This window comes from Parendozoicomonas verongulae (genome assembly GCF_009711465.1).
In the GTDB taxonomy this organism is placed as follows: Bacteria; Pseudomonadota; Gammaproteobacteria; order Pseudomonadales; family Endozoicomonadaceae; genus Sansalvadorimonas; species Sansalvadorimonas verongulae.
The window spans coordinates 805-58,475 of sequence record NZ_SMME01000860.1 but is presented as its reverse complement, the minus strand read 5'-3'; the positions used below and the strand labels follow the sequence as shown (position 1 = coordinate 58,475).

Here is a 57,671-nt window from a genome sequence, read left to right as displayed (position 1 = left end):
TCCGGCTTTCCACGAGTGTTGTCAACGAGAACAGCTTTAGAGCGTGTCATTCCCAAAAGGCCTTCGGCACCTTTCATGCGGCCATAGCCAGAGTACTTCACTCCACCAAAAGGCAAGTTTGCATTACCTTCCGTCAGCATGACGTTATTGATATTCACACATCCGGTCACTACCGCTCGGGTAATGTGGTCCGCTATAGCAGGATCTGTTGTCCAGACGCTGGTACTCAAGCCAAAGTCACACTGATTATGAAGACGAACCACCTCCTCGACAGTACCAAAGGCATAAACCGGTACCACAGGGCCGAAGGTTTCCTCTGTCGCCAAACGCATTTTATCAGTGACATTCAGCACAATCGTCGGCTTATACCCCCCGTGACCGGCGGGCTCACCTCCACAAATAATATCAGCGCCTTTTTCCCGGGCATCGCGAATCTGGCCATCAATAATGTCCATCTGAAACGGTGTGGTAATAGCACCCATATCATGATCCGGGCCTGTACCTAACGTAACTTTCTCAAATGCAGCTTTCAGACGCCGAACGAATTCGTCATAAATACCGCTCTGAACATAGAGTCGTTCAATAGCCGTGCAACTCTGCCCGCTGTTATGCATATTGCCCCAGGCTGCTGCACCAACAGCACGATCAATGTCAGCGTCATCACACACAATCATCGCGTCTTTGGAGCCTAACTCCGCAATAACAGGAATCACCAGCGGCGCGGCCTGGGTAAGAATCTTTTTCCCTGTGCGAACACTGCCGGTAAACGATATAAAATCGGGCCTTTGGGCGATGAGTTTCTGAGCCGTTTCACCACTCCCATAAACCACTGTAATTGCCTGAGATAAAAGAGGGGAAAGCTTGCTGATCTCCTCAAATATGCCCTTCATGGGCGTTTGCTCGGAAGGTTTGATAATCACTGCATTACCCGCAGCAAAAGCAAACAGCGCAGCTGTTCCGGCAATGGCAAGGGGGAGATTCCATGGTGAAATCACCAGCACCACACCACGGGCCTCATGGTAGATATGAGATTTTTTCCCAAACAGGGTAATAGGCGTTGGCACCTTTTCATCGGCCAGCACGCGAGCCGCGTTTTCAACCAGCCAGTGACAGTCTTCAAGCATCTGCACCATATCCGACAACATAGCGTCACCACGGCTGCGGCCAGACTCTTCCACAATTCTGTCCAGCAAACGCTCTTCGTTATCCTGCAGATATTGAATGACCCGGAGAATATCGCGAGTACGCTCCTGCACAGTGGAGCCGTACAGTTCATCGCTGGCTAAACGTGCCTTTGCAAAGGCTGCGAATATATCTGCGTCACTTGCCTCTTCAATGCTATACAGCTTTTTTTCAGAGACAGGGTTGATTATATCTATCACTTGCATCGAACCTGCATTTTTATGCATTTCCCAAGGCCAGACAAAACCGGAACAAGAGAACAAAGTAGCTCATAATCCGATCATCACGTCTTATCACGCACAATATTTAACACCCCAACTTTGCAAACAGCTTGTAGCAGGTGTGTAAGCACCCAAACCGTGAACGCACCCTATAGTTAAACAAAACCAGTTAAACAAAACCTCGCACGGATGCGTTCACCATGATCCATAACAATCCCCAATCCCCACAGAGCCCTCAACAGCCCCCTGAAAAGCCAAGCGAAGAGTCAGGTTCCAAAGCATCGCTGGGAAAGCGCATAGCTATTGCCTACCACTTCATCAAAAAAAAACTCGGGGGGACAGCTCCCAGTGATTTTGTCCAGCTGAAAAGCGGTACCGTCATTGATAAAAGAAATATCCGCCACATCACTCAGCCCACAACGTCTCAAGAAGCTGAACGCCTGAGACATGAAACAATTCCTGAATCACAAAGATCACCTCAGGCAAACAAATGGACAGACCGCTGGAAGAAGATAAAGGCCGTGCTACAGGGTAAGAGGCTACCAGAGCCATCGGCTCAGGTGATAAATAAAGAGTTGAGACCTTTCCGAACTCTTGGTGAAGGCAGCTTCGGTAAAGTGGATTCGTTTGTTGAGGGGTACGCTGGAAAACTTAAGGTTCGCAAAGTGCTTAAAGCACCCGATACCGGAGCCCCCAATACCGAAGCTCGCGAGGCGCTGGCTAAGGAGCTCTGGATCCAGAAGAGCTTAAGACACCCCAACCTGGTGAGCATTACGCCTATCAGTCGTCAAGCCTCCTTAGACCCACTCCAGCAAACAGAGATATTTATGGAAGATGGTGGCGTTCCTCTCTCTCGTATCATCAAAGCCCCTGAGAATAAAAGGACACCAGCCAATCCTACCCCACAGGAAGCCCGATATGGTGGAAAGCTGCCTTTACCGCTACAGCAGGAAGCCTGTACTCAGGTACTCAAAGGGCTCGCCTATCTGAAATCAGCCAATGTTATTCACAGAGATATAAAACCCGCCAACATCCTGATAAATCCCGGTCGGCTCGGGCCAGAGAAAGACACAGAGGGCAGAGAGCAGGGAGCCGTAAAAATCGCAGACTTCGGGTTCGCAGAGCATTTACCCGATAACCAGAGCACGGTTTTAAAAGGAACCCCTGCCTACGCCGCACCCGAACTGATGGAGACAGCCCTGAATGGCGGAAAAACAAGTTACGGTATTGAAGTAGACATGTTTTCCGCTGGCTGTGTTTTCTTCGAAATGATCACCGGAAAAAAATATATGGATACCACTGGCGTCAGAGATCTTAATCGTTACTTTCAACACTACAAGGAATGGACCAAATCCGACAGGGCCAAAGAGCATATGGAGAGGGAATTAAAAGCCGCCCTGCTCTCTCAACCACCCGAGTATACGCATCTGGCCGTCGATTTCCTCAGCAGAATGCTGGATGTCAACCCGCAAACCAGAATGACTCCCGATGAAGCCCTGCATCACCCTTTTCTGGCATACGTCCCACCCAGAGAGTAAGCGCCCATCGTTTTCCTTCCAGTCCGTGGTTATAATTGCCGATTCAGGAACAGTCCGGCTAACAGTGAATCAGTAATTATGACCCGAATTCAAAGGATTTTCTCACCGGTCCTGGTGACCGTTATGGCTTTTATGATCACCGCCTGTGGCTTTCAGCTGCGGGGTACTATGAATGTTGCCTCCGAGATTCAGAAACTCTCTCTGCAAGTGTCTGACCGTGCTTTTCAGCGCACCTTGAGCGAATCGCTGAAACAGGCTGGAATCACTGTTACCAGCAACGCACCTTATCAAATTCATATCACCAGCCTTGAGCATGAAGAAGCGACCGTAACCACTTCCGGCGGCGGTATTGTGACGGACTACGACGTCACGGGCTCCCTGTCATGGCAGCTTATCAGCAATGATGGCCTGATCCTTATTCCTGATACCCTGCTCCAGCAGCACGGTACTTATCAGCGCCATAACAACCAATACAACGCCTCCCAGAGTGAAGCGAGCGATACCTGGAATGAAATCCAGAGAAACCTGGCTGCCAACCTGACTCGCCGTGTGGCCTCTCTATCCCAGGAAGAACTGACGGCACTCATAGAGCAAGCCGTAAAAGCGCGCGAGGCAGCAGAAGCCGTTGCTCTACCCGCCTCGGATCAGGGCCAATAAGTAATTTATGAAAACCCGTATTGATCAGCTTCAGGGTCAGCTTCGCAAGAATCTGGCTCCTGTTTATGTCGTGTCCGGTGAGGAGCCTCTGCAAATCGAGGAGGCCTGTGACGCCATACGCAAAGCCGCCAGAGACAATGGCTATACCGATCGCATTGTGCACCACGTGGACCCAGGATTTGACTGGGGCAATGTGATGGCAGAAGCGAATAGTCTGTCCCTGTTTGCCAGCAAGCAACTGATTGAGCTGCGGGTAGCCTTCGACAAAGTGGGCGATGGCAAAAAGCTTCTGCAGGAATACGCAGCCAACATTCCTCCTGATACTCTGTTGCTGATCATTACCACCCGCATCACCAAAAAGCAGGAAAAGACCAAATGGTTTGCAGCTCTTGAGCAACAGGGTGTATTTGTTCAAATCTGGCCTGTTGAACCCTACCAGTTACCCGGCTGGATTGGTCAGCGACTCAAACGCGCAGGGCTGAATGCCGAGCCTGAAGCCATATCTCTTCTTGCAGACCTCCTTGAAGGTAATCTGCTGGCAGCGGCTCAGGAAGTTGAACGGCTGATGTTACTGGCCAGCGGTGAGCTCATTACCGTGGACACCGTACGCAACGTGGTGGCGGATAACGCCCGCTACGATGTTTTCGGTTTGGCTGATGCAGTGCTGGCTGGTGATGTACGCCATAGCCTGAGAATCTTCAACGGCCTGATTGCAGAAGGCACCGAGCCGACCATTATGCTTTGGTCTTTATCCCGAGAATTGCGACTGACAAATCATATAGCCAGCGGCTTGCGCCAAGGCATGGCGCTGGATACTGTGATTGAGCAAGTGGCTCGCGCCCATAAGCAGGTTCCGTTTCTTTTGAAAAAGAAGAAGAACAGTTACATGGGTTTTGTTCGCCGCCACGGTGAAAAGGCGATTCGGGAGATGATTGACCGTGCTGCACTGATTGACCGCACACTCAAGGGAGTGGAGCAAAATCACACCACTCAGGATGAGCTGCTGGGGCTGGTCATGCGCATGGCGGGTATGCCGACACCTGCGTCGTTTTGCTGAATTGTCCTCTAGCACTAAAGTCGCCCTACCTGAACTTCCTCTCCCCATTCCGGTCTATTAAGACATGGGATACCAATCACCAGCGGCTGGGGACCCGATGAATAAACATGACATAATAGGGTTGCTAGTTCGGGCAACAGGGTTCTGGATGCTGGCTTTAAGCCTGCAGATGCTGCCTTCGCTACTGATAGTACTGCCTGACATCCTTAAGATAATCCTTTCGTGGGAAGCCGACCTGGACCATGAGCCGACGTCCAGATCTGTTGGCATTACCAGCAAGCTTGCAGTACATCTTATGGCGGCGTTTTATCTGATTGGACGTGGAGAAGGGCTGATTGCCTGGATTAACCGGCGTACATAAAACAAAATACAGCAGAGGTGGCGCAGAATCCACCACCTCTGCAATATCTTAGCTATCAAACGTTTTCACGTTCTTCTGCCTATACCACTCTTTCGCTTTGTGCTTCTCGTAGTAATACCAGATTTTTCGATAGGCCAGATCAAAGTCTACAAAGTGCTGACGAAATATCTTGGCCAGTGTTTCCGGCGAATATCCTCGCCTGAACAGCTTCATCATAATGTCTTTAAATTCACTTTTGTCCGCAATAGCGGATTCAAAACTCGACAGCGCTTGATCCGAAAGTGTTGCATACCAGGTCACAGCCTGAGCCAGACGGGGTGGAACACCTTCCGGGTTTACCGCCAGCCGTGCCTGAGATAACAGCACTGTGGCAAGGTCATCTGTTGGAATCAGCGGTGTCAGAGTTGCACCGGGTAAATCTGAAACGGGGTGATAGCAACTCTGGTAATAGTCAGATAGCTGACTGCCCGGAGCGTTTTGAGCAAGACTACCAAGAATCTCTTTACACGCGCTTACCACTTCGCCTTTTTTATCTGCAAAACCAGCGGCCATTCCCTGCTCAGAAGGATTGAAATAGTAATAGAACGCCTTAACTGACCACTCCTGCAACTTTCTGGAGATACGCTGTTTCACTTTATCGGGGTCGGAGATTTTAGAGGATGACGTGACAGTCTTGCCATCAATCTGGCTGTACATAAAGTCCCTCAGAGGGATATAAACAGCTTTCAAGTATTGGAGCCAAAGTAACTGGTCAGGCCTGCGGCCTTCAAACTGTTCGTTGAGTACCTGCTGGGAGTATTCAATATACAGCTTTCTTGCCAGCGCCTTACTGCCTTCATCAATCTTACCTAAAGCACTGTGGCTGTATGCTGTTGCAGGTACGGCATAGGCAATGGCTGCTGCCACAATAGGAGGAGCAACGTTCTGCTCCGCGTCTGCACTCATGTCGTCTGTAGCCAAAACCATAGGTGATGCCAGGCTGACTGTTAATACCAAACTCCGAAAAACACCTTTCATATCCACTCCCTGTTGGACTGTTTACTATCCATTTCAGAGTAGACAGAGATATTGAGAGTGCACTGAAAAGAAAACGCCCACTCATTTGTGGGCGTTAATAAGAGAAAGGAAGTGCAAAACACTAATCAAACAGACTTAAGTCCCGAACCGCACCACGATCTGCACTGGTCGCCATTTTCGCATAAGCCTTCAAAGCTGTGGACACTTTGCGAGGACGCTCCGTTACTGGCTTCCAGCCATCCTTGCCTTTGACATCCATCGCAGCACGGCGCTGGTCCAACTCATCATCGGATACTTTCACATTAATAGTGCGGTTAGGAATATCGATATGAATCCAATCCCCTTTCTCCACCAAACCAATAGCGCCACCTGCCCCTGCTTCTGGCGAAACATGGCCGATGGATAAACCGGATGTACCACCGGAGAAGCGTCCATCTGTTAACAGTGCACACGCTTTGCCCAAACCTTTGGATTTAAGATAACTGGTGGGGTACAGCATCTCCTGCATACCGGGGCCACCGCGAGGGCCTTCATAGCGAATAACAACCACATCACCCGCTTTTACCCGGCCTTCCAGTACATCACTGACAGCATCTTCCTGACTTTCACACACATGGGCCGGACCTTCGAATACGAGAATACTTTCATCGACACCAGAGGTTTTCACCACGCAGCCATCTTCCGCGATATTACCAAACAGCACCGCCAGGCCACCCTCTTTGCTGTAAGCGTTTTCCAGAGAGCGGATGCAGCCGCTCTCGCGGTCAGCATCCAGGCTTGGCCAGCGCATGCTCTGGCTGAACGCCTGAGTTGTGCGAATACCCGCCGGGCCAGCTTGGTAGAAGGTTCTTACGGCTTCATCAGTGGTTTGCATAATGTCCCATTTTTCCAGCGCCTCAGAGAAGGTTTCACTGTGCACCGTTGGTACATCGTTATGCAGCAAACCGGCTCTGTCCAGTTCACCAAGAATACCCAGCACACCACCGGCGCGGTGGACATCTTCCATATGGTACTGCTGGATATTGGGTGCCACTTTGCACAATTGGGGTACCTTGCGGGACAGGCGATCAATATCCTGCATATCAAAAGGCACTTCCCCTTCCTGAGCAGCCGCCAGTAGATGGAGAATCGTATTGGTGGAACCGCCCATGGCAATATCCAGGCTCATAGCATTTTCAAAAGCCTTCACGCTGGCAATGGAACGGGGTAGCAATTGAGTTTCGTCGTTCTCGTAGTAACGACGGGTGATATCCACAATACGGCGGCCAGCTTCAAGGAAAAGCTGTTCACGATCAGCATGGGTTGCCAGCATGGAGCCATTACCGGGCAGGGATAAGCCCAGCGCTTCGGTCAAACAGTTCATAGAATTGGCAGTGAACATACCGGAGCAGGAGCCACACGTTGGGCAGGCGGATCGCTCGTATTCGTCCACGGTTTCCTGATCTGCATCGGAAGCAGCAATCACCATGGCATCCACCAGATCGAGGCGGTGCTCTGCCAGTTTGGTTTTACCTGCCTCCATAGGGCCGCCAGACACGAAGATCACCGGAATATTCAGGCGCATGGCGGCCATCAGCATTCCGGGGGTAATCTTGTCGCAGTTGGAGATGCACACCATGGCATCCGCCGTATGGGCGTTCACCATGTATTCCACGGAATCTGCAATAATGTCTCGGCTGGGAAGGGAGTAAAGCATACCATCGTGGCCCATTGCGATACCGTCATCCACCGCAATAGTGTTGAACTCTTTGGCAACGCCACCGGCTCTTTCAATCTCACGCGCCACCAGCTGCCCCATATCCTTCAGGTGCACGTGCCCCGGTACAAACTGAGTAAAAGAGTTGGCGACTGCAATAATAGGTTTCTTGAAGTCATCGTCATTCATGCCCGTGGCGCGCCAAAGTGCACGGGCACCGGCCATGTTACGTCCGTGGGTGGAAGTGCGAGAGCGATAAGCGGGCATGGGCTACCTCAGAAAGCAGGTCACAGTCGTTTACTGCGCTGTATAATTTTTGTTTATTGCGACTCTAACGGAAAAACATTATACCAGATTCACCAGCATCAGGGATTTACTCTGATAACAGATGGTTTTGTAACTCAGAGCGAATGGCATCCGGAATGGAAACAGACTGCGCGCCAGTATAGTTGTAATGGATCATTACTGCATCGCCACGGGCGCAGCACTTACCCCGCTGCCACACTTCCTGACGAATAGTCATAGAGGAGTTACCGACCTTGATCAGCCCGGTGATAATCTCCACTTCGTTGTCGGTGCCGTAATAAATCTCGGCCAGAAAATCTACAGTGATGCGGGCGATAATCAACTTCCAGTTATTGACATCCATATCGGGCGTAAATAACCGGAAGATAGGTTCCCGGGCTTTCTCAAACCACATGGGAACCACAGTATTGTTGATGTGTCCTAAAGCATCGGTTTCACAGAAACGGGGGGAGATGGTTTCTTTATACATCTTTTATTATGACCATTCGTTGATTCAAAGGCGGTTAAGCAGTCGCTTCAACCTCTTCCGTCGTCTGACGATAGAAGCCCGGCGAATGTCCGGTCCACTTGCGGAATGCGCGCCCAAAGTTGCTGGGGTCGTTATAGTCCAGACGTTCGGCAATTTCTTCCACGGTTAAACGGGTATTACGCAGGTAGTGCAACGCAAGACGCTTGCGTTCCCGGTTAACCAGCGTGCGGTAGGTAATATCCAGCTCCTGCAGCTGACGACGCAGGGTGCGGGGAGAAACGGAAAGATAATCCGCCGTTTGTTCCAGGGAAGGAATCACACCTTCTTTACTGCGAATATGAGCCAGCACGCGACCAAGCAGGCCGGTTTCCACCTTCATATCTGCCAGCATTTTCTGACACTGGCGTTCAGCCACCTCCCGAGCGATGTCATCCGCCATAGGCATAGGGGTGGAAATATAATGCGCAGGGAAACGGTACTGGTGCGCAGCGTGACCGTAGGAGACGGTGGTGTCGCCAAAGTCAAAATTGTCGTAGTAATCTACTTTATCTATCGCCAGATGAAGAGTGTGGCCGGCCGACGCATTGGGGCCAAATGTGTACATTTTCATGACCTGCTGGGAGCCGATAAAGGCTTCCACATAGAAACGACGGTTGTCGCCCAGATCCAGCGCTTCATCGAACTGCAGGATTGCGGTATCACCATCCACTTCCAGTGACATCACCATCAGCGGAAAGCGTGTGCCCAGATAGCGCACGGACATACTCAGCATTTCCCCAATATAACGACTGGCCATGGCAGCCGTGGCCAATGTGCCGTGACTGGGAAGATTCAGTCGCATACCCAGCTGCCATCCCAGGCCATCAATGCCCGATTGCTGGCACAGAGTAATCAACTTATCGCACCGCTCGAAATCAAGAGAACCGTCATCCAGCTCCAGTTCGCTGGGCTGAATGCCTGCCCCCCGAAGCAAAATGGTCTGATCAAACCCGTGATCGGTCATCAATGCCATCAGGTGACGGATATAGACGATAGGCAGAGCTATATTCTTTTTGATGTTTTTCATAGCGCTCTATAAATACCTCCACCTGTCAAAAGTGCCACTACAGAATTGTAAGTACCCGGACCATTGCTTTCGCATAGTCTGGCGGCGTCTTTTTCCGCCCTTGCTGCGTCACAACTCTTATCACGTAGCGGGCTACGCTCCCGACGCTGTTCCTTGAAGTGCGAAAAAATCCACTCGCCATCATTATACGAAAGCAATGGTCCGGGCACTTACCTCTTAAATAGACTGCTGTTTTTAACACACACGCGCTGTTTATACGAACAACGGGATAAAAAAATGAACTATGATACTCACCTAAATCAAAGGTCTGGCTGAATTCAACACACCCATCTCTTTGCTGAAGAAAAACGTCAGCCGTCCAAGATGAAAGCCCCACTTGCTTACCCGGGCAATGTTGATGATTTTATCATCCTCCTGGAGGTACAGGCGGTCATCCAGTTTCACCCGCCACGTGCGCCCTGACACGGGAAGGTCCAGCATATACGTCCACTCAAAGGCATTACCTGAACTTTGACCTTTGGCAGTGCCTGCAACATCTCCAGCCGTGCCTTCGTAAAAACCATTGCCCAGTGCATTGATTTTCCAAAGACGCTTTGAGCCTGTGCCATCTTCATAGAAAAACTGTTCATCCAGCGTCAACTGATTGCCCTCAACCAAGCCATTCATCTCTACCTTAAAACACTGACGTATAGTCCCGAACCTGTCCTCAAACAGCCCCCATGCCCAGGTTTTCCCAAGAAAGTACTCCTCAATAACAAGTTCAGGCCTTTGGTTTTTCATGGTTTTTATCTCCACTCCCTTGTCATAGAGCTTTACCTATCTGATAAAGACGCACATCAATGCTGTCGTTGGCAAACCCAGCGGAGCAATAGGCCAGATAGTAATTCCACATACGCCGGAACGATTCATCAAACCCCAGAGGTTTAATGGCCTGCCAGTTGGCATTGAAGTTTCTGTACCACTCATCCACAGTGCGCTGGTAGTCTCTGCCAAAAGAGTGAGTACTCAGCAGTTCAAGGCCAGCGGTGGCAATCTGTTCCTGCATAATCGAGTGGGAAGGCAGCATGCCGCCTGGGAAGATATATTTCTGAATAAAGTCGGCACCTTCCCGATAGGTTTCAAAACGCTTTTCATCAATGGTGATGACCTGCAGCACAGCTTTGCCGCCGGGTTTAAGACTGTCGTATATTTTGCGAAAGTAGGTCGGCCAGTGTTCCTCCCCCACCGCCTCAATCATTTCGATGGATACAATGCCGTCATACTGTCCCTTGATATCGCGATAGTCCGTTAACTCAAACTGCACATCACCCTCGGTATGTTCGCGGGCATAGGCCAACTGCTCATGGGAAAGGGTGACACCGCGGTAACCTGCGCTCGAATGTTTTTTGAACTGACGGGCAAACCCACCCCAGCCACAGCCAATTTCCAGAACCTTACTGTCAGGCTCTATATCCAGCCAGTTAAGCACAGCCTGATATTTATTGTGCTGCGCCTGTTCAAGGGTGTCTGATGGGCTGTGAAACAGGGCACTGGAGTAGGTCATCGAAGGGTCCAGCCAGAGTTTATAAAACTCATTACCCAGATCATAGTGAGCGGCAATATTCTTGCGGCTGCCGCGCTTGCTGTTGTTATTCAGACGATGAATCAGGCGGTTGATTTTCTGGCTGATCCAGCTGGCGTTAAAAACTCGTTCCAACGGCTCCTCGTTTGCGGCTCCCCAGTGGGCAACGGCCTGAATATCCGGCGTCAGCCAGTCACCGGCAATATACGACTCCGCCCATCCAAGCAGACCTTTACGGGCAGAACGCACCACCGCCCCCGGTCGCACGATCTGCATGCGGGGTTTAGGAACACCGCTGCGGACGATTCCCATCACAAAGGGTTCACTGTTACCCATCTGTATTTCAATAGCGGACACACCCGCTTTTTCCAGACGGCTGGCAATCCAGTTTGTCAGGCCCCGCTCCAGCAGAGGTTTTTCCTTGCCAGAAATCTGTGTTTTTACGGAGTTCATAAGCGTCCCCTGGTGCCTCCCGATAATTTTATTTTTAAACGTTCCACTGTTGTTCCAACACTCCAGCTGAAAAAGTATCCACGACGGTTATGACGAAACAGCGTCATGCGTTTCAGCCACAATTTCAGGGCCTCCCAATGGATAGCAACAACAACCTTCACCGTCATAAATGGCAGGCCGATAAGCTGTTTCAGTACCTGTCTATCTGAAACCGACTGGCGCTCCCCACGAAATACCGCACTGAACAGGCGCTCCTCCTGCTGGTGCAGGCTAATACCCAATACAACCTGTTCATCGGGAGCGTGGGTGCGGAATTGATAGGAGCAACCGTCTGTTTCAAAGAAAGGCGACACATGAAGTTTTTTATCAGCCTGTTGCCTGATGGCTTCGCTGCCGCTGGCATCAGCGGGGATAACGTAACTGTGTCGTTCACCGAAGGTATTGGAGACTTCATACACAACGGCCATCACCTGCCCATCGTTGCTATAACAGAAGTAAACCGCCAGAGGGTTAAAGGCATAACCAAGAATACGGGGGTAACACAGCAGCTCGATACGCTCAGGCTTATCAATGCCCTGTTCGCACAAAAGATCGCGAATATAGATTTTCAGAGGCTTATCTGAACCATCGCCATAATCGCCATCATGGAAGGACACCAGATTCAGGCGGTTACGGGAGAAGAATGTCAGCGTGTGGTCCAGAGTATCCAGCTCATCCAGATCAAAAAGCCAGGATGCAACTTTATAGGTAAAGCGATGCTTGCGGGGCTTCACCCGGTTATGCATCAGGGTACCGTTATAGATGGCTGACCTCACAGGCGCACATCCATACCGGCATCCGTCCGAATGGATGGACGGGCAGTCAGATAATCCGGCAACACAAGGCGATCATTCTCACCCTCTACCCGCCATGGCCTGCGCTGCCCTCCCAGCGCCTCGGCCACCGCAAGGCCGGATTGCAAACCATCTTCATGAAAGCCATAACCAAACCATGCCCCGCAGTGCCAGGTTCTCTGGCGACCTTGCAACTCCCAGAGCCGCTGCTGTGCTTCAAGAGCAGCAGTATCAAAAACGGGATGATCGTAGAGGTAAGAGCCGTGAATCTCCCTGGGATCAGTATCCGGATTCAAAGTCACGAAAAGCGGTTTACCTTCGAGATGCTGCAACCGGTTCATCCAGTACGTCACAGAAGGCCCTCTATCGTCTTCTGCTTTCTGCTGATTATGACTCTGGCTGTTGAACAGGTAATTCCAGCTTGCCCATGCTTTGGTATTACGGGGCATAAAAGAGGAATCACTGTGCAAAATTGCGCGATTCCTCTGAAACGTAAAAGACCCCAGTAGAAGCTGTTCGAGCTCATCAGGCTCATCCAGCAACCGCAGTGACGTATCCGCATGGCAGGCCATCACCACATGGTCAAAGGCTTGCTCCCGCCCCTGAATATCAGTGATTACCACCTGATCTGCATAACGCTTAATTTTGCGCACACAGCTGTGCTGAAGGGTGGAGGAACCTTCCGACGCATTCTGAATCTGACTGATAATCCGGCTCACGTATTCTCGACTACCTCCTTCAACCGTCATCCACTGGGGGCGACTGGTCAGCTGCAACAAACCGTGGTTCTGGCAGAAGCGTAAAAACGCCAGTGCGGGGTAATCCAACATTTTGCTTGCGGGTGTAGACCAGATGGCTGCGCCCATGGGCACAAGGTGATCGTTGATAAATGTTTTGCTGAACTTATGGGTTTTGAGCAGCTCCCCCAAGGTGACATCCGGTGCTAACAGCTTTTCCCATGTGGGGCTGGCACGGTAGAAGCGCAGCAGGTCAATCAACATTTTCCAGAACACGGGATTAAACAGATTGCTTCTCTGGGCGAACAGGCCATTTAAATCCGTGCCCGCATATTCTGTTCTGCCTTGATCAATAGACACCGCAAAAGACATATCCGTTTTGGCAACAGGAACGCCGAGGTATTCAAAAAATGCGGTGAGGTTGGGGTAGGTTTTCTCGTTAAAGACAATAAAGCCGGTATCAACGGGAACAGCCTTCTGTTCATCCTCGCCTTTCACCACAACCGTATGGCTGTGCCCGCCAAAGCGATCATCTTTTTCAAAGAGGGTGACCTTGTGTTGTCTGGAGAGGAGCCAGGCGCAAGACAGCCCCGATATACCTGAGCCCACTACTGCTACGTTCAAACTTCGACTTGTCATTATTGTGATGTCCGTAAAGGAGAAGCTTTCCTGTTATACGGAGCACATTCCCATCTGGTTCATGATCCGGGCATTGTTATTCTGCGTAAAAGACGATAAATGTATTTCAGCTGTCTATTTCATGATGCACTTGGCCATCTATAACAAGACTATGAAACCAGAAGGTAAAGGTGTAGAGGGTTCAGAACCTGCGGACTCCGGCAACCTGAACAGGACACTTGTTGATCTTGGTAAATACCGGGATAAACAGCTGTTTCTGTCGGTTTACGACTATTTTGCCCCACGGCTGAAAAGTCATCTCATGGGCCGCGGTGCCCACAGTGAGCAGGCTGAGGAACTGGTTCAGGAGGCCATGCTGGCAGTATGGAAACACTGCGGAAACTTCAACCCTGATAAGGCAGCCGCTTCAACCTGGGTGTTCCGCATTACCAGAAACCTCTGGATAGACAGAATGCGGAAAGACAAATCCCATTTAATGTCCCCTATTGATAACTACCCGGAACCCACTTATACCCCCAGTCTGGTCGCTGCCGACAGCGATAAGCTCAAGCAGGCCATAGCGAGGCTCCCTCAATCTCAGGCCCAACTGGTTTACAAGGTGTATTACGAAGGAAAAACCCACCGGGAGATTGCCGACGAAAATAATATGCCCCTGGGAAGTGTGAAATCAGGGCTGCGGCTGGCTTTTGAAAAGCTTCGGGCATTTACCAAAGCACAGCCGGGAGAAAAGCTATGAAACCCCATCACCACCCCGATGCCAGTTCTTTGATGAGTTACGCCGCAGGCAGCCTGCCAGACGCTCTGGCTACTGTTGTCGCCTGTCATGTGGCCGTGTGCGAGCAGTGTCAGCAGGCTGTGGCCGAAGCCGAGCAGCTCGGGCACTTTCTTATGGAGCAGCAACAGCAAACGGAACTCTCCGCCCATGCACGAAACGATATTATCTCAATGTTGGATGCTGTTGAACAAAGCGAGCCTGAACAACCCGCATCGCCGGTTCATGATGAAGGCGATATTCCCCTCCCATTGCGCCCATATCTCGGTGACAAGCTGGATAGCCTGCACTGGAAAACCATGGCACCGGGTATCAGGCAATTTATTATTCCCACCACCAAAGGCCGGTTACGGTTACTGAAAATTGCACCGGGAACCAGCATGCCCATCCACGGGCATAGCGGGTCGGAACTGACGATGGTGCTCAGAGGCTCCTACGGCGATGAGGTAGGACGCTTTCAGGCTGGTGATGTGGCCGATCTTGATCCGGAGATTTATCACCAGCCTGCCACCGATACCCATGAAGACTGCATCTGCCTCATTGCCACTGATGCGCCTTTGAAGTTTACCGGTTTGGTACCGCGCATTTTGCAGCCGTTCTTTCAGCTATAACGCTCTTCATAACCCCCCGTGAACAGCGGGGAACCCTTGCTGCGTCTAGACTGTCCCCAATATTCCAATAAATTTATTGATTCATTCAGGGAACATTCATGCCATCGGATTTACCAGAGCAGAGCACTTCTATCCCCCGCTTTGGATTCAGCACACGTATCGGCTTTGTTCTGGCAGCAGCTGGCTCAGCTGTAGGGTTGGGAAACATCTGGAGTTTTCCGGCGCAGGTGGCAGAAAATGGCGGAGCAGCTTTTGTTCTTGTTTACCTTGTTCTGTCTCTGGTGCTGGCTTATCCCGCCCTTGTCGCGGAGCTGATGATTGGCCGTTATGGGCAGAGTAATCCTGTTAGCGCACTTGAGAATCTCCCTGAAGATCGGCTCTGGCGGCCAGTGACAAAAGTCACCGCTATTATCGCAGTGTTGATGATCTGCCTGATTTTCAGTTTTTACAGCATCGTAGGCGGCTGGCTGGCTGGATACACGCTGGCACCGCTTTTTGAATCCGCCATGCCCGATACCGCATCCTGGCTGAAAACCTTCGCTCCCACTCGTAACTTTGTACTGGCAGTGGCCTTTATTGGCCTGACGCTGGCGATTGTTAATGGCGGTGTGCAAAAGGGTATAGAACGATGGTCGGCCCGCCTTATGCCTTTGCTGGTGTTATTGCTGATTGTTTTGATAGTCGCAGTGATGACGCAGGAGGGCGCAGAGGAAGGGCTACAGCATTATCTGATACCGGACTTCAACCGTATCAATGGCTCACTGATTCTGAGTGCACTGGGGCAGTCTTTCTTCTCTATATCTCTCGGAGTGGGGGCCATGATGGTGTACGGCTCTTATCTCAAACGGGATGCCAACCTGCCCGGTGTGGCGTTACAGGTTTGCCTGCTTGATACGGGCATAGCCTTCCTTGCGGGATTATTGATTATTCCGGCTCTGTTTGTGGCGCTGAACCTGGGTGTCACCATTTACCTCCCCGATGGGCATTTAGCTAACAGTGACACACTGGTTTTTGAGGTGCTTCCTGCTTTATTTAACAACCTTGGTGTTATGGGTATTCCTGTTGCGCTGGCTTTTTTCTCGCTAATGTCTACCGCTGCACTGACATCGTCTATCTCCATGCTCGAGGTTCCTGTTGCCTGCCTCACGGAGCGGGGCGGGCTTTCCCGCCGTAAAGCCAGTTTTGTTATCTGCTCTGGTGTCCTGGTGGTTGTAGCTGTGGTGATTTCATCTTTCGACCCACTGTTCTCAATGGTGGTGAATCTGACAACAGGCTATGCCCAGCCTATCGACAGCCTTCTATTCTGCCTGTTTGCCGGTTGGCTGATGGGAAGAGACAGGAAGCTTCAGGAAATCCAAAAGGGCTGGCCCGGGGTTGAGCACAGTTTGTTCTGGAAGGTATGGCCCTGGTATATCAGGCTCGTATGCCCGGTTATGATTGCTTCGGTATTTGTTTTGGAACATATAGGGTAGGGTTTAACAAAAGTCTTAGCCACCTTGGTCTAATTTTGCGAATCACCGGGAGATCGTATTATTTGCAAACTCTCCCTATGTTACGGAGCCAGAAATGGCTCCTGTTTTTTTGTCTCAAGCTGAAGTAACTGAACAACAACCTGTTCACTGAGCCGAGCCAATACCGCACTTATGCCCTGCACAAGCTGCTCCTCTTTCGGACGCCCAGCCGCTACCTCAGCAGCCACTGTACTTTCTCCTCTGCGAAAAAATGTTTCCCGTAAGCGGTTTTCAATGCGCCAGAAAAGGCGCATCTCTACAGAACCATCCACAAACGCCACATCTTCTATCTCAACAAAAACAACCCTGTCTGGCCGGTTCCCGCCCAACCATGGCCCCACCGTGACTTGTGAGCCGGCCAGCTGTCGACCAAGGTTCACACTCAGCACATGCTCAATCTGCTGTTGAATATCCGCTCCCCAGCGGTTGTTTTCAGAACGATGCACACGGTAACCGTCACTCCAGCTTAAAACGCCAGAATCAAACCATCCCGTTAACGCAACAGGCGCCACACCCACACGCATATCAACCTTATGATCTGTAACAGAAGCCGTGGCCTGTAAGCGGTAGTAATCAAATATCTGTGTGCTGGCACAACCGACCAAAGCTGTGACTAGAGCTCCAATAAGAAAAATCTGTTTCATGGGTTCCCCTTCACACGCCCTGTGATAATCGAATTCGGCTGTTGTTCCAACATAGTTGCCAACTGCTCAACAGAGCGTGCAGCTTTATCCAGACTATTGAGGCTTTCACTCATCCGATAAATCATGGGTGAGTCCGGCTGCAGATAATCATCCATTGTCTCGGCTGCCCCTTTCATGGTGGCCATGGCCTCTTGCATACTGGCCATAGCTTCATCCATACGTTTGCCTGCGGAGTCGGCATTAGTACCCATTTTTTCGGAAGCCAGCTGAACAGCTACGAGCGTGTCATTCATATTCACAGCCAGCTTCTGGAAGTCTTCTGTACTGGTGAGAGTCTCGAGGTTTTGCACTGTATTGTTGATGCCGGCTGGCAACTCTTTAAACTCGTCGGAATCGGTAAACGCACGAATATTGGCAATGGTCTGCTGCATATCCTTGGCTATGGACACAAGATCGACTTCACTGAAATCATTCAGCTTTTCCATATCACTGGGTACGGTTGGAATTTGGGGGTAGTCTGTATCTACGAGAATGGTGCGTGGTTCAGAGTTATAAAAGTCCACTTCGATATACAGAAGCCCAGTTAACAGACTCTGGAGTTTCAGCTTAGCTCCCAGACCTTTACTCACCAGCAAACTCACCAGCCCTTCCTGTGTACCTTCATCAAGTTCCACACGGCCGGGGTAGACATCAATCACAACGGCATTTAATGGTGTGTTGGAACCGCGATAGAAACGAGCCTTTACACTGACCACCTCGCCTATCTGCACACCTTTCAAGGTAACTGGCGCGCCTTCTTCCAGACCTTTCACCGACGCATCGTAAACCAGCTCATAACGCATCCGTTCTTCGCCAAGCAGGCTGCCAGTGTTCACAATCATCACCAGGCCGATACCAAGCACCAGCATCACGACCACAAAGAAGCCGACGCCCGCCGCTCTCGTCCGTGCATTCATGTCCCTTCCCCCCGTGCTAAAAATGAGCGAACAATGTCCTGCTGGCTGTAATCCCTTAACCATTTTGGATCACCCTGATCCAGCCAGGTTTTTGTTATGGCATCCAGATAAATACCATTGTTAGCGATAGCGAAAATACTGGCCAGTTCATGGGTCACAATCACCACAGTTGTACCTGTAGAATCCCTTAGATTCAAAATCAAATCATCCAGACGCCGGGCACTGAGTGGATCCAGCCCCGCCGACGGTTCATCAAAAAACAGAATGTCAGGATCAAGAGCAATCGCCCGTGCCAGCCCCACTCGCTTACACATACCACCACTGATTTGAGAAGGGTAATAATCCTCATAACCTGCCAGCCCTACCAGCGCAAGCTTGTAGGACACTAACTCCACAGTTTCTTTCCTGGAAACACCGGCATGACGCACCGGCAAAGCTACGTTCTCTGCCAGCGTCATATCGCTGAACAGTGCACCACTTTGAAAGGTGACGCCCCATTGAGAGCGAAGCTTCTGGCGCTCATCGGCATCAGCTTCGGTGTAGCTTGAGCCGTTATAAAAGATTTCACCGGAGGCTGGCTCATACAAACCAGTCAAATGTTTCAGCAGTGTACTTTTTCCACAGCCGCTGCCACCCATCACCACAAAGATATCTCCCCGATTAATTTTAAAATCGAGGTTTTTTTGAATCAGCTGAGGGCCATAACGCATGGTTAAGGCCCGGGCTTCTATAACCGGCTTCTCACCCATTATTAAATATCCAAGTGATAGAACATGATATTCAACCCTGCATCTGCAACTACGAAAAATACAATGGCCAGAACAACGGCTCGCGTTGTGGCCCGACCTACCGCAGCGGAAGAGCTGCCACAGTTCATCCCAGCCTGACAACCTGCCAGAACAATCAACCAGCCAAATACCAGCCCTTTAAAACAGCCCACCACTACATCCACAGGAGTAAACGACGACAGCAGTTGAAACAGATACATGCGAGGTGTCATATCCATTGTCATGGCAATAACGCCACCCCCCAGCATACCCAGCAGGAAGCTGTAAATGCACAACAGTGGCATAGTAATGGTCATGGCCAGTAGCCGTGGCATCACCAGAAAATCCATAGGGCGAATGCCCATGGTGGTGAGCGCATCCACCTCTTCATTCACTTTCATGGCACCTAGCTCCGCTGCCCAGGATGCACCGGTGCGCCCTGCCATAATCACCGCAGTCATCAGCGCTCCCATTTCCCGCACCATACCCACAGCAACAAGGTTGGCTACGTATACTTCGGCACCAAATTGCCGCAGCTGAATAATGCCGAGGTAGGCGAGAATCATACCCACAAGAATGCTGATCAGGGTGATAATGCCAATGGCCTGAGGGCCCGCCTGATTCAAGCAAGACACTGCATCAACAGCACGCATATGGCTGCGGCCGGTTAGCAGGCGCAGTGTTGCCAGCTTCATCTCTCCGATAAAAACCAACGTATCGATGACTTCATTCCAAACCTGTTGGATTGCAGCGAAACGACTTTGGCCTGTGGCAGGTTGTGCTGTATTGGGAGGAACAGCAGCGGCAAGGGTAAACAGGGTTTGCAGACTGTCAGGCATTGCAGAGCAGTCGATCTTCTGATTATGTGAGAAGCAATCTTGAATCAACCCGTGAATAAAAGCGGGAAAACTGGCCTCCCAGGTAAACTCATCGCCAGCTAAAAGTTGAATCGTACTGGAGCCTGCTTGCTCAACAGCAGACTCCAGCGCATGTCTCTCAGCGGTTCCAACCCTTCCGCTCCAGTGACCAGACAAGATCAGTTGACGGGGACTGTCGTCTGAGGCGTGACAGTAGAGCTGGGCTTGTCTCATTTGAGTAATATATTTTTGTTAGTTTTCCCAAAGATATAATAAATCACTGCCTTTCACTAATAGCCCATTAGAATCTTTCCTGACCATTTGCTGACAAAAACAACAGACATTAACCGAAATCAATATTTGCCTTGTCTCAGGATTGTAAGGTTTTAGACAAATCCACTCTCTTTCATCCTCTCAGATCTCAACGGGCCTGATGATATATAAGTACAAGGGAAAACATAGTGTCCTCACAAGCGACTGCGGTTGATGCTGCTCCACCTAAGAAAAAATTATCGTTTCCTACTGCCTATACAGTTCTGTTGATTGTTGCCGCACTGGTTGCACTATTAACATGGATTGTTCCAGCTGGCACTTACGATAAACTCAGCTACGGTGATGACGGATTCACCGTGACCTATGCCGATGGCGGTACAGAAACCTTCCCTGCCACCCAGAACACTCTGGACAAGTTCGGTATCAAAGCCGATCTGAACAAATTTACCAATGGCGATATTTATAAGCCCATTGGCATTCCCGGCTCTTATACCAATGTAGAATCCAACCCACAGGGTATTGGTGATTTTTTCAAAGCTCCCATTTCCGGTATGTACGATTCTATTGATGTCGTTTTCTTCGTACTGGTAATTGGCGGCTTTATAGGTGTTGTTAACTATACCGGCGCATTCAATTCTGGTATTCAGAGCCTGTCTTCTACTTTTGAAGGCCGTGAGAAATGGCTCATTGTTATTGTGACAACCTTAATTGCCATCGGTGGTACTACTTTCGGTCTGGCAGAAGAGACTGTTGCCTTTTATCCGATTTTAATACCGGTGTTTATTGCCGCTGGCTACGATGCCATGGTTGGCCTTGCGTCCATTTACCTTGGCTCCTGCGTTGGCACCATGATTTCCACCGTGAATCCATTCAGCACCATTATTGCGTCCAATGCTGCAGGTATTAACTGGACCGAAGGCCTGACCCCGCGCCTGATCATGCTGGTTCTGGGCACTCTGCTGTGCATCGGCTACCTGATTCGTTACGCCGAAAAAGTAAAGGCTGACCCTCGCAAATCCCTGATCTACAGCCAGAAGGCCGAGATCGAAACACGCTTTCTGGGCAGCAAGTCTTCAGAAGTGGCTGAGATGACTCCCCAGATCAAACTGATTCTGGCGGTGTTTGCTGCAACCTTCCTGTGCATGGTGTATGGCGTATCCCAGCTGGGATGGTGGTTTGAAGAGATGACGACCCTGTTCTTCGTTTCTTCCATTGTTATTGGTCTTCTGTCACGCACCAGTGAAAAAGACTTCGTTCGTGAATTCGTAGCCGGTGCAAACGATCTGCTGGGTGTTGCCCTGATTATTGCTATCGCCCGTGGTGTCACCATTCTGATGGATCACGGCATGATCAGTGACAGTATTCTGTACTCCAGTGCCGGGCTGGTAGATGGTATGGACAAAGGCCTGTTCATTATCGTGATGATGGTTCTGTTTGCCGGTATCTCCTTCTTCGTGCCTTCGTCTTCCGGTCTGGCGGTACTGTCCATGCCTATCATGGCACCTCTGGCGGATGTTGTTGGCCTGCCACGGGACAACATTGTCAGCGCCTACCAGTACGGTATGGGGCTGATGGCCTTTATCACGCCAACAGGCTTAGTATTGGCCTCCCTCGCCATGGTGAACGTGACCTTTGATAAGTGGCTGAAGTTTGTTATGCCGCTGCTGGGTATGCTGGCAGGTCTGGCAGCTCTCAGTCTTCTGGCAACTGTTTACTTATAAACTTATTTCAAAAAGCACCACCAAAAAAAATCCCTGCTTCAGCAATGTAGCAGGGATTTTTTATAACTTGAAAAGGGTTACCTGGCAGGAACACCCAGACCTACATTGTTCTTTTCCAGAACCTGTTCCGCACGATAGCTGGAACGCACCAGGGCACCGGACACAACTTCCAGAAAACCTCGTTCCAAGCCCCACTGGCGATATTTCTCAAACTCTTCCGGCGTTACGTAACGCTTGAGTTCGATATGGTTGCGGGTTGGCTGCAGGTATTGGCCGAAGGTCAGGATATCCACGCCAATCGCACGCAGATCATCCATGGCTTCAATGATTTCGTCTTCGCTTTCACCCAGCCCCAGCATAATGCTGGTTTTAGTGAGTACTTCGGGGTTGTGCTTTTTGGCATGTGCCAGCACATCCAGAGTCTGCTGATAACCGGCGCGGGGGTCACGTACCGGATGAGTTAAACGACGAACAGTTTCTACGTTCTGGGCGAAGACCGTAATACCACTGTCCACCACGGTTTCTACATCTTTCAGGTTACCGAGAAAGTCCGGGGTCAGCGCCTCCACTGAGGTGGTCGGATTTTCTTCGATCACCTTTTTCACCACAGCGGCATAGTGCCCAGCCCCACCGTCTTCAAGGTCGTCCCGGTTTACAGAGGTAAGAACCAGATACTTCAGCCCCATCAGCTTTACGCTTTCGGCTGTATGTTCAGGCTCTTTCTCATCCAGCAAGCCTTTAGGGTTACCGGTGTTCACCGCGCAAAATTTGCAGGCTCGGGTGCACACATCCCCCATCAACATGATGGTAGCGGTGCCCGAACTCCAGCACTCATTGATGTTAGGGCACATAGCCTCTTCACAAACAGTGCTGAGTTTATGGCCGTGCACAGTTTTCTTGACGTCCGAGTAACGGGCGTCGGTGCGGGCTTTGATACGCAACCAGGAGGGCTTGCGCAAAATGGGCTTTTGAGGATCGTTGCTCTGGCTGGCTTTCACACCATTTTTGATGGCACGAATGCCCTTATCGTTTACAAACTTGCTTCCGCTGGGAACCTGAACTGTCGGGATGATATTGGATTCAGACATTTATAGGACACTCTCCGGCCGGGATCACCGGCGGCTCATCAGTCTTCGTTATTTCAGTATAACCAGTAAGATTGGCCAGTTGTGTAACCAATGCATCGGTTATGTTGTTCATAGTTACGGAAGGGTTTAAATCCTTAACTTGAGCCACTGGCATACCCGCGTAACCACAAGGGTTAATGCGCTGGAAAGGTTCCAGATCCATGTCCACATTCAACGACAAACCATGGAAGGAGCAGCCACGGCGAATACGCAGCCCTAAAGCGGCAATCTTGGCTTCTCCCACGTACACGCCGGGTGCATCGGGCCGTGCCGCTGACTCAATTCCGTACTGAGATAATGTAGCGATAATGGCATTTTCCATGTGAGAAACCAACTCACGCACACCTATGCTTAAACGACGAACGTCTAGCATCAGGTAGATCACCCTCTGCCCCGGGCCGTGATACGTCACCTGCCCGCCTCGATCTACCTGCACCACCGGAATATCACCCGCAGCCAGCACATGCTCGGCTTTGCCTGCCTGCCCCTGAGTAAACACAGGGAGATGCTCAACCAGCCAGAGCTCATCAGTGGTGGATTTCTCACGGGTGCTGGTGAACTCGGTCATCGCCTTCCATACTGGCGTATAAGGTTGAAGACCGAGGTTGCGGACTATCAGTTCTTCCGCGTTGTTCATTCTTTAATCCTGACTTTCTTCTGGTGCTAGAGCACCATTCTTACATTCTTGTTGGCTTTCAGGTCGTTGTGAAGCGCTCGAAGCTGTTCTTCACCCGTTGCCCGAATCGCCACCACAATAGCCACAAAACGGCCCTTGCTACTGTCACGTACGGTGTACTGGCCATCGTGATCTGGCGCGTGTCTGCGCACAACTTCCAGTACAAATTTATGGAAGCCCTCATCTGCAACACCCATCACACTGATGCGGTAATTGTCGCAAGGAAATTCAATTTTTGGGGGCTGCTGTTCTGACATGCTGTTCTCAAACTTCGTTAAGATGTGCCATCCCGGTAAGAGCGATACAAGCCAGCCATGTATTCCCATACCGGGCCTGGTTTGCCACTGCCTACAGACACACCGTCTAATTCAATAATGGGAACAATCTCCCGGCTGGAGCTGGTAATCCAGATTTCATCTGCCTGTTGGAGATCATTCGCCGAAAGCTCTCGCTCTTCGCATATATAACGACTGTCGTTAGCCGCCAGCTGAAGAATCAGCGCGCGGGTTACGCCGCCAAGAATACGGTCACTCAATGGTGGGGTGATTATACGCCCATCACAGATAACAAAAACATTACTGGATGCACCTTCTGTTACCCGTCCTTGATCGTCTATTTGAATTGCTTCCGTCACACCGGCCTGCACAGCGCTGTGATGGGGGATCAGGTTTCCCAGAAGGGAAATGCTTTTGATATCACACCGTTGCCAGCGCTGATCAGCCACAGTAATTGCCTTTCCGCCGGCATGGGGCTGATTAGCCTGAATACCTGGAATAAACGGCATTGTCATGGCAAATACAGTGGGCTTTACACCATCAGGATAGTTATGGGAACGTACCTTACCGGTGCCACGAGTGATTTGCAGATAGATGGACTGATTATCACCATCGTCTTTATTCAGGAAGAAAAGGGTTTGGAAAAGCTTACTCCACTCTTCGGGCTTCTGATCGATGCTGAGGTCTATGGCATCAAGGCTGCGGTACAGGCGCGCGATGTGTTCTTCCTGCTGCAATGGCTTTCCATTAAACAGAGGAATCACTTCGTAGACCCCATCCCCAAAGAGAAAGCCACGATCAAGAACAGAAATTTGTGCTTCCTCAACAGGAATAAACTCGCCATTCAGGTATACCTGAGACATATTACTCCTTACTGTTTTTATTGTGTTCTGCACACCGCAAAACTCCCTCCCCAGAGCAGAGAGGGAGAAGCTGATTTTTAAATCAGCTCAGAAAAGAAACGCAGGATAGAATCCCAGATACGCTTGAAAAAGCTACCTTCGTCTACGTCCTGCAAGGCTACCAGATCACGCTCGGCAATCACTTCGTCGCCAACGCGCACGACAACAGAACCCACCTTCTGGCCTGCTTTAACAGGCACTTCCAGATCATTGTTAACATTCAGGGAAGACTCAACAGCCTTACCCTTGCCACGAGGCACAGTCACAACCAGATCTTTATCCAAGCCAACGGGCAGCTTATCGATATTGCCCTTCCATACTCGCACCTGATCCAGAGATACACCGCCGTGGAATACATCTACGTTTTCAAAGAAGCGGAAGCCGTAAGTCAGCAGTTTCTGGGTTTCGTTGGCACGGGCACGCTCACTGGCCGTTCCCATAACCACAGCAATCAGGCGGCGCTCACCGTTTGTGGCGGAGGCTGTCAGGCAGTAACCGGCCTCCTGAGTATGACCCGTTTTAAGGCCATCAACCATCGGGTTAGTGAATAGCAGCGTATTACGGTTAGGCTGGGGCGCCAGAGGCTTGCCAGTTCGCTTGTTTACGCCGTGCTGGAATTCATGCTCTTTATATACGGAGTAGTATTCCGGGTGATCATAAATGATATGACGCGCCAGCTTAGACAAATCACGGGCCGTACTGTGATGGTTCTTTACAGGCCAGCCAGACGCATTCATAAAATGGGTATTCTCCATACCCAGCTCTTGTGCGGTGGCATTCATAACCTGCACAAAGGCGCCCTCACTGCCCGCTACGTGTTCCGCGAGGGCCACACTGGCATCGTTACCAGACACGACAATCACGCCTTCCAGCAACTTGGATACAGGTACTTTTTCACCCACTTCAATAAACATCAGTGAGCCACGCATCTGCCAGGCTTTTTCGCTCACCGTAACCAGATCATCCCGGCGAATATTGCCTGCTGCCAGTTCGTTCTCAACGACGTAGGCTGTCATCATCTTGGTGAGACTGGCAGGAGGCAGAACCATATCCGCATCATTTTCTGCCAGCACTTCCCCGCTGACAGCATCAATCAGAATGTAGCTCTTGGCCGCAATTTTCGGCGGAGAGGGAATCAGGCCCGCCGGAAGGGCCTGGGACACTGAAGACAGCGCAAGCAATGTTACACAGGCAACAGCTGCGAACAGTTTGCGGGTAATTCGGGCAGTTGGGTTCATGGCTCTATCAGTTCAAACCTTTTCGTTACAGTATTCCGTGGCACAGGCTCAGCAATCAAAATGATGCCATTCAGGTCTACAGGAATCTGTCCATGATCAGCGCGGATTCAAAGTAATCCAGCATTATAGTTACAGCTTCATAAATACTGCATAAAGTTGCAGCATTATAACAGCCCGCTGAATAGGTTTTAATAAGTCATAACCGGTGAGAAGTTCAAAGGATTTTGTGTATCAAAACTGTTACATTTTGATGAATGACCAATCATTCCTGAACGCGATAACCCCGTCCGAGATTCAGCTGTACCAGTTGATCCTGGGTTTTCAGTAATTCCTGATCGGAAGAAAACGGCCCCATACGCACACGAAACAAGCGATCTTCTACCCTGCTAACAATCTGAACGGGTATATTAATCTCGGTTAGGATCTTTTGTTTCAGACTATTCGCACTGTCTTTAGTGGAGAATGCTGCCACCTGGAGATACATCAAGTCATCTGCATCGGTACCACTGTGCACAGGTTTTTGAGATTGCCTGTGGAAAGCCAGAAGGCCTTCGGGGGAGGTATCAATACCCTCAATGCGAACACGGGCTGTACCTTGTCCCTGATAGCCCAGCTTTTTGGCTGCTGCCCAGGACAGATCAATGACCCGCTTACCATGGAAAGGGCCTCGATCATTCACCCGTACAACCACGCTGCGATCATTCGCCAGATTGGTGACACGAACATAAGACGGAAGTGGCAGGGTTTTATGGGCGGCACTCATGCCGTACATATCGTAAATTTCACCATTGGCTGTTTTATAACCATGGAACTTCTTTCCATACCATGAAGCTGTCCCCACCTCAGAATAACCTGCCGCCGTTGAACGTGGCGTATAGGTTTTCCCTAAAAGGGTATAGGGCGCAGATTTCACATCTCCCTCTGGTGCACGGGGAACAGCGTCGGGAATATGACTGACATCAATATCCTTGTTCGCCCGATCCTGAGTAATATGATATCGGCTGGCTTGTATCTGCTCCTGTGTCGGATGGCTGGAGCAACCAGCCAAAATCACAAAAGCGCTCGCTGGAATCAACAGCGAGCGCCAGAGGGAGCCAGACTTTGTTAAGGTCAAAGGCACGATCTATCTCAATATATTATTAGTTTGATACCACGGTTTCAGAGTGGTCTTTCGCTGCAGACTGCGTATTGTTCAGCGCTTTCTCTACCTGGTGCCCCAGCTGCCATACCGCCATCGCATAGAGGTCACTCTTATTATAACGAGTGATGACATAGAAGTTCGTCATGGTCAGCCAGTGCTCGGTACCGTTTTTCCCTTCCAGTTTTAAACCACGGACACGGGCACTGCCTGGCAACACCTGCTGGCTTTTCCAGCCCAGTTTGCGTGCTTCGTTCACAGAGCGGGTTGGACGAGGACTTTTACTGAGAAGGTCAGAGTATTTCTGCCCCTGAACATTGGCCCTGGAGGCAATAGGCTTGCCCTCAACCCAGCCATGACGATTCAGATATGCGGCAATAGAACCAATGGCATCCGCTGGGGAACCCCAGATATCCGCCTGACCATTCTTATCAAAATCGATGGCATAAGCCCGATAGCTGGACGGCATAAATTGAGGGATACCCATAGCGCCTGCGTAAGAGCCGGTTAGCGTGAGTGGATCAAAGCCCTGTTCACGGGCCAGTACCAGAAACTCCTTCAGCTCTTTGCGGAAGAACTTGGCACGACGAGGATAACCAAAACCAAGAGTAGACAGTGCATCTACCACCCTAAAACCGCCACTGTTACGACCAAAGCCTGTTTCGATGCCCAGAATACCAATAATCACAGACTTCGGTACGCCGTATTCTTTGCTGGCCTGATCCAGCACCTTCTGATGTTGTTTCCAGAATTCCACACCCTGTTGCACTCGAAGGTCGTTGATAAACAGGTTGCGATACTCCCACCAGGTAAGTCTGCGCTCGGCAGGTCTGCTGATCAGTTCGACAATGCGAGGCTTGTACTCCACCTCTTTAAACATTTTTTCAAGATCTGGGCGGGAGAAACCTTCATCCCGTACCAGCTCATTGATAAATCCGTCAATATCACTGGGTTTAAAGCCTTCTTCACTGTGCGCAGGAAGGCTTAAACCAACAGTAAATGAAAGGCTGGCAACCAAAAGTGCAGCCCGCTTTTTTATGCTCATCGCTTTGAATATCCCTAACCCGAGCTCAAGCTTAAAAAGTGATGTCATGAGGGTATGTCCCCGCCGGTTGCACCGACTTACAGGCCGCCCCAAAAAGCAGCATCCATAAAAAAGCAACGCGTGAAATGAAAAGGGAAAACTGCGCTCCTTCAGATTACTACTTATCATTTTATTGGGTGGGGAAGTCAAGGTATTTCTATGCCCTTAACGTCCCAGCAGGTTTCTGTGGGTATGGGCTGACATTAATATCCCAAACCCGGCCATCAATGTCACAATCGACGTGCCACCACGGCTCACAAGTGGCAGCGGAACGCCCACCACCGGCAAAAGGCCACTCACCATGCCGATATTTACGAAGATGTAAACAAAAAAGGTGAGTGTGACACTACCTGACACCAGTCGTGCAAACATATTCTGGGCATGGAGAGTAATAAAAATTCCTCGCCCAAGAATCAGTGCATAAGCAGCCAGCAAAACCAGTACCCCGATCATGCCAAATTCTTCGGCAAGCACCGCGATGATAAAATCCGTATGGCTTTCCGGCAGAAAGTCGAGATGGGACTGGGTGCCCAGCAACCAGCCTTTGCCGTAAACACCTCCAGAACCAATCGCAATTTTCGACTGAATAATGTTCCAGCCTGAACCCCAGGGATCACTCTCCGGATTAAGGAAGGTAAGTACCCGCTGTTTCTGGTACTCACGCATAACAAAGTGCCACATTCCCCACATTGCAGGTAAAGCCAGTAATACGGCTCCCCCGATAATGCGCCAGCTCAACCCTGCCAAAAGCAGTGCAAAAAGCCCGGATGCAGCAATAAGAAGGGAGGTACCCAGATCAGGCTGCTTGGCGATCAGAGCGGTAGGAATACCAATCAATACCAAAGCTACCGCCACATCCAGAAACTTTGGGGGCAACGTTTTTCGGCATAGCCATGCGGCCACCGTCAGCGGCATAACCAGTTTGATAATTTCAGAGGGCTGGAAACGAAATCCTGGTAAGGAAATCCACCGCTGGGCCCCTTTAGCTCCATACCCCATGACCAGTACAGCAACCAGAAGGACAACACCACCGAGATAGGCAAACGGCACCAGCATCATCATATAACGAGGAGGGATCTGGGCAATAATGCACATTCCTCCGAAGCCCATCAGCATATAAACAGCCTGACGGATAACCATATCCATATTGCGCCCACTGGCACTGTAAAGCACAAACAAGCCTGCGGCACAGAACGCCAGCAGCATAGACATCAAAACCGGGTCAAGATGAAGCCGATTACTCAGAGATGGCGCCGCCCGTAAATTGTGGGTCGGGTCAAGCTGGCGAATAAAGTCCTGCGGCATCACAACACTCCCTTTTTCGCAAGAGCTGGTTTCTCAAGAGGCCCTAAGCGTGGCAGAAGCCAGGCATCCATCACTTTACGTGCCACACCAACGGCAGCGGAGGAGTCATTCTCAATAATCACGGCAAGGGCAATCTGTGGATTTTCAATCGGAGCAAAGGCGATAAAAAGACCATGGTCCTTCTGGAACTCTTCCAGCACCTGAGCTTCCTCTTCCTTGATATCCTGAGGAATACCCACCACCTGAGCCGTACCGGTTTTACCCGCTACGGTATATTTCAGCTTTCGCCCTATACGACGGTGGGCCGTCCCCCGAGGGTTGTCCACCACCTCACGCATACCCTTGATAACGGTTTCCCAGTCTTCGGGGGTTTTGTCGATACGCCCCATCGGCACCTTGGGAGCTACTCCTGGCCCGGGCTTTGCCAGCCGTGGCGCAACGATGCCCCCCCGGTTGGCAATAATGGCCGTCGCTGTTGCCAGCTGCAGAGGCGTTGCCAGCATATAACCCTGCCCGATACCGGAAATAACCGTTTCCCCCGGATACCAGGGCCGTCCACGGGCCGCCCGTTTCCAGGCCCGGGATGGCATCAGGCCGGGTCGTTCCGAGGCAATATCAAGGCCCGTACGTTGCCCCAGTTGAAAACGGGTCATGTAGTCATGGATAGTATCGATCCCCATCTTCACGGCGATGTCGTAGAAGTAGGTATCGTTTGATCGGGCGATGGCGCGCACCATATCTGTCCAGCCATCGCCGGTTCGTTTCCAGTTACGGTAGCGGTGTTTATCGCCGGGAAGCTGGTAGTAGCCTCTGTCAAAAATACGGTAGTCACTCTTTACCGTTTCACTGTCCAGTGCCGCCATGGCCACAAAGGGCTTAATAGTTGAAGCCGGTGGATATTCACCTAACGTCGCACGGTTAAAGAGAGGACGGTTGATGTTATCCCTGAGGCTATTGAACTCTTTATAACCTATACCCGTTACAAACGAGTTAGTGTCGTACGACGGTGTACTCGCGAGTGCCAGCACGCCACCGGTTTTCGGGTCCAGGGCAACAACTGCTCCACGCTTGCCTTTCAGAGCTTCCATCGCTGCTTTCTGCAAATCGAGGTCAAGGTACAGATGCAGATCAGTGCCCGGAACAGGGTCAACCTGTTTTAGCACACGCAATATACGACCACGGGCATTCGACTCAACTTCCTGATACCCCGGTTTACCCAGAAGAATGCTTTCGTAGTATCGCTCTACACCAGTTTTACCAATGATATTCGTACCGCTGTAGAGGGAGGCGTCGAGCTTCCTTAACTCTTTGTCGTTAATGCGACCAACATAGCCAATGGCATGGGCGAGGGTTTTTCTCTCTGGATAAAAGCGAATAAGCTGTGCTTCCACATTCACGCCAGGAAGGCGGTGATGATTCACAGAAACCCGGGCAATTTCCTCTTCATTTAAGCGGTACTTTAGCGGCACACTGTTGAAGGGGCGGGTTTTGTACACGCGCTCTTTGAAATCGTCAATGTCATCAGGGTCCAGATCTACCAGTTCACTCAGTTCGCTGAGTGTTTCATCCATATTTTTCACCCGTTCACGGATAATCGTCAGCGTATAGCTGGGACGGTTCTCCGCCAGCAGGCGCCCTTTGGCATCGTAGATCAGCCCCCGTATGGGAGGAACTGTGCGCAAGTGGATACGATTATCTTCTGACTGAGTTGCCAGTTCATCGTACCGTTGCACCTGGAGATAAAACATCCGCGCTACCAGCCCGGCAGTCATGAGAATCATGGCCACCACGGCCAGCCAAACGCGGATTTTAACCAGCCGGCGCTCTCCCGGGTGGTCTTTAATCGTATCAGCCGCCATTCACTAACTGTTCGCTGTTATTGGAAGAACACAGCTCATGACTGTGTCCTTAACGATGATACGGATGATTATTCAGGATACTCCACGCGCGGTACAGTTGTTCCGCTGTCAGAATCCGAACCATGGGATGAGGAAGAGTCAGAGGAGACAGGGACCATTTCACGTCTGCCCGGTTGGAAATGTCTGGTAGCATACCTTCAGGGCCACCCACCAACAGGCTCACATTCTCGCCATTGTCATGCCACTGACCCAGTTTGTCGGCCAGTTGCTCCGTGCTCCACTCTTTTCCTTTGACCTCAAGGGCAATCACCCGATCTCCTTTACCGATTGCTGCCAGCATCTGTTCCCCTTCTTTCGCACGAAAACGCTGAATATCAGCATTTTTCGTACGTTTGTTCAGAGGGATTTCACACAATTCCAAAGAGAAACCGGCAGGCAATCGACGGGCATATTCGTTATATCCTTCCGTGACCCAGCCAGGCATTTTCTGGCCGACAGCGATCAGTCGAATACGCATTTACTCTTCTTCTGCCTCTACTTCAACAGCAGACGCTTCCCACAGGCGTTCCAGATCGTAGAACTGACGTGCGGAAGGCATCATCAGGTGAACGACAACATCACCCAAGTCGACCAGAACCCACTCAGCCTGTTCTTCGCCTTCCATGCCCAGAGGCATTGCACCGGCTTCCTTGCAGGTTTTCACAAGATTATCCGCCAGAGATTTCACGTGGCGGCTGGAAGTACCGGACACAATAATCATTGTATCGGTGACATCGGTTTTGTCGCTCACATCCAGAACGGTAATATCCTTACCTTTGGTTTCTTCCAGAGTGTCTACGACAAGATTTTTCAGTTCATTAGATTGCATACAGTGATTTAAAACCTGATCACAATATTTATTCAAAATAAAACAGCCCCTGACGCCTCTTTCACGTCAGGGGCTGCTGGAAAACATCAGGCACGGATATGACCGTCGCCCAAAACAACATATTTTTCAGAGGTCAGCCCTTCGAGACCAACCGGACCACGGGCATGGATTTTATCGGTAGATATGCCGATTTCCGCCCCGAGACCATATTCAAAGCCGTCCGCAAAACGGGTGGAAGCGTTCACCATCACTGAGCTGGAGTCCACTTCCCGGAGAAAACGGCGAGACAATGTATAATCCTCTGTCACGATGGCGTCAGTATGGTGAGAACCATAGCGATTGATATGAGTAATCGCCTCACCCATATCCGCAACCACCCTGATAGAGAGAACAGGAGCCAGGTATTCGGTACGCCAGTCTGTCTCCTGAGCAGGAATAGCATCAGCAAGAATAGCGCAGGTTGTCTCACAACCTCGCAGCTCCACGCCTTTTTCGCCGTACTCTTCTGCCAGCACAGGAAGAATAAACTCGGCTATATCCTTATGAACCAGCAGAGTCTCCATCGTGTTGCAAGTGCCATAGCGGTGGGTCTTGGCGTTTACAGCAATATCACGAGCTTTTTTCAGATCAGCCATGTTATCGATATACACATGACAGATGCCGTCCAGATGCTTGATCACAGTAACCCTGGCATCCCGGCTGACACGCTCAATCAAGCCCTTGCCACCACGGGGCACAATAACATCTACAAACTCTGGCATGGTGATTAACTCACCAACAGCGGCACGGTCGGTGGTTTCTACGACCTGTACGGCATTCAATGGCAACCCGGCTTCACGCATCCCATCTTGCAAACAGCGGGCAATAGCGCGGTTAGAGTGGATGGCTTCACTGCCACCACGGAGGATCGTTGCATTACCGGATTTCAAACACAGGCTGGCCGCTTCAACGGTTACGTTAGGGCGGGATTCATAAATAATCCCAATCACCCCAAGGGGCACGCGCATTTTACCGATCTGAATCCCGCTGGGCACATACTTCATATCAGTAATGCCACCCACAGGGTCCGGCAAAGCCACCACCTGCTTCAGGCCTTCGATCATGGTGTCAATACGCTCGGGGGTCAGCTCCAGACGATCCAGCATGGCATCAGTCAGGCCATTGGTACGGCCATTTTCCAAATCCTGCTGGTTCGCTTCCTGCAGCTCTTTGCGGGCATGATCAAGAATAGACGCCGTAGCCAGCAAGGCCCGATTCTTAACACTGGATTCAGCCCTGGCAATCACCACAGCTGCATCCCGCGCCTGCTGCCCTACCCTTTGCATGTAAGCGTGAACATCACCGCTCCCAACATTCATCTCTGCAACAGACAAAGTCTTCTCCCCGTCAAGCTGCCTTTTATAGTTAGCTAACGAGTATAACCACTCAGCGCCTGTGGGAATAGCGACAAAAGCACAACGCTCAACACATCTGCCTTTGTACCTGAATACTGAACATTCACGCGTAGATTTTAAACAATGGGCACCGTAAACCAGAGAATTGCCCCACCCTCAGGGTTACGCTCAAAGCTCAACACACCACCATGGGTTTGAATGATAGATTGGCAAACAGACAAGCCTATACCCATACCATCAGATTTGGTGGTGTAAAACGGAGTGAACATTTTTTCTTCAGCATCATCTGCCAGACCATAGCCCCTGTCGATGACCCGGACCTTTACAAAGTGCTCATCCTGTTGGCGGGTTTCTACCCATACGCCAATATCTCTCGTATCCTGATCACGCATGGCTTCCATGGCATTACGCACAAGATTCAAGGCCACCTGCTGAATCTGGACAGGATCAATGCGAACCTCAGGCAGGTCTTTCGCCAGATCCAGATGAATTTCAATCTGGTTATGGCGAGCATCCACCTCAGCCAGCTTCACTACATCGTTTATCAGACGATTGCAGTCTACCTGCTCAAGGCAGTGGTCCGGCTTTTTCACAAAACTGCGGATACGGGAAATGATGTCCCCGGCACGCTGGGCCTGAGTGGAGACCTTATCCATTGCTTCATTGATAAAGTCTTTATCAAAGTTTTCCCGACTCAAAGCCCGACGACACACCTGTGCATAGTTATTAATGGCCGTCAGGGGCTGATTCACCTCATGGGCAAACCCGGAAGCCATTTCGCCCATACTGCTGAGACGGGACATATGGGTAAGCTTGTCTTTCTGCTCCTGAACTTCCTCAAGAGCCTTGTCCAGAATCTTCTGCTGGCGCTTTTTCTCAGTGATATCCCGGAACACAATCACTGCACCCGTCACTTCATTGTTTTCAATAATTGGCGTGCAGGAGAAGTCAGCAGGGAATAGCGTCTCATCCCGGCGGGAGAAGATGCCGTCGAGGCGTGTTTGCACAATGCCTTCTGTCAGGGTTTTGTACAGCAGCGTCTGCTCACGGGGCGTTGGTCCACCGTCCTGATTGCGGGAAAGAGCCAGACTGTACAAATCGCCATCAGTCAGCTCATCCATGGCGTATCCGGTCATACGGCTGGCCGCTGGGTTTGCGAAAGAGATTTTACCTTTAGCATCCACTCCGAAAATACCTTCACGCATGGTTTCCAGAAGGCGTTCATTAGTGGCTTCCAGCTGCTTATTCCGTGCAGCCAGCGCTCGTTCAAGGCGGTGAATTTTCAGCTGGGTATCAACACGGGCAATCACCTCCTCAGCCTGAAACGGCTTGGAAATATAATCCACGGCTCCACTTTCAAGGCCGCGCACCTTGTCCCGGGTGTCATCCAGCGCCGACAGGAAAATCACAGTAATATCGGACACTTCAGGGGATGATTTTAAACGACGGCAGACTTCATATCCGTCAATCCCCGGCATCATGATATCCAGCAGAATCAGTGCGGGCCTGGCCTTGTGGGCAATACGAAGAGCGTTCTCACCGTCCTTCGCAATCAATAATTTATAGCCCCGCCCATTCAGAGTTTGCAGAAGCACCTGAAGGTTAGTGGGGTTATCATCAACAAGAAGGATCTTGTCGTCTGCCCCTGCGGGAAGGTTATCCTCCCGCAGAGTATTAGCCTGCAACTGCATTTCGGTGGTCAAGCTCATCTCTCCCTTCACAGGAACCACAGTATAGAATCAATCAGGAAGCGAGCTCAGCGACTATGCGCTCCAACTCTTCCATAGCCAGAGCATCGCAGCACTCAATAATCCGTGCCGCCCACAGAGACAGTAATTCATCCTTCTCGCCCATAAACCCATTGGCAACCTCACGAATAGCATCCAGATCCCCTAACTCCAGAGCATCTGCCAGAGCATTGTGAAGTTCTGCTGCCTGCTTTGCGGGTAAACCAAGAAGACTGTTATCCATTATGTCTCCGTGCTTTTCTGTATCATCCCACAACAAAGCCAGATGCCTGCGAATAACGCGGAACAAATCCTGACTGCGAAACGGCTTACCCAGAAAATCAGCAAGACCCCAGCGCACAATAGTTTGTGGCAGAGAAGGATAGACGCCTGCGGAGACTGCGATAACCGGTGGGCACTGTTCTTTCAAGCGGGCAGCGAGCATCCGGGTGGTCCGAAAGCCGCTCATACCCTGCATTCGCAAGTCCATGAGCACCAGATCAAAGGTCTCAGAACTAGCCAAACGCACAGCCTCTCGTCCACTGGCTGCCGTCGTCACCCGAAAACCGCTCTGTACAAGCATGTGCTCAAGGATGTCACGGTTGGTTGCGGTGTCGTCCACAACCAGCACATGAACATCCTGGCCATCCTGTAGACGACAACTACTGCTTATCATACCAGATTGTGCAGTTTCCCGAAGGCCACCTTCCAAAATCTCCATGGGCGTGGTGAAAGTAAACAGGCTGCCCTTACCTTCAGTACTTTCCACCTCCAGCGAACCTTTCATAGCCATTGCCAGACGACGACTGATAGACAACCCAAGGCCAGTACCGCCAATACTGTGCCGTCCCTGGCGGAAAGGATCAAAAATGGTTTTCAACTCATCTTTCGGAATGCCTATACCTGTGTCTTGCACTGCAAACACAAGGCTGCCTTCATCCACGCATACATTCAGGCTCACCTGCCCTTCATCGGTGAACTTTACAGCATTGCCCACCAGATTGATCAGAATCTGGCGCAGCTTGGTTTCATCACCCATAACCATTGCGGGCACATCATCTTGAACAACCAGCTCAAAAGCCAGCCCTCGGCTCTCTGCCCGCTGATAAAGAATCTGCTCCACAGATTCTACCAGCATGACGACATTCACTGGTTCGTGGTTGAGCTCCATCTCTCCTGTATCAATCTTGGTAAGATCCAATATGTCGTTGATCAGGGTGAGTAAATGCTGGCCGCAGGCTTCAATAGACAACAACTGGTCATACTGTTGAGATGACACATCCGGGCCCGACAGCAACAGTTGCACATAGCCCAGAACACCGTTAAGAGGTGTGCGCAGCTCGTGGCTCATATTCGACAGGAACATGGTTTTCGCCTGGCTGGCGGCTTCGGCTGCATCCTTGGCTTCTGCGAGATTGACGGCGGCGGCGCGCTCATGGGTTCTGTCCCGCGCCAGCCCTTCGATCATCGTCACCTGCCCATTGTCATTAAATACAGGAGTATCCAGCACTTCAATGACGCTGATACTGCCATCCGCCCTCACCACCTCCAGCTCATAGCTGGAGTGGGTTTGTCCCTCTCGAACCATACGATGCACTCGGTTCGCACGGGCACGATCATCATCGGATGCCAGATAGCTGTACCAGTTATCAGTAAACTCGAGAGGTGTGTACCCCAGAATCCATTCAACCGAATCTGTCACATACACGAATGAACCATCCACCCGCTGAGAATAGAAAATATATTCCTGCTGGAGAGCTTCAATCATATGGCGATAACGCTCTTCACTGGCCCGCAGTGCCTGTTCAGCCATATAGCGATCGCTGACATCACGCATAAAGATAGAGATCTGTACACCTTCCGGCGTTTCGATGGGATTCAGTGTAATTTCTACAGGGATTGTTCGACCATTGCGTTTACGCGCCTGCAATTCAAGGCCGGAGCGAATGCGCAGGGTTTTTCTCTGCTCAGGTGTGGCATGGATAAGCGGGAAACGCACACCTTCACTATCTGGGAACAGCTCTGCTACCGGACGCCCAATCAATGATGCACGCTGGAAACCCAACAGCAGTTCAGTTCTGACATTGACCATGGTAATCAGGCCGTCTACATCAGTAATCACCATGGCATCAGGGGCAGACTCAAGCAGGCCACGGAAGCGTGCCACATCGCTGACTCGCTTGGTGACATCCCTGCCCATGCCTTCGATACCGCAGATTTTGCCTTCAAAGTCGTAGGCTGGCACCTTCACAATTTCAACAAAATGCACTCGCCCCTGGCCGTCGTGCATTTCCACTTCATAAATACCTGAGGACTCTCCGTGAATCACCTTGCCAGTAGATGCCAGACCAATTTCATTTTGGGGTGAGGACGTGTAGTACTTGGTGAAGTGTCCATAAAAATCCTCAACACTCACACCCAGAATGTGCTCAATAGAAGGGCTTGCAAAAGTGACGTTACCATCAAGATCATGGCGGAAGTAAAAGAAGTCACCCGTCATGCCCTGCACGATGTGATCGAAGGCTGTGGTACGGGCTTCATGCTCCAGTTTTTCCCGCAGCTGCAACTGTTGCAGCATGGCCGAGAAGCGCCGTGCCAGACGACCAGACTCGTCTTCACTGGAAATATCAATTTCGGTGTCGAGATGGCCATCAGACACCCGTGAAATCGCCTGATCCAACTGACGCAAAGGCCGCACAATGCGCCCCGCTAAAAACCATGAACAAAACAGCAATCCGCCCAGTGAAACAATCATCATCGCTGCCTGTACCCAGATGGAAGAACGCACTTCAGCCATCAGGTCTGACTTATTCACAACGCCTGTGAGATACCATCCGGTAACCGGCACTTCCTTATGAAAGATCAACCGCTCTTCACCGTTGTGGAAGTAAGAAGTCATAGGCGTGCCACCCGGCACAAAAAGCCGGAGGGCCTCGGTCATTTCCGAGCGCATTTCTTCTTCTGTCTGGGCATTCCCGGGTTGGAATGAGTTGGGGGAGTAATAGACAATCTGCCCCTCACGGGTTATCAACATGCGCCGAGGGTTTATTGAAGACGGTACGTCCCAGGTGTCACGGATAGCACTGACAGGGAGGTAGGTCAGGATAACGCCATCCGCATCAGGCTCACCTGCCATGTCAATGGAAAAGAGCTGACTGTATACAAAGCCCATAGGTTTATTATGGGAGTCCATCAATACTGACCAGCCCATAAGTTTGCCTTCACGACGCCAACTCCCCACCCAGGCACGATTAAGAGAAGGAAAGGCTTCTTCAGGCACATAATCTACCCGGGCACCATCCCCTTCCTGCTTGCGGATAATGGCAACCTGCGGGTAATGGGAAACGTCATGAAGAACCGTTTTCAGCGGTAACAGGCGCTCTTTCCAGGAGCTGTTATAAGGGAGACTTTCCGGCGCTGTTGTCAGCAACACCTTGGCCATATCTGAGAGGAGTATCGCATTTTGGAAAATAGCATTAATGCGATCAGCTTTTGCGGCGACAGAGTCCACCAACTGAGTCTCGATATAGCGCGTCTCACTGGCAACATTCTGATTGAGGGACAGGATAAAAATAATGTTGTATACAAGCGTAACCGGTATCACCGTGAAAAAGATGATTTTTTGCCGTATCGAAAAAGTCACGCGCAACTCTCATCTTCTATGCTAGGGACATAACAGTTAAAATTACTCGAGATTTACCGAATTCAAAATAAGCACTAACCGAAAGACTTCGTTTAAAAACACTTCCCAAACCAGCCCATGACTTATTCTCAGAGCGTATTCTTCTGATATGATCTGAAATTATTGATACGTAACGTCAGGTACTCCATGGAAGTTCTTATCATTGGAGGAAGCGGCCAGATTGGCCAGGAACTCTGCAGACTACTGGAAAGTCACCAGATCTCCTTTCGGGCTCCAGCTCGCCATGAGCTGGATATTGAAGATCACCGCAATGTCGCCAGACTCATCGAGAAGTGGCAACCTGACGTTGTTGTGAATACCGCAGGCTATCGAGCAGCGGGTAAAGCCCAGAAAGAACCCTCCCGATGCTTCAGCTATAACCGTGATGCCGTTTCCAACCTCGCAGACACCTGCCACAAAGTGGGGGCTGCTCTGGTGCAGATTTCCTCATGGAGAGTGTTTGACGGCAGCAAAGTCGACGCTTATACCGAGAAGGACACTCCAAATCCGGAAGGTGTACTCGGGAACAGCTTCTGGCAGGGGGAGCAACAGATTCACCAACGCTGCCCAAGACATATCATCCTGCGCCTGTCCTGGATTATCAGCCACCTTGGCCGTAACCGGGCCACCAAGTTGCTAGACAACTTCAGTTATCCTGAAGCCGAGCGCGCCCTGCAAACCCACATTAACCACAGAGGCTGCCCAACTACAGCCGAAGATGTAGCCAGGGTTCTGCTCGCCATTACCCAACAGATTGGTTGTAACACTGAATGCTGGGGCACATACCATTACAGTGCTGCAGAGCCCACCGACGAATTCACCCTGGCCGAAGTCATTTTCGCGGAAGCATCCCAGTTTCAAGATATTCCTAACGAACGCCTGCATGAAGATGAGAGTGAAAAAGCCATTAACGCTTGCCTTGATGGCCGTAACCTGAGAAACACCTTCGGCATTATGCCTCGCCCCTGGCGGAGCGCGGTGGCACGTTTGGTGAGGAATTATTTCGAAGAGCCTTAAAAGAACAGAAAAAGGCCATCACCTGGTGGCCTTTTGCACATTCCCGCCCGGCTTATACCTATTGATCCAGATCAACAAATATCGCACTGATAAATTTGCCAGCCCATCTCTGCCTTTGGATAATGCGATTCAGAGTAATCAATAATAAAAAGCCAATGAATAAACATTCTACCCTGAGATTCTCACCGGTTTTTGTCTCGCTGGTACTTGTTGTCATGGTCCTGACAGAAACCACTCATGGTGATACAGCTTCAATAGCTCCTCGTTCATCTGAAATGAGCACCCGGGCCACCATCAGCCAGCTGGACGATAAAACCCGTGCCATGCTGTCAAAGTTCCGGGAACTGGAAGCCCGCATTCAGGCTCTGAGTCAGGAAAACCTGCTTATTGAGCAAAACATTGGCCGTCAGGAGCGCGCTATTGCGCAGGAAAAACAGGAAATAGACGATGCACGCAGGCTTTTAAGCCAGTTGGATATGTTCAGCGATCAACTCCAGCAGAACCTCGTGCCTCTAGACAAACAGTTCCCCTTTCAGACAAGCACTGTGCCAGAGGAAAACCTTGATAACCCGGAAAGTACCCAGCGTTTTCTAAGCAGCCTGAAGCTCTGGAGCAATGAGCTGGTTAACGGTTCCCGTCTGGCAGCATGGGATGGACAACTGCCCAATGGCCAGCAGGTGGAGTTTGTACGCCTCGGCCGTGTTGCCCTGTACTACCTCACCCCGGATGGTAAAGACGCCGCCATGTACCTCTCCCACTACGGCGACTGGCAGCCTCTCTCCCACTCCCAGATTCGCGAACTTATCCGCGCTCGGGATATTGCACGGGGAGAGCGAAAAACCGACTGGCTCTACCTGCCAGTGCCGGATATTGCAGTCACCGAGGGAGAGCACCACTGATGCGTAACATCACACGTTTGCAGCTTATTGCTGCACTATCTGTCTCCCTGATAGCAGGCCATGGTTTTGCACAAGAAAGCAGTCAGGTCCGAGAACAGCGGTTTTTATCAGAACGCAATCTGCAGGAACAAAAGCTGGATAAACTGGAACAACAGCTAAAAACCCTTGAAGACCAGAATCAAAACCTGCGCAGCGAGCAAAGCAATAACACCCGCCGGATTCAGCAACTGGAAGAACAAAAAGAGTCCCAGCTCGCTAATCGGGGCCATTTCCTAAACAGCCTGAATCAGGAATTTCTCTCAGTGTATGAGCTGGCTCGCACCCTGCCCGTCACCGCACTGTCCCCGGGAAGATTGCAACAGTTTCACGACATCAGCCGCCAGCAGGAACTGCCTTCCCCTGAAAAGCTGCTCAGTGCCATTGCCGAGTTGCAAAGTCTGGTGCTGGATACCGGTCTGGCAGGCCCGGCGGAAGTTTCGGTTGTGCAGCCGAACGGTTCGGAGCTGGTGCAAACCGTCACCTTCGCCGGTCCCTTCGCTGTTAATAACCATGGTAACTTCCTGGTCTATCAACCAGGCCGTGACCGCCTGCTGACCGCTCCGCGCCAACCTGATATGCTTACTCGCATATACGCTGCAGGGTTTCGTGGAAGCCGTGGCGATGCCATGGCTATCGACCCTGAGCACGGTCAGATTCTCCAGCGTATGGCCTCTGAACCTACGGTGTTCGACCAGATAAACAACGGCGGCACTATAGCCTGGCTCATTCTTCTTCTGGCCATGGGTGGCATGTTCGTTACCTTGAAACGCCTAAGCTACCTGAACGGCGAAGCTCTGCGCATCTACCATCAACAGGCCAACCTTGAAACACTGACAGAGGACAATGCCCTTGGACGCATTTTGATGATGTGGAAAACCGCCAGCAACAGCTCAAAGGAGCTGCGCCTTAAAGAGGCTCTTATGGTGGAGATTCCCAAACTGGAACGTGGCCACAGCCTCGTGCGCCTGATTGCCATCCTTGTCCCTATGCTGGGTTTACTCGGAACCATCGCTGGCATGATCGCTACCTTCCAGACTCTGAACTTTGCTGCTGGCAGGGAGCAGTTAATGGCCTCCGATATCGCACAGGCACTGGTGACCACAGCCGCGGGACTTCTGGCAGCCATCCCGCTGCTGGCAGGACATGGTTTACTGACGTCTCGCAGCAAGCGTATCATCCTGACTCTGGATAAACAGGCGGCCAGTATGCTGGCAGATTATCAGGAGCAACAGGCTGTAAAAGCTGAAAGTCAGACAGCGTCGGAAAAGGTGGCAGCCGCCGTATGAGTACAGTTTTATAAAGAAAGCAGTCTATGAAGTTATCTCTCGGGCTTGCCCAGTGGTCTACGGCGCAATGGCGTGGCCAACTGTTCAGTCAGGATGAAGAAGGCAGGCATACCCTTCGACAATACAGCAGCGTATTCAATGCCGTAGAAGGGAACACCACGTTCTACGCTCTACCTAAGGAAGAAACTGTTTCAAAGTGGAAAGAGGAGGCCACTCCCGGCTTTGAGTTCTGTTTCAAACTGCCACAGAACATCACCCACAGAGGCACTCTGGATTCAGAGTCTGCAGAGCTAACAAAATTCTTCCGTCGTATAGAACCCCTTGAGGAGCATATCGGCCCTTTGATGCTCCAGCTGCCAGCTAATATGGGCGGCACCTGCCTTCCAGCACTGGCCCGATTTCTTGATGGCCTTCCTTCACAGCACACTTTTTCACTGGAAGTGCGCAGCCCTGTTTTTTTTGAAAAAGGTGAAGAAGAAAAGCAGCTCAACCGTATGTTGGCAGAGCGGGGAATCGACCGTACGAGCCTCGACAGCCGCGCCTTGTTTTCCGCGCCAGCAGACAGCGAAGCGATGATTGATGCCCAGCAGAAAAAGCCCCGCTTACCTGTTCACGCCATAGCTACAGGCTCAAGGCCCATGGTGCGTTTTATTGGCCGAATGGAAGAAGAGCAGAATGCTGTTTACTGGCAGCCATGGCTGAAAAAAGTGGCCCAATGGCTGGAGGAAGGGAAAGAACCCATTGTTTTTATTCACACGCCGGATAACCTTCAAGCCCCTATTCAGGCGCGCACATTTTATCAACAGCTTGCAAAGCAGATTGCTCTGCCGCCTCTCCCCCCATTTCCTGCTGAGAATATTCAGCAGGATGACTTATTTGGCTAGATCGAAAAACGGGATGGCCCTGCAACACTTGTTGCCTGTGCTAATGGTGGGCAACCTCGGGAGTCCTCATGATGTTTATCCCAGGGCTTCTTACAGGCATCACAGAACTCATGAACGGTATTGCCTCTGCAAACAAAATGCTCGGTTCCCACATGGATCCTCACTGCCCGCTGTTCACACTTCACGCAATCCACAATTGTACTGCAATCGCACATACCGCTATTCCAAAGGCCTTTACACAGATAACAAAAGTTGACCCCGCACCCTTCAACGGCATGGGTCATATGAGTACATCCACCGTCGCGCTCAATCACAACACCGCATTGACAGATGACCGCTTTGTTATCAGCTATACGTACTTTATCGTCGATGGGCAAGCCTATATCTGTAATTTTGAAATAATCTGCCTGGGCGCACTCTTTTTCCTCGTGGGGTGGAATTGAGCAGCAGCCAAGACAAAAGACGGTCATGCACTCCGGGCATTTCATTGTATACAGTTTGCCAACAGCGCTCCCGTCACGTTCAAAACCGTATGTGCATTTTTTTCCATCCTTACTTCCCGGGCATAATGTAGTTTTTTCCCTTGCCAAGAACTCAGCGTTAGCCGGTAGCCGAGCCATAATCAAAGGGCCCATAGCACCAACAAGAGAGGTAACGGTTTTCTTGCTCAAGAGATCGCTGCACCCAACACATTCAATCTGGACTGCACGCACCTCTCTCGTGGTTTCTCTATCGAGATACTCAAGAGCGCATTTATAATCCAGATAATGCTTATTCGAACAAATCGCCATCACTCTGTCTTCTGGCAAATATTTATTGCTCTTACTGGGCACAAACACTTCTTTTTCATCTCCGCACAGTGAGCATGATTCTACCAATGGGCCGGGCTGTTTAAATCGAAGAGGTTTTCTCGCAAGCTCCTTCCCTTTATCGTCGTCATGTGAAGCACTATGCTCTTTGCCACTATTCATAGGTATCCCACTCTCATCTCTGATGGAAACGCTCAAGGATAACGCTGGGGAGCTATGAATTGACTAACATCATGGTCATCACTCCTTCAATCCCCTCTTACCGGATGATCAATGCCATAGCTATCGCTTAGAATGTAGCTAACCAGCCGCCGTTCTAAAGTGTTTAACATTTAATGCCTATACCTCCAGACAACCTTCCTGTTTCTATCATCCTGCCAGAGCTACGCGTTGCACTGACACAAAATGATCGAGTATTACTGCAAGCGCCCCCAGGAGCAGGTAAGACAACGCTGGTCCCCCTCGATCTTCTTAACGCAGAGTTTCTCAACGGCAAGAAAATCCTGCTGCTGGAACCACGAAAACTGGCAGCGCGCTCCGTCGCGCGTCGCATGGCCGAGCTACTGGGGGAAAAGGTAGGCGACACCGTTGGCTGGCGTATGCAGCTGGATACTCGGGTGGGCAAAAACACTCGTATTGAAGTTGTAACCGAAGGGGTTCTCACCCGTATGCTGCAATCTGATCCTGCACTGGAAGGTGTTGGTATTGTGATATTCGATGAATTCCATGAGCGCAGCCTGCAGGCTGATCTGGGTTTGGCTCTTGCGCTGCAAAGTCAGGCTGGTTATCGGGAAGACGACAATCCTCTGAAAATTCTGGTGATGTCTGCAACCCTGGCCACCGAGGAAATGTCAGCCTTTCTGGATTGCCCGGTTGTGCAGAGTGAAGGGCGCAGCTACCCCGTAACCTGTGTATATCGCGATAAGCCGGTTCCCAAAGATAATCGTCGGGAGTTAATTGCCCAGTGTGCGTCCACTGTACGTAAAGCTGTGAATAATCACGAAGGCAGTGTTTTGGTGTTCCTGCCCGGCACCGGTGAAATTCGTCAGATGGCGGAGACGCTGGAGGGCACGCTTCCGACAAGCGTCACTGTTCATACATTGTTTGGTGATCTGGATAAAAAGGCGCAGGATCAAGCTATCCAACCAGCCCCCGAAGGTTTGCGAAAGGTGGTGCTCGCCACCTCTATCGCGGAATCCAGTTTGACCATTGAAGGGGTTCACTGCGTTGTGGATGCGGGATTGATGCGGGTTCCGCGTTTTGATCCTCGTTCGGGCATGTCTCGCCTTGATACCATTCGCGTATCCAAAGCCAGTGCCGAACAACGGGCAGGTCGAGCTGGCCGTTTGGCTCCGGGGCATTGCTACCGACTCTGGACGGAGTCTGAGCACCAACAGCTTATTCCCCATACTCGGCCCGAAATTGAAGCGGCAGATTTGGCACCGCTCACCTTGGAACTTCTGGCATGGGGAGTGAGCGATACAAATGAACTGGATTGGCTGACTCTGCCGCCCGCCCCTTCTATTGCACAGGCAGTAAGCCTTCTTGAACGGCTGGGAGCAGTGAAAACCAGCCATGGTCGCCCGCAAATCACCCGCCACGGTGAGCAAATGGGCAAGCTGGGGCTTCATCCGCGCCTCGCTCATATGATGATTGTGGCGCGGGAGCACAAACTGGAATGGCTGGGTGTACAGCTCTGCGTACTGCTAAGTGAGCGCGATCCTCTTGCCGGAGCGCGAGATGCGGGCGCGGATGTTGGCCTGCGACTGGCGATTCTTGAAGGCCAGCAGGTTCCGGGGTGTTTTGTGCCAAAGCCCGTTGCCGCACGTCTGCGTCAGGTTGCCTCCCAGTGGAGCCAGCGTCTTGGTAAACCCAGACGCACGGACTACAGCGCAGATGATATCGCCCTGCTGCTAGCCAGCGCTTATCCCGACCGTGTTGCCAAGCGCCGTGGGCAGGATGGACGCTATCTGCTGAGTAGCGGTCAGGGTGTTGCCTTCCGTAATCAGGAACCTTTGTGTGCCAATGATTTTTTGGTAATTCCTTCCTTGGGCGGCCACAGCAACCAGCGGGAAGCCAGTGTTTTCCTGGCTACAGAGATTCGCCTGGAAACTATCGAGGAGCTGTTTGCCGACCAGATTGAAGCCACTGACGACATCGGCTGGGATAAGAAAGCCAAAGCGGTTATCGCAAACCAGACTGAAAGGCTGGGTGCTCTCACTCTGCAAAGCCAACCGATCAAGAACATCAGCCCGGACATTCTTTCTAAAGGCTTGCTGGAAGGCATTCGCAGCGAGGGGTTGCAGGTTCTGCCGTGGGATAAAGAGAGTGAAACCCTGCGCAACCGTATTCGCTGTCTGAGGACGGTAGATACATCCTGGCCTGATTTTTCCGATGCGGCACTACTGGCAAACCTCGAAAACTGGCTGGAGCCATTCCTTACCGGTATGAACCGCTTTGAGCACTTCAAAAAACTCAACCTGAGTGAATGCCTCAAGGCTGCGCTGGACTGGTCGCGTATGAAAGAGCTGGACAAGGAAGCCCCTGAAAAGCTGGAGGTGCCCAGTGGCTCTCACATTCGCATTGATTACAGCAAACCGGAAGAACCCACTCTCGGCGTGAAACTGCAGGAACTGTTCGGCCTGCTGGACACTCCATTGCTAGCTTACAGCAAGATTCCCCTGACAGTAGAGCTGCTGTCACCGGCTCGCCGTCCGGTTCAGAAAACCCGCGATTTGCACAGTTTCTGGAGCAACACCTACCAGGATGTGAAGAAGGACCTCAAAGGCCGCTATCCCAAACACTACTGGCCCGAAAACCCTCTCACCGCCACGGCAACACGGTTTGTTCGGCCAAGATAGAACCCTTCACTGTAGGTAACAATTTTCAGCAATTTGGCAAAAACTCCCAGCTTGCTCTTCGGTCTAAAACGCACCCAGCCTGCTTTCCCGTAATAGCAGGCTGATGGCCGCGTGAAACCTGGAGAGAATATGCTGAATTGCCTTTTAGAAAAACCGCCCTCTTGTCCTGTGAGAGCCTTAAAAAAACGCCTGCTTATTGCCGCACTTGTTACTCTTGTACAACCTGTACCGCAGAGCTTTGCCATCCCGCATTCTACCGAAAGCGCTGCTCTTGAGCAGCGAGCAAACAAGCCCATTATTGTCAAAGTATCCAGTGCCCGGGATACCATTAAAGGGCGCCCTCTTATTAACAACTGGGATGCCAGCCATCAGCCCGTAGAGTTTGATAACTGGCCACAGGATAAACAGGCGCTTTATATGGGCAATCAAGAGCATATCCGAACCCTGATTCACCAGATACGTCATATGAGGTGTTCCAGGCTTCCATGCCTTATAGCCAAGGATTATGCAGAGCAACTTTACGACAAATCCCGTGAACTGAAACAGGCTCAGGAAAGAGATCTTGAATCCCTGGAGGCCACCACTCAGGGAGCAATAGTCACATCCATTGCTCTGGGTGTCATTTTCACATCTGCTGGGATAGCAACATTCAACCCGGCACTGATTAGTGCTGGCATTGCTATTAACATCACGCACTTCGCCGCAAGCCAGCTCATTACCCAATCAGCGTTTAATACCATGAAGCAGAATCTGGGGCGCGCAGAAGCAATGATGGCCTCTGAACAGGAAGAACTGCGAGAGATTGCCCAAAAACTGAAAACCGTAAGTGGCTGGGTGGCAGAAGCCCGCTCAAAAATTCTCTTTAATCTGGCTATGGAACATGGGGGACAGGTGGTTTATCCCAAAATGTCGGCCTTAGGCATTTTACTTCAGGAAAATTGGATTCACGGGCTGGAAGAGCCGGTCACCATCCACAAAGACTCTTTCGCAGAGAGCTTTGCAGACGATCTGGAAAATTTACCAGAGAATGAGGTTTTTGCCCTCTCTTTCATAGCCAGGTTTCCCAAAACCCGGTTTGGTGAAGCCGAGCAGATAAAGCTGGCTTTCAAGGCCATCCCCTACAAAAACCGGTTCTATATCTCCATCCCACATCCATCGGAAAATCTCATTCTTGAGTTTTCCCAGTCCTCACGGCTACTGGCATTTTTCACAGACTTTGCCGGTTACCACCAGGCAGACCATATCCTGCTTATGATACCTGTTTTTCAGCCGTTACTCTAAATGACGGAAACTGCACAACAGGGAGTTGTGAGCGATGAAAACAATATGGAAAGCACTGGGGCTGATTGCGGGTTTAGGCTTGACGACACAGGCTATGGCATCAAACATCACTCTGGGTGAGAGCAAATCCACTCGTTTTGGTAAGGGCGAATCCGTTGCAACTAACTGGTCAACCCTTCACAGTAACCCACTGGACAACACCTATCAGGAAACCATCCGCGTGATGTCTGTGTGTGTAGATGGCCGTAGCTTTGTGGTGTCTATGGGTATGGCAGGTGTTTGGGATACCTCTAACAATACAGGGGCGGGCGCAGGTGCTGGCACCGGTATTGTGCAGGTGTTTGATCAGGATGAAGACGGCAATATGCGTCCGGTACGCTGCAAATAATTCTGCTTCATAAAACACAAAAAACGGCAGATCCTAACATTCAGATATCTGCCGTTTTTTTAGAGAGCTTTAGGCATCTACAAGAGACTCTTCCAAATGTTCGTGCAGCTCCAGATACTGCTGAGTCAGTTTATGATTTGGAGCCATAAACACCAGTGGCGTGGCGGCATGGTGAGATTCCCGCATTTTCACAGACTGACTGAGGTACACCGGCAGCACAGGGTAGCCTTCATCTTTCAGCTCCTCAATCAGTTGGGTGGGCAGTTTTGCTTGAGGCTGAAACTGATTCACAATCACTCCTTCCACTTCTAACTCTTCGTTATGATCTTCCCGCAGCTCGTGTACCTCCCCCATAATCGCCATCAGCGCCTGCTGGGAGAACGCATCACAATCAAAGGGGATCAGAACACTCTGACAGGCAATCAGTGCCGAGCGGGTGTAGAAGTTCAGTGCCGGAGCCGTATCAATATAAATACGGTCAAACTCTTTGCTTAAAGCTTTCAGTGCATCCCGCAACTTGTAGATTTTATGCTTGCTCTCCAGTTTGAAAATCAGCTCTTCCAGCTTTTGGCTTGCGGGCATCACTGAGAGGTTTTCAAAACAGGTGTCGTGTACAAAATCACCGGACTCTTTGTTAAAGATATTAAACGACAGACTTTGCTCGAAAAAATCCGCAATCGTATGGCGCAGTTCCTTTATCTCATCCCCTAACAGGTACTGGCTGGAATTTCCCTGAGGGTCCAGGTCTACAACCAGGGTTTTATACCCCTGGGAAGCAGAAATGGCGGCAAGGTTGCAAACGATACTTGATTTACCAACCCCGCCCTTCTGATTAAAAACAACTCTGCGCATATTCCTTCCCCCGAATGCAAGACAAAGTGACTCAGTGTTATCTTTTCAAAGCCTGCCTGTAAATCAAGAGCGGGATGTCTGCAAAACTGGTCATTTTATTGTTTGCTGCTGTAAATAGAGCCGCACTCGCTTAGTCACCATCCAAACCAGCAAAGCAACGGTAAAAACACTCCCAACAATCACAGCAGTGGTTTCCATCTGCCCACCGCCGTTTTTCAGCAAAGTTACCAAATCCCGCGACTGGTTGCCCACCCATAAAGAGAACAGTGTTCGTGGCAGCATACCAACGGCCCCTGCCAGCAAGAATGTCCGCAGCTTCACTTTCAGAGCTGCTAGCAAAAGATTCATCAAACAAAAAGGAAGTGCTGGAGAAAGGCGCACCAATATTAACATTCCTATGGGCTTATGCCGTAAATCACCACTAAGGTTTGCGGCGACAGGAAAGCGCATCAGACTCTTCAGGAAGTCACCACCATCCAGAATCCGGCCCAGACCATACCCCAGTGCCGATGCCAGTGTATAAGCAAACACCAGCACGACTGTTCCCGTCCAGCCCACGAAAAAACCGGTTACCAGCGCGACAAAGGTTGTGGGCGTTAAACCCGCTGCCATAGTCAGGCTCGAAGCCAGTACAAACAGCAGCCCATACTCTGGCACAAGCTGGTTTACCACGTTGATATTAAACAACAACCAACTCCCCAGAAAGGAGCTGAACAGCAGTGGTGCAACAGAGAAGAAACCCAGCCCAAGGGCAAGATTCCGGTTGTCCTTTAACAAAGCCTGTACGGCAGGAGGAATAACGTTCATTGGCGGATTATGCCATGCTGTAGGAGTGCATCGACAGAGGGTGACCCAATGGCCAGACCGGTATTCAACCTTGAGCTGATAGAATCCACCTGCATTGCTTCCACTACACTGGGGTTGGTGTTTCGTGTGGATACCCCTCCCGAGTTTGAAGCCGGGCAGTTTATCTCCCTGTTGTTTACCCATAAAGGTGAAAACCTTAAGCGCAGTTACAGCATTGCCAGCTCCCCAGAAAAGCTGAGGGATGAAGGGTTGCTGGATATCGCCATCGGATTAGTACCCAACGGTGCAGCCAGTGAGTGCTTTGCCAATGCAAAGGTTGGTGAAACCTTTCAAATGACAGGCCCTTTCGGTGTGCTGACTCTCCCCAAAGAGCTGCCTGACCGTCTTATTCTTATTGCTACGGGCACAGGTGTTGCACCTTACCGCTCCATGCTTCCCCAGCTCAACGCACTCGCTAAGCAGGGTAAAGCCATTCATATTCTGATGGGCGCACGCCAAAGGGCTGATCTGTTTTATCAGAATGAGTTTCAGAGACTGGCTCAAACGTCTGCAGACGTACACTTTGAAACCTGTCTCAGCCGGGAAAACATGGTGCAACCAGAAGCCGGTGAGCACCAAGGCTATGTGCAAACCCGCCTCGCCGAGCTGAACCCAACTCCCGGGCAGGATCTGGTGTATCTGTGCGGCAACCCCGGCATGATAGACGACAACGTAAAATACCTCACCGAACTGGGCTTTGGGCCTCGACAAATCAAGAGGGAAAAATATACCTTTTCCAAGTAACGTACTTAATAAAGGGCTTACACCATGCCTGTCTTTCGCCATAAAACAGTTGTGATTACCGGAGCCTGCGGAGGGATTGGTCGGGCTTTGGCCCTGCGGTTTGGAGAAGGGGGCGCTCGTATCGCGTTGCTGGATATCAACAGTGAGCAGCTTGCGGCGTTTGGCGAACATCTGGCCTCCCGGCATATTCAGGCGGAAAGCTATCACTGTGACGTCAGTAATGCGGAGCAGGTTCAACGCTGTTTTCAACATATTATCGAAGACATGGGAAGTGTGGATGTGTTGATCAATAACGCAGGTATCACCCATCACTCCTGCTTTGCTGACACAGATGCATCTGTTTTTCGCAAGACCATGGACGTAAATTATTTCGGCGCCCTGCACTGTACCCAATCGGCTTTAAAGAGTCTGATAGAATGTGAGGGGCAGATTATCACCATGAGCAGCATGTCCGGCTTTGCACCGCTGTGGTATCGCAGTGCTTACAGTGCCAGCAAACATGCACTGCACGGTTTGTTTGATTGTTTACGGGTCGAGCTGAGGGAAAAGGGTGTGCATGTGATGCTGGTGTGCCCGGGATATACGGCAACGGACATCCATAAAAACGCTCTGCAGGCGGATGGTGCAATCACCAGCAATCCTCTGGAAATGACTGGCAAAGCAACTATACCGAAAGATGTTGCCGATGAAGTGTACCTTGCCGCATGCAAGCGCAAACGCCTGCTGGTGGTGTCAAATGTAGACTGGCGTGCCCGCTTGTTTGCGCGTTTACTACCCAGCTTTTTTGAGCGTTATCTCGCTCACCGGGTCACGGGCACCGTCAGCTGATCACGATAGCGAGTATAGCGACCACCAGCTGCCCCACTCTCCAGTAGAGATTACGGGGGTCTATAGCTGTCGGGAAACTATGCTCGATCAACAGCCAGATAAAGAAACTCAGGCTACCAAGAGCAGCACCACTGAGCACATCAAATGTCCAGTGCGCCCCCAGATAAAGCCGGCTCACAGCTGTTGCGAAGGCTGTAAACAAGCCCAGTGCCCAGATGCAAGGTTGGTATTTGCTTGAAAGGTAACGAGCCAGATACCAGCACACCCACATTCCCATAAACATGGCGTAAGTGGTATGTCCGCTGGGAAATGAGAAACTGGCGGACGTGGCCGTTTCAGGGCGCACACAGGCAAAAAAGATTTTCATCCCTTTAATCGCAGCTTCCAGGCCCAGCCCGACCATCAAAAAGCCGGCTGCCGGTTTCCAGCCACTATCACGAAACAACCAGTAGCCTCCCAGTAAAACGATGGGTAGAAGCAACCAGAATTCACCCAGTTGGGTGATCACAAAAAACAGCTGATCCAGCAAGCCTGTATGTCGTGCCTGTATCCACGTCTGTACAGAGTTGTTAATAAGAGTCGCGCCCGAAGTGAAGTTCCCGATGGCTATCAGGGCAAACAGCCCCCCGAAAGCAAGTATCACTGTCAGCAAAGCACACCGATAACTCTTCACACGCTTTTGCAGCGCCGTAAAACCGTAAACCAGAGTAACAGCCAAAATGGCAAGAGCTATCAGAATGGCTGCGATCTCAAAGGGGAAATGATCCTGCCAGTAAACTGATGCACCCACCAGGTATCCCGGCAACAGATAAGCCGGTGCCCACAGCGCCGCTGAAAGAATATTCACAAGATAAAAATAGCGGGAAGGCATTCCCATCATTCCCGCTACAACGGGAATCACCGGGCGAATGGGGCCCACGAAACGTCCCAGCGCAATACTGATGCCGCCATGACGCTTAAAAAAACGCTCACCCTGCTCCAGCCATTGGGGATGATTGTGGAAGGGCCACCAGCCTCGAATACGTTTATGGAAAATCTGCCCTGCGATAAAACTTACACCATCACCCAGAACAGCTCCTGCAAAACCTGCCAGAAGCATAGTCCACACATCCAGAGCCCCACCGCCAACAAGGGAGGCAGCAGTGAATAGCATCACCACACCCGGCAAAATCAGCCCAACAACAGCGAGCGACTCCATAAAAGCCACTGCCATGATAATGAAGGCTATCCAGTCCTGTTGCTGCTGCACCCACTGTGCCATGGAACTCAATTCAATCACGCCATACCCCGCTTCATACTGGCCTGTTATTCTCTCGGTTTAGACGCAGAATAATAAGAAAAATTCTGAAAAGTCAGCGAAGAATAACAGCGACGTTAACGCCGATAGATGCCATGACTGAGGCCTGAGATCCCTGGTGCTGGTTTTAGCGCATATTAAGAGAATGCTGCGTGATACTGTACATCCCCTGCCGGAACTTCATCAGATAAAGGTTGAGCCATAAAGTATTCAGCAGGAATGCCTGGGAAATTTATCGCTTCCATCTGCTGATAACCGAAACGTTGGTAGTAGGCGGGATCTCCCATAACGACTAAACCCTGAGCCCCCAGTTCTTTCATGCGCTTATGAGCTTCGTTGATCAATGCACTGCCAATACTTCTGCTTTGCTCACTGGGCTTCACACCTACAGGCCCTAACCCATACCAGCCTTGTGACTTTTCACCCACATTGACTGGTGAGAATGCCAGATGACCAACCAGTTCCCCATTAACCTCTACTACCAATGAGAGTGTTAAGGCACCAGCGTCACGCAGTTTGTCTACAATCAAGTGCTCTGTAGGTTCCGCACCCGGCTCATGATGTGGATGATTTTTAAAAGCTGCATACTGCAGTGTGCGAATGGCTTCAATATCAGACGGTTGTTCCAAGCGAATCTGCATGTATATTCCTTATATAAACTCAGAGTTTTTGCAGTACAACTTCTGGCAATTGAGTGGGGCTGGATTCAAGGCATACGATCATTGGCCAGAAAATACCAGCCGGCGGCAACTCGGTAAATCAACCACAGCTGATTAATGGCAAGGATGACCCAGCCAATCACAACAAAAATCAGGCAGAAGCCAATAATGCCCACAATCAAATTGACCCAGAAGGTACGAATCTGCCAGTTATAGTGGGCAATCAACAGAGGATCAATACAGCGCCCACGATTCAGCCAGGACACAATAATGGCAATAAACATGGGAAAAGCCGTAAACACACTCACCGCCATAATCCCGTAGCTGATATGAACGGGGGTGCGGTCGGATTGAGGCTGAAAGTCTGTATGCATGATTCACTGGGAAAAGTTGCTGGACAGGCACTAGAGTCTATATTTCTCACCTTTGCAATCCAAGAGCAGTATCCTGATGCCTGACAATCAACCGGTTATTGTCATTCTCTGTGGTGGCCCTTCTTCAGAAGCAGCTGTGTCCCGACTGTCGGCGGGGCGTATCCAGGGGCTTATGGAGCGCCATTATGATCACCTCCATGTACTTGAACTGGATAAGCACGTGGCCAGGGAGCTGGAGCGTATCAACCCCGACGTGGTTTTTCCCCTGCTCCACGGTCCTTTTGGGGAAGACGGTACGATTCAAGGATTACTGGATATTATGGGCATCCCCTATATTGGCTCAGGGGTACGAGCCAGCGCGGTGACAATGGATAAATACTTCACCAAACAGATTATCGCCCCCATGGGCATCAGTCTGGCCCGCAGCCGTCTGTTCCACAAAAAAGGCGGCATTGATAACGCGGCTGATACCACTATTCAATCCCTCGGGTTGCCGGTTGTTATCAAACCCCGCTCCCAAGGCTCAACCATTGCTATCAGCGCTGCAGCAACCCGACAAGAACTGGTTGAAGCCTTTGAACGCGCCTTTGATGTAGAACCCTGGGTCATGGCAGAAGAGTTTATAAAGGGCCGGGAAATCACTGTTTCTGTACTGGATCGCCCCATGCCCACCGCACTGCCGGTACTGGAAGTACGCACGTCTGGAAATAGCTGGTTCGATTACGACCACAAATACACTCCTGGCCTGAGCGAACATCTCTTGCCCGCCCCCATTCCTGAATCCCAGTACCGCTACTGCCAGGAGTGGGCGGTACGAGTTCACAATGAGCTGGGGCTGCAGGATCTGAGCCGGGCAGACTTCATCGTGCCGGAAAGTGGTGAGCCGGTATTTCTGGAAACCAACTCCATGCCGGGCATGACGCCCACCAGTATGTTGCCGGATGCCGTTGAACATGCAGGTCTGACCATGCTGAATGTCATCAGTACTATGGTTGAGAACGCCCTCAATCGTGGTTCACGCACCTGAAAAGCAGACACTCCCCTGTTAGAATCCGCTTTTTCACGGACACTCCCAAAACCGCAATGACACCGGAACGCTTCCAGAAGCTCAAAAATACTCTGGCACGCCGTCAGCCCGACCTCACAGTGCTGGCTGATGAAGTCCACAAGCCTCACAATCTTGCGGCTATTATTCGGACCTGTGATGCCGTGGGTATTCCTCGCTTCCATCTGTGTAACCCGGAATTCCGGGATCGTCAGCTCCGTGGCCGCTCCATGGGCAGCAGCCGCTGGGTGGAAGTGGAGAAACACGATAACATTGTGGAAGCCGGTGAACAGCTGAAAAAACAGGGCTTCAAAATCATCGCCGCTCACTTCTCAGAGAAAGCTCGCCCTTACCACAAGCTTGACTATACCCAGCCCTGCGCCCTGCTGATGGGCTCAGAAAAACGCGGCGTCAGCACAACAGCTGCCGAGCTTGCAGACGAGCATGTTATTATCCCCATGCAAGGGATGGTTCAGTCGTTCAATGTGTCGGTTGCGGCCGCGATTATTCTGATGGAAGCCCAGCGCCAGCGTCAGGCTGTCGGGCTGTACGATATCAGTCGTATACCCGACAAAGAGTACGCACACACACTGTTCCGCTGGGGTTACCCGGAACTGGCACGCTATTGTGATGACCGTAACCTTGACTACCCACAGTTGGACAACGAGGGTCAGCTGGTAGAGCCTGAAGTGTGGTATAACCGCGTCAAGTTGCGTTCCTGACCCGGTTATATATTCAGGACGTCCCTGTCCCAGAACAATCAAGTTTTACTAAGTTTTCGTCCATATACGACTAACAACACCCATGAGTCCACTCTGCTTGATGCCTCGGTAGAGCTGGATTTCAGCTCCAGCATCTCCATGCTTGTCTCTCAGCTCTTGCAAAAACTTCCTTGGCGCAACCAGCGAGTCTCCTTCTTGTGTAGCAGCCCTTCGCCAGTTATCCGCCTGAGAATCGCTTATGCCACTGAGCCTGGCGATGCGCGGCCAATTGCTATAAATCTGATCCACAACGGCATCCTGTTGGAGTAGGTCACTAAAGATATTCGCAAAGTGATAGCCATCAGGAAAGGTAGGGGTATCAGTATAAGAAGAACCAGCACCTGCAAAGCTCTGAGTTGCACCAAGGGTCTGAGACTGTTGCTTTGGCATCAACCTTCCACCGGTATAAAAGATTACGGCATACTTTTCCTCGTCTGTTCCATAGGTTGCCAACTCCTCCAGAAATTTATTTTTCATTTCTTCTTCATGAATTTCAACAGATGAAATTTGTACAGCCCCCTTGAACATTGTATCCAAAGTTACCGGAGCATTAGGATCAAAAGCGGGCGTCGAGTCTGCAAGCATCTCTACCAGCTTACCGTATAGTGAAGGAGCTGCCCGCCCTACAAACATTATATAATCGAGTAGTGTTTTGAAGTCGTAAACCTGATCGCTATAATCGAAGCCCAGCGAAGTCAATACACTTACTACATCATTGATAGGAGTTCCAACAGCTCCTTCAAACTTCGCCCCGTGCTTGTTAAAAAAACTCTTGATGAACTGATCAACCTGCAACAAGGCAGTATTGTCTTTGTACTCAGATTTTACCATCTGTTGCAGCCTGCCCAGATGAATGCCCTGTTGCTGTATATTCATCAACAATGCTTGATCAGATGGAGCGGTTGGCCCGACACCAGATGAGTGGATCAGATCAAAATACTTAAGCAGTACATTCGTTTTCATGTCCTCAGGACAATTTCTCTGAAAGTACATACGACGAGCATTGCCTGATGCTTCCATCAACTCGTAAAACTGTCGGTACGACCCTCCAACATGACGCCAGGCGGCCCCGATCAAAGTCCAGTTCGCCTGCTCATTTGCTTGAATAAAGAATCTACTTGCAACCGGTGCCAGCTTAAGGCGGTAGGAAGATAGGTCATCGACAATGCCGGCCTGAACTCCCGCGAGCTGCTGCTGTAGCCGCTGTCTGTTTTGCGCACTCTGATTCAGTTTCCCTATCATCCTACTCATTCCATGCTCAAATAAACCTCCTCCTGAAACCGCCTGTGCTGGTGCTGGTGCTTGACTTATCTGAACATGAACAGTGGCCTGATGACCACCATCCCGCTGCGATACCGTAGTCATAGTACGGCGAGGAGCTGGAACAGGAGCCGGAGGACTCTGAACACCCTCCCATCGAGGGTCAGTCGCTACTGGAGGCTCCCTATAAGTTTCAAAAGAAGTAGGATGCTGCGAAGGAGCAGGATACCCCTGATAAGCAGGATTTCCTTGGTAACCAGCATTCCCCTGGTGAGCAGGATTGTAAACAGGCTTTTCTTGGTAGCCAGCATTCCCCTGGTGAACAGGATTGTAAGTAGGCTTTTCTTGGTAACCAGCACTT

Annotated in this window: 53 protein-coding genes (1 of these 53 running past the window's edge); 20 read left to right on the top strand and 33 right to left on the bottom strand. The window is 50.8% G+C overall.

Features of this window, described 5'->3' with window-relative positions; translation table 11 throughout:
- Positions 1-1,382 carry the 5' portion of an aldehyde dehydrogenase family protein gene (locus E1189_RS17385; RefSeq protein WP_196221498.1) on the bottom strand. 160 nt of this gene lie to the left of the window's left edge, so 1,382 of the gene's 1,542 nt are visible here — the first part of the coding sequence; the start codon lies at positions 1,380-1,382; its stop codon lies beyond the left edge, outside the window.
- Positions 1,383-1,603: 221 nt separating this feature from the next.
- Here E1189_RS17385 and E1189_RS17380 point away from each other — a divergent pair, with 221 nt between their 5' ends.
- The 4 genes from E1189_RS17380 to E1189_RS17365 all read left to right on the top strand — a co-directional run bounded on the left by E1189_RS17380 (position 1,604) and on the right by E1189_RS17365 (position 5,016).
- Positions 1,604-2,941 carry a serine/threonine-protein kinase gene (locus E1189_RS17380; RefSeq protein WP_155161948.1) on the top strand — a complete coding sequence of 446 codons (1,338 nt, stop codon included), beginning with the start codon at positions 1,604-1,606 and terminating at the stop codon, positions 2,939-2,941.
- 123 nt (positions 2,942-3,064) lie between these two features.
- Complete coding sequence (locus tag E1189_RS17375; RefSeq protein WP_196221497.1) at positions 3,065-3,598, top strand: LPS-assembly lipoprotein LptE; 534 nt, start codon at positions 3,065-3,067, stop codon at positions 3,596-3,598.
- A gap of 7 nt (positions 3,599-3,605) precedes the next feature.
- Positions 3,606-4,655, top strand: a complete 1,050-nt coding sequence (holA, locus tag E1189_RS17370; protein ID WP_155161943.1) for a DNA polymerase III subunit delta — start codon at positions 3,606-3,608, stop codon at positions 4,653-4,655.
- Positions 4,656-4,752: 97 nt separating this feature from the next.
- Positions 4,753-5,016, top strand: a complete 264-nt coding sequence (locus tag E1189_RS17365; protein ID WP_155161941.1) for a hypothetical protein — start codon at positions 4,753-4,755, stop codon at positions 5,014-5,016.
- A 48-nt stretch (positions 5,017-5,064) separates the two neighbouring features.
- On the opposite strand, the gene E1189_RS17360 is transcribed toward E1189_RS17365, so the two are convergent.
- The 8 genes from E1189_RS17360 to E1189_RS17325 all read right to left on the bottom strand — a co-directional run bounded on the left by E1189_RS17360 (position 5,065) and on the right by E1189_RS17325 (position 13,793).
- Entirely contained in the window at positions 5,065-6,033 is a 969-nt protein-coding gene (locus E1189_RS17360) for a hypothetical protein (RefSeq protein WP_155161939.1), read from the bottom strand.
- A 121-nt stretch (positions 6,034-6,154) separates the two neighbouring features.
- Entirely contained in the window at positions 6,155-7,996 is a 1,842-nt protein-coding gene (gene ilvD / locus E1189_RS17355) for a dihydroxy-acid dehydratase (RefSeq protein WP_155161937.1), read from the bottom strand.
- A gap of 106 nt (positions 7,997-8,102) precedes the next feature.
- A complete protein-coding gene (locus tag E1189_RS17350; protein WP_155161935.1) occupies positions 8,103-8,504 on the bottom strand; it encodes an acyl-CoA thioesterase in 402 nt (133 codons plus the stop codon).
- Positions 8,505-8,538: 34 nt separating this feature from the next.
- Positions 8,539-9,570, bottom strand: a complete 1,032-nt coding sequence (locus E1189_RS17345) for a helix-turn-helix domain-containing protein (protein ID WP_155161932.1) — start codon at positions 9,568-9,570, stop codon at positions 8,539-8,541.
- A gap of 294 nt (positions 9,571-9,864) precedes the next feature.
- Entirely contained in the window at positions 9,865-10,365 is a 501-nt protein-coding gene (locus E1189_RS17340; protein ID WP_329602103.1) for a DUF3833 family protein, read from the bottom strand.
- 7 nt (positions 10,366-10,372) lie between these two features.
- Complete coding sequence (locus E1189_RS17335) at positions 10,373-11,584, bottom strand: SAM-dependent methyltransferase (RefSeq protein ID WP_155161928.1); 1,212 nt, start codon at positions 11,582-11,584, stop codon at positions 10,373-10,375.
- Positions 11,581-12,399 carry a DUF1365 domain-containing protein gene (locus E1189_RS17330; protein ID WP_329602102.1) on the bottom strand — a complete coding sequence of 273 codons (819 nt, stop codon included), beginning with the start codon at positions 12,397-12,399 and terminating at the stop codon, positions 11,581-11,583. Before E1189_RS17330 ends, E1189_RS17335 begins: the two co-directional genes overlap by 4 nt.
- Positions 12,396-13,793, bottom strand: coding sequence for an NAD(P)/FAD-dependent oxidoreductase (locus tag E1189_RS17325; RefSeq protein ID WP_155161926.1), 1,398 nt, complete (start codon positions 13,791-13,793; stop codon positions 12,396-12,398). The genes E1189_RS17330 and E1189_RS17325 overlap by 4 nt, the downstream gene beginning before the upstream one ends.
- A gap of 121 nt (positions 13,794-13,914) precedes the next feature.
- Between E1189_RS17325 and E1189_RS17320 the strand changes: the two genes are divergently transcribed.
- From E1189_RS17320 to E1189_RS17310, 3 genes are all read left to right on the top strand, one after another.
- On the top strand, positions 13,915-14,529 hold the full coding sequence (locus E1189_RS17320) for a sigma-70 family RNA polymerase sigma factor (RefSeq protein WP_196221496.1): 615 nt from the start codon (positions 13,915-13,917) through the stop codon (positions 14,527-14,529).
- Positions 14,526-15,176 (top strand): ChrR family anti-sigma-E factor, encoded by a 651-nt coding sequence (locus E1189_RS17315; RefSeq protein WP_155161922.1) that lies wholly within the window; start codon positions 14,526-14,528, stop codon positions 15,174-15,176. Before E1189_RS17320 ends, E1189_RS17315 begins: the two co-directional genes overlap by 4 nt.
- 98 nt (positions 15,177-15,274) lie before the next feature.
- Positions 15,275-16,648: a sodium-dependent transporter gene (locus E1189_RS17310; protein ID WP_155161920.1), complete on the top strand. Its 1,374-nt coding sequence runs from the start codon at positions 15,275-15,277 to the stop codon at positions 16,646-16,648.
- An 80-nt stretch (positions 16,649-16,728) separates the two neighbouring features.
- On the opposite strand, the gene E1189_RS17305 is transcribed toward E1189_RS17310, so the two are convergent.
- The 4 genes from E1189_RS17305 to E1189_RS17290 are packed head-to-tail and all read right to left on the bottom strand — an operon-like array spanning position 16,729 to position 20,145.
- Positions 16,729-17,331 carry a PqiC family protein gene (locus E1189_RS17305; RefSeq protein WP_155161917.1) on the bottom strand — a complete coding sequence of 201 codons (603 nt, stop codon included), beginning with the start codon at positions 17,329-17,331 and terminating at the stop codon, positions 16,729-16,731.
- A complete protein-coding gene (locus E1189_RS17300) occupies positions 17,328-18,287 on the bottom strand; it encodes an MlaD family protein (RefSeq protein WP_196221495.1) in 960 nt (319 codons plus the stop codon). Before E1189_RS17300 ends, E1189_RS17305 begins: the two co-directional genes overlap by 4 nt.
- A complete protein-coding gene (locus E1189_RS17295; RefSeq protein ID WP_155161913.1) occupies positions 18,284-19,036 on the bottom strand; it encodes an ABC transporter ATP-binding protein in 753 nt (250 codons plus the stop codon). The genes E1189_RS17300 and E1189_RS17295 overlap by 4 nt, the downstream gene beginning before the upstream one ends.
- Positions 19,037-19,038: 2 nt before the next feature.
- Entirely contained in the window at positions 19,039-20,145 is a 1,107-nt protein-coding gene (locus E1189_RS17290) for an MlaE family ABC transporter permease (protein ID WP_155161910.1), read from the bottom strand.
- A gap of 227 nt (positions 20,146-20,372) precedes the next feature.
- On the opposite strand from E1189_RS17290, the gene E1189_RS17285 reads away from it, so the two are divergent.
- Complete coding sequence (locus tag E1189_RS17285) at positions 20,373-21,905, top strand: YfcC family protein (RefSeq protein WP_329602101.1); 1,533 nt, start codon at positions 20,373-20,375, stop codon at positions 21,903-21,905.
- A 77-nt stretch (positions 21,906-21,982) separates the two neighbouring features.
- Here E1189_RS17285 and lipA read toward each other — a convergent pair whose 3' ends face one another.
- From lipA to E1189_RS17215, 14 genes are all read right to left on the bottom strand, one after another.
- A complete protein-coding gene (gene lipA, locus E1189_RS17280; RefSeq protein WP_155161908.1) occupies positions 21,983-22,993 on the bottom strand; it encodes a lipoyl synthase in 1,011 nt (336 codons plus the stop codon).
- Entirely contained in the window at positions 22,986-23,669 is a 684-nt protein-coding gene (gene lipB, locus E1189_RS17275) for a lipoyl(octanoyl) transferase LipB (RefSeq protein WP_155161906.1), read from the bottom strand. Before lipB ends, lipA begins: the two co-directional genes overlap by 8 nt.
- A 26-nt stretch (positions 23,670-23,695) precedes the next feature.
- Positions 23,696-23,965 (bottom strand): YbeD family protein, encoded by a 270-nt coding sequence (locus tag E1189_RS17270; RefSeq protein WP_155161904.1) that lies wholly within the window; start codon positions 23,963-23,965, stop codon positions 23,696-23,698.
- A 17-nt stretch (positions 23,966-23,982) separates the two neighbouring features.
- Entirely contained in the window at positions 23,983-24,846 is an 864-nt protein-coding gene (locus tag E1189_RS17265) for a D-amino acid aminotransferase (RefSeq protein WP_155161902.1), read from the bottom strand.
- A gap of 77 nt (positions 24,847-24,923) precedes the next feature.
- Positions 24,924-26,123: a D-alanyl-D-alanine carboxypeptidase family protein gene (locus E1189_RS17260; protein ID WP_155161899.1), complete on the bottom strand. Its 1,200-nt coding sequence runs from the start codon at positions 26,121-26,123 to the stop codon at positions 24,924-24,926.
- Between the two features lie 262 nt (positions 26,124-26,385).
- Positions 26,386-27,237, bottom strand: a complete 852-nt coding sequence (locus tag E1189_RS17255) for a septal ring lytic transglycosylase RlpA family protein (protein WP_155161897.1) — start codon at positions 27,235-27,237, stop codon at positions 26,386-26,388.
- A 25-nt stretch (positions 27,238-27,262) separates the two neighbouring features.
- On the bottom strand, positions 27,263-28,306 hold the full coding sequence (mltB, locus tag E1189_RS17250) for a lytic murein transglycosylase B (protein ID WP_230460488.1): 1,044 nt from the start codon (positions 28,304-28,306) through the stop codon (positions 27,263-27,265).
- 204 nt (positions 28,307-28,510) lie between these two features.
- Positions 28,511-29,653: a rod shape-determining protein RodA gene (gene rodA, locus E1189_RS17245; protein ID WP_456238843.1), complete on the bottom strand. Its 1,143-nt coding sequence runs from the start codon at positions 29,651-29,653 to the stop codon at positions 28,511-28,513.
- Positions 29,650-31,509, bottom strand: coding sequence for a penicillin-binding protein 2 (gene mrdA, locus E1189_RS17240; protein ID WP_155161891.1), 1,860 nt, complete (start codon positions 31,507-31,509; stop codon positions 29,650-29,652). The genes rodA and mrdA overlap by 4 nt, the downstream gene beginning before the upstream one ends.
- 49 nt (positions 31,510-31,558) lie before the next feature.
- On the bottom strand, positions 31,559-32,026 hold the full coding sequence (rlmH, locus tag E1189_RS17235; RefSeq protein WP_155161888.1) for a 23S rRNA (pseudouridine(1915)-N(3))-methyltransferase RlmH: 468 nt from the start codon (positions 32,024-32,026) through the stop codon (positions 31,559-31,561).
- Entirely contained in the window at positions 32,027-32,377 is a 351-nt protein-coding gene (gene rsfS, locus E1189_RS17230; protein WP_155161886.1) for a ribosome silencing factor, read from the bottom strand.
- A gap of 86 nt (positions 32,378-32,463) precedes the next feature.
- Positions 32,464-33,702 carry a glutamate-5-semialdehyde dehydrogenase gene (locus E1189_RS17225; RefSeq protein WP_155161960.1) on the bottom strand — a complete coding sequence of 413 codons (1,239 nt, stop codon included), beginning with the start codon at positions 33,700-33,702 and terminating at the stop codon, positions 32,464-32,466.
- A 185-nt stretch (positions 33,703-33,887) separates the two neighbouring features.
- A complete protein-coding gene (locus E1189_RS17220) occupies positions 33,888-35,474 on the bottom strand; it encodes an ATP-binding response regulator (protein WP_230460487.1) in 1,587 nt (528 codons plus the stop codon).
- 40 nt (positions 35,475-35,514) lie between these two features.
- Positions 35,515-39,141, bottom strand: coding sequence for a PAS domain S-box protein (locus E1189_RS17215; RefSeq protein ID WP_155161884.1), 3,627 nt, complete (start codon positions 39,139-39,141; stop codon positions 35,515-35,517).
- Between the two features lie 186 nt (positions 39,142-39,327).
- On the opposite strand from E1189_RS17215, the gene E1189_RS17210 reads away from it, so the two are divergent.
- The 8 genes from E1189_RS17210 (at position 39,328) to E1189_RS17175 (ending at position 48,644) form a co-directional block, all read left to right on the top strand.
- Entirely contained in the window at positions 39,328-40,197 is an 870-nt protein-coding gene (locus E1189_RS17210; RefSeq protein WP_155161882.1) for an SDR family oxidoreductase, read from the top strand.
- A gap of 155 nt (positions 40,198-40,352) precedes the next feature.
- Positions 40,353-41,096, top strand: coding sequence for a DUF3450 family protein (locus E1189_RS17205; protein ID WP_196221494.1), 744 nt, complete (start codon positions 40,353-40,355; stop codon positions 41,094-41,096).
- Entirely contained in the window at positions 41,096-42,421 is a 1,326-nt protein-coding gene (locus E1189_RS17200) for a MotA/TolQ/ExbB proton channel family protein (protein ID WP_155161877.1), read from the top strand. The genes E1189_RS17205 and E1189_RS17200 overlap by 1 nt, the downstream gene beginning before the upstream one ends.
- Positions 42,422-42,447: 26 nt before the next feature.
- On the top strand, positions 42,448-43,305 hold the full coding sequence (locus E1189_RS17195) for a DUF72 domain-containing protein (protein WP_155161875.1): 858 nt from the start codon (positions 42,448-42,450) through the stop codon (positions 43,303-43,305).
- A gap of 68 nt (positions 43,306-43,373) precedes the next feature.
- Positions 43,374-43,748, top strand: a complete 375-nt coding sequence (locus E1189_RS17190) for a hypothetical protein (RefSeq protein WP_155161872.1) — start codon at positions 43,374-43,376, stop codon at positions 43,746-43,748.
- A 701-nt stretch (positions 43,749-44,449) separates the two neighbouring features.
- Entirely contained in the window at positions 44,450-46,975 is a 2,526-nt protein-coding gene (gene hrpB, locus E1189_RS17185; RefSeq protein ID WP_155161870.1) for an ATP-dependent helicase HrpB, read from the top strand.
- A 129-nt stretch (positions 46,976-47,104) separates the two neighbouring features.
- Positions 47,105-48,256, top strand: coding sequence for a hypothetical protein (locus tag E1189_RS17180; RefSeq protein WP_155161868.1), 1,152 nt, complete (start codon positions 47,105-47,107; stop codon positions 48,254-48,256).
- Between the two features lie 34 nt (positions 48,257-48,290).
- Positions 48,291-48,644, top strand: a complete 354-nt coding sequence (locus E1189_RS17175) for a hypothetical protein (RefSeq protein WP_155161866.1) — start codon at positions 48,291-48,293, stop codon at positions 48,642-48,644.
- A 69-nt stretch (positions 48,645-48,713) separates the two neighbouring features.
- On the opposite strand, the gene E1189_RS17170 is transcribed toward E1189_RS17175, so the two are convergent.
- Both E1189_RS17170 and E1189_RS17165 read right to left on the bottom strand, forming a co-directional pair.
- A complete protein-coding gene (locus E1189_RS17170) occupies positions 48,714-49,496 on the bottom strand; it encodes a ParA family protein (RefSeq protein ID WP_155161865.1) in 783 nt (260 codons plus the stop codon).
- 90 nt (positions 49,497-49,586) lie between these two features.
- Positions 49,587-50,303, bottom strand: a complete 717-nt coding sequence (locus E1189_RS17165) for a TVP38/TMEM64 family protein (protein WP_196221493.1) — start codon at positions 50,301-50,303, stop codon at positions 49,587-49,589.
- 48 nt (positions 50,304-50,351) lie between these two features.
- Here E1189_RS17165 and E1189_RS17160 point away from each other — a divergent pair, with 48 nt between their 5' ends.
- Both E1189_RS17160 and E1189_RS17155 read left to right on the top strand, forming a co-directional pair.
- Complete coding sequence (locus tag E1189_RS17160) at positions 50,352-51,086, top strand: FAD-binding oxidoreductase (RefSeq protein WP_196221492.1); 735 nt, start codon at positions 50,352-50,354, stop codon at positions 51,084-51,086.
- A gap of 24 nt (positions 51,087-51,110) precedes the next feature.
- Positions 51,111-51,914, top strand: a complete 804-nt coding sequence (locus tag E1189_RS17155; protein WP_155161858.1) for an SDR family oxidoreductase — start codon at positions 51,111-51,113, stop codon at positions 51,912-51,914.
- Here E1189_RS17155 and E1189_RS17150 read toward each other — a convergent pair.
- The 3 genes from E1189_RS17150 to E1189_RS17140 form a co-directional block, all read right to left on the bottom strand.
- Complete coding sequence (locus E1189_RS17150) at positions 51,907-53,193, bottom strand: bifunctional DedA family/phosphatase PAP2 family protein (protein ID WP_155161856.1); 1,287 nt, start codon at positions 53,191-53,193, stop codon at positions 51,907-51,909. The genes E1189_RS17155 and E1189_RS17150 overlap by 8 nt on opposite strands.
- A gap of 155 nt (positions 53,194-53,348) precedes the next feature.
- Complete coding sequence (locus E1189_RS17145) at positions 53,349-53,852, bottom strand: GNAT family N-acetyltransferase (protein ID WP_155161854.1); 504 nt, start codon at positions 53,850-53,852, stop codon at positions 53,349-53,351.
- Between the two features lie 65 nt (positions 53,853-53,917).
- On the bottom strand, positions 53,918-54,244 hold the full coding sequence (locus E1189_RS17140; RefSeq protein ID WP_155161851.1) for a DUF4870 family protein: 327 nt from the start codon (positions 54,242-54,244) through the stop codon (positions 53,918-53,920).
- Between the two features lie 76 nt (positions 54,245-54,320).
- Here E1189_RS17140 and E1189_RS17135 point away from each other — a divergent pair, with 76 nt between their 5' ends.
- A complete protein-coding gene (locus E1189_RS17135; protein ID WP_155161849.1) occupies positions 54,321-55,271 on the top strand; it encodes a D-alanine--D-alanine ligase family protein in 951 nt (316 codons plus the stop codon).
- Positions 55,272-55,327: 56 nt separating this feature from the next.
- On the top strand, positions 55,328-56,011 hold the full coding sequence (trmH, locus tag E1189_RS17130) for a tRNA (guanosine(18)-2'-O)-methyltransferase TrmH (protein WP_155161847.1): 684 nt from the start codon (positions 55,328-55,330) through the stop codon (positions 56,009-56,011).
- Positions 56,012-56,059: 48 nt separating this feature from the next.
- Here trmH and E1189_RS17125 read toward each other — a convergent pair.
- Positions 56,060-57,671, bottom strand: a 1,612-nt coding sequence (locus E1189_RS17125) for a hypothetical protein (RefSeq protein ID WP_230460486.1), incomplete at its 5' end; no start/stop codon positions are given.

What these genes read in the sequence shown, in the direction of transcription:
- E1189_RS17380 (WP_155161948.1), top strand. Translation starts at nt 1,604, where the DNA reads ATGATCCATAACAATCCCCAATCCCCACAGAGCCCTCAACAGCCCCCT.
- E1189_RS17375 (WP_196221497.1), top strand. Translation starts at nt 3,065, where the DNA reads ATGGCTTTTATGATCACCGCCTGTGGCTTTCAGCTGCGGGGTACTATG.
- holA (WP_155161943.1), top strand. Translation starts at nt 3,606, where the DNA reads ATGAAAACCCGTATTGATCAGCTTCAGGGTCAGCTTCGCAAGAATCTG.
- E1189_RS17365 (WP_155161941.1), top strand. Translation starts at nt 4,753, where the DNA reads ATGAATAAACATGACATAATAGGGTTGCTAGTTCGGGCAACAGGGTTC.
- E1189_RS17360 (WP_155161939.1), bottom strand. Translation starts at nt 6,033, where the DNA reads ATGAAAGGTGTTTTTCGGAGTTTGGTATTAACAGTCAGCCTGGCATCA.
- ilvD (WP_155161937.1), bottom strand. Translation starts at nt 7,996, where the DNA reads ATGCCCGCTTATCGCTCTCGCACTTCCACCCACGGACGTAACATGGCC.
- E1189_RS17350 (WP_155161935.1), bottom strand. Translation starts at nt 8,504, where the DNA reads ATGTATAAAGAAACCATCTCCCCCCGTTTCTGTGAAACCGATGCTTTA.
- E1189_RS17345 (WP_155161932.1), bottom strand. Translation starts at nt 9,570, where the DNA reads ATGAAAAACATCAAAAAGAATATAGCTCTGCCTATCGTCTATATCCGT.
- E1189_RS17335 (WP_155161928.1), bottom strand. Translation starts at nt 11,584, where the DNA reads ATGAACTCCGTAAAAACACAGATTTCTGGCAAGGAAAAACCTCTGCTG.
- E1189_RS17325 (WP_155161926.1), bottom strand. Translation starts at nt 13,793, where the DNA reads ATGACAAGTCGAAGTTTGAACGTAGCAGTAGTGGGCTCAGGTATATCG.
- E1189_RS17320 (WP_196221496.1), top strand. Translation starts at nt 13,915, where the DNA reads ATGATGCACTTGGCCATCTATAACAAGACTATGAAACCAGAAGGTAAA.
- E1189_RS17315 (WP_155161922.1), top strand. Translation starts at nt 14,526, where the DNA reads ATGAAACCCCATCACCACCCCGATGCCAGTTCTTTGATGAGTTACGCC.
- E1189_RS17310 (WP_155161920.1), top strand. Translation starts at nt 15,275, where the DNA reads ATGCCATCGGATTTACCAGAGCAGAGCACTTCTATCCCCCGCTTTGGA.
- E1189_RS17305 (WP_155161917.1), bottom strand. Translation starts at nt 17,331, where the DNA reads ATGAAACAGATTTTTCTTATTGGAGCTCTAGTCACAGCTTTGGTCGGT.
- E1189_RS17300 (WP_196221495.1), bottom strand. Translation starts at nt 18,287, where the DNA reads ATGAATGCACGGACGAGAGCGGCGGGCGTCGGCTTCTTTGTGGTCGTG.
- E1189_RS17295 (WP_155161913.1), bottom strand. Translation starts at nt 19,036, where the DNA reads ATGGGTGAGAAGCCGGTTATAGAAGCCCGGGCCTTAACCATGCGTTAT.
- E1189_RS17290 (WP_155161910.1), bottom strand. Translation starts at nt 20,145, where the DNA reads ATGAGACAAGCCCAGCTCTACTGTCACGCCTCAGACGACAGTCCCCGT.
- lipA (WP_155161908.1), bottom strand. Translation starts at nt 22,993, where the DNA reads ATGTCTGAATCCAATATCATCCCGACAGTTCAGGTTCCCAGCGGAAGC.
- lipB (WP_155161906.1), bottom strand. Translation starts at nt 23,669, where the DNA reads ATGAACAACGCGGAAGAACTGATAGTCCGCAACCTCGGTCTTCAACCT.
- E1189_RS17270 (WP_155161904.1), bottom strand. Translation starts at nt 23,965, where the DNA reads ATGTCAGAACAGCAGCCCCCAAAAATTGAATTTCCTTGCGACAATTAC.
- E1189_RS17265 (WP_155161902.1), bottom strand. Translation starts at nt 24,846, where the DNA reads ATGTCTCAGGTATACCTGAATGGCGAGTTTATTCCTGTTGAGGAAGCA.
- E1189_RS17260 (WP_155161899.1), bottom strand. Translation starts at nt 26,123, where the DNA reads ATGAACCCAACTGCCCGAATTACCCGCAAACTGTTCGCAGCTGTTGCC.
- mltB (WP_230460488.1), bottom strand. Translation starts at nt 28,306, where the DNA reads ATGAGCATAAAAAAGCGGGCTGCACTTTTGGTTGCCAGCCTTTCATTT.
- mrdA (WP_155161891.1), bottom strand. Translation starts at nt 31,509, where the DNA reads ATGGCGGCTGATACGATTAAAGACCACCCGGGAGAGCGCCGGCTGGTT.
- rlmH (WP_155161888.1), bottom strand. Translation starts at nt 32,026, where the DNA reads ATGCGTATTCGACTGATCGCTGTCGGCCAGAAAATGCCTGGCTGGGTC.
- rsfS (WP_155161886.1), bottom strand. Translation starts at nt 32,377, where the DNA reads ATGCAATCTAATGAACTGAAAAATCTTGTCGTAGACACTCTGGAAGAA.
- E1189_RS17225 (WP_155161960.1), bottom strand. Translation starts at nt 33,702, where the DNA reads ATGCAAAGGGTAGGGCAGCAGGCGCGGGATGCAGCTGTGGTGATTGCC.
- E1189_RS17210 (WP_155161882.1), top strand. Translation starts at nt 39,328, where the DNA reads ATGGAAGTTCTTATCATTGGAGGAAGCGGCCAGATTGGCCAGGAACTC.
- E1189_RS17205 (WP_196221494.1), top strand. Translation starts at nt 40,353, where the DNA reads ATGAATAAACATTCTACCCTGAGATTCTCACCGGTTTTTGTCTCGCTG.
- E1189_RS17200 (WP_155161877.1), top strand. Translation starts at nt 41,096, where the DNA reads ATGCGTAACATCACACGTTTGCAGCTTATTGCTGCACTATCTGTCTCC.
- E1189_RS17195 (WP_155161875.1), top strand. Translation starts at nt 42,448, where the DNA reads ATGAAGTTATCTCTCGGGCTTGCCCAGTGGTCTACGGCGCAATGGCGT.
- E1189_RS17190 (WP_155161872.1), top strand. Translation starts at nt 43,374, where the DNA reads ATGATGTTTATCCCAGGGCTTCTTACAGGCATCACAGAACTCATGAAC.
- hrpB (WP_155161870.1), top strand. Translation starts at nt 44,450, where the DNA reads ATGCCTATACCTCCAGACAACCTTCCTGTTTCTATCATCCTGCCAGAG.
- E1189_RS17180 (WP_155161868.1), top strand. Translation starts at nt 47,105, where the DNA reads ATGCTGAATTGCCTTTTAGAAAAACCGCCCTCTTGTCCTGTGAGAGCC.
- E1189_RS17175 (WP_155161866.1), top strand. Translation starts at nt 48,291, where the DNA reads ATGAAAACAATATGGAAAGCACTGGGGCTGATTGCGGGTTTAGGCTTG.
- E1189_RS17170 (WP_155161865.1), bottom strand. Translation starts at nt 49,496, where the DNA reads ATGCGCAGAGTTGTTTTTAATCAGAAGGGCGGGGTTGGTAAATCAAGT.
- E1189_RS17165 (WP_196221493.1), bottom strand. Translation starts at nt 50,303, where the DNA reads ATGAACGTTATTCCTCCTGCCGTACAGGCTTTGTTAAAGGACAACCGG.
- E1189_RS17160 (WP_196221492.1), top strand. Translation starts at nt 50,352, where the DNA reads ATGGCCAGACCGGTATTCAACCTTGAGCTGATAGAATCCACCTGCATT.
- E1189_RS17155 (WP_155161858.1), top strand. Translation starts at nt 51,111, where the DNA reads ATGCCTGTCTTTCGCCATAAAACAGTTGTGATTACCGGAGCCTGCGGA.
- E1189_RS17145 (WP_155161854.1), bottom strand. Translation starts at nt 53,852, where the DNA reads ATGCAGATTCGCTTGGAACAACCGTCTGATATTGAAGCCATTCGCACA.
- E1189_RS17140 (WP_155161851.1), bottom strand. Translation starts at nt 54,244, where the DNA reads ATGCATACAGACTTTCAGCCTCAATCCGACCGCACCCCCGTTCATATC.
- E1189_RS17135 (WP_155161849.1), top strand. Translation starts at nt 54,321, where the DNA reads ATGCCTGACAATCAACCGGTTATTGTCATTCTCTGTGGTGGCCCTTCT.
- trmH (WP_155161847.1), top strand. Translation starts at nt 55,328, where the DNA reads ATGACACCGGAACGCTTCCAGAAGCTCAAAAATACTCTGGCACGCCGT.